This is a genomic window from Alterirhizorhabdus solaris, from assembly GCF_007785815.1.
In the GTDB taxonomy this organism is placed as follows: Bacteria; Pseudomonadota; Alphaproteobacteria; order Sphingomonadales; family Sphingomonadaceae; genus Alterirhizorhabdus; species Alterirhizorhabdus solaris.
Window position 1 is genome coordinate 1 of record NZ_VNIM01000028.1, and the last position, 43,751, is coordinate 43,751.

The window sequence follows — 43,751 nt, forward strand, 5'->3', positions numbered from 1 at the left end:
AGATCGCGCAGGCGGTTACTTTGATGATCGCATCGCGCGGGTGCTTGATCTCGGGATCCGCGACGGTGTCGACGCGGACATCGCCTTTACCGTGCCAGCATAGTGCGCGCATGTCGTTTCCTCATCTAATCGGACGTCCCCGTGGTAAGGACCTCGTCTAAGGCGCCCAACGCCTTGGGCTGCGGCATGGTTCCCGTCTGTCGGATCCGTGAACGAGCAGCCATTTCGGGCAGCGATCGGCGAGCTCACCCGCGACATCAGGCTCAAACTGTTCGTAAAACGGCCGGTTTTCTGGCGGCAGCGATTTTTGCCTCAACGACGCCTCCTAGAGATCGGAAAACCCGTTGCGGAAACCACCGGCATATTGCAGGGGTGGTGGATATCTTTTCTGGCGAGGTAATGATGCTCATCGGATATGTGAGGGTGTCCAAAGCTGATGGATCGCAGACGCTGGCGCCGCAGCGCGACGCACTGCTCGCGGCCGGCGTCGATGCCTCGCGTATTTATGAAGACCTCGCTTCGGGCCGCCACGATGCGCGTCCCGGTTTGGCTGCCTGCCTAAAGGCGTTGCAGCCTGGCAATACACTGGTCCTTTGGAAACTGGATCGTCTCGGGCGCGACCTCCGGCATCTGGTCATCACTGCCGAGGCGCTGCGTGAGCGTGGCATCGGGTTGAAGGTGCTGACGGGTGCCGGCGCGCAGATCGACACCACCACCGCCAACGGTCGCCTCGCTTTCGGCATCTTCGCCGCCTTTGCCGAGTTCGAACGTGAGTTGATCGCCGAGCGCACACAGGCCGGCCTTGCTGCGGCACGCGCCCGGGGGCGGATGGGCGGACGACCTCGCAAGATGGATAAGGCGACGCTGGCGATGGCGATGGCCGCAATGTCCGACCGCAACGCGATTGCAGCCGATGTCGCGCGGCGCCTTGGGATGACGACCACGACGCTCTATATGTACGTGAACGGTGACGGCACGCCTAAAGCGCCGGGCCAGGCGCTGCTTGACGGTGTGCCGTACCGCAAAGAACGACTGTGCGCCGCGTGATGAACCACGCCGCGCCTCAACGATCAGGCATATCGCCGAGCGGGCGCGACGATCACGTCATGTTCGATGGACCGGGCGGAGATTGCAGCCGGGGTCATGGCCGCGGGAATACACCTTCCCCGGCGCGGCTTGCCTGTGAGCCGCTGTGGTCGCGCCAGGATCATCAGGTTCATCACCGCCGTGCCGATCAGAAACTCTTCTTCCGCTCCGCGGATGCCGCGCAGGTGAAGGCGTCTCATGCCATGCTTGCCTTTGGCGTCGGCGAAGAACCGTTCGACCCCGCGCCGCAACCGCATCGACCGTTTGTAAAGCCCGGTTTCCATCTCGGCTCGAGCAAGATCGCGAACGTCCTCATCGTCCAGTCGGACCAGGGTACGACGCCGCGCCGTCGTGCATTTCTTTCGAAGCACGCACGCCTCGCAGTCACGCGCATCGGCAGCATAACGGTGTACGCCGGTGGGCAGGTGAAATGCGTGGTGCCGGAGGAGCCTACCGTTCGGACAGGTAAAGCTGTCGGTGTCACGATCATAGCTGAAGGCCGTTCGCGGCAGCTTGCCCTTGGCCTGCTGCGTCCGGTCGATCACGGGGATGTGTGGGATCGCGCCGTGGTTACGGACGAAGCCGAGGAAACCGGCGCTGCCGTAGGCCTTATCGGCCGCAACCCGCTTGGGGTGGAAGTCGAACCGATCTGCCGACCTCTCGAGCATGACGCGGCCGGCATCGACCTCCTCCGCGAAACGAGCCGGCGTCGCCTCGACATCAAGCGCAACGCCACTTGGGGTGTCGACCAGCGCGTTGAGGGCGTAGCCGAACCGGCCCCGCACCGTTCGCGCCGACCAGGCCGCGGCAGGATCTGTTCGAGAGACGCCTTGGCAGCTTTTCGAGCGCGCCATTTCCCAAACGGCATCTCCGGTGTCTTGCACCCATTCCCGAACCGCGCGCGATGCGTTGGCGACATACGGCAGGTAGCCAGGAACGGTCTTACGCTGCCAGCTTGCATCAGCCGCTATAAACGACGCGTCGATCGCGGCGTCTTTTCCTCCGACCAGCCCTTCGTCGATGCAGCGTCGAACTGTGCTGTCGAACAGGGTTCGAAAGACGCCTGCCTCGCGGAAGCGACCATGCCGGTTTTTGCTGAACGTCGAATGGTGCGGAACCCTGTCTCCCGGCGTGAGGCGGCAGAACCAGCGGTAAGCCAGATTGTAGCGCCGCTCCTCGCACAGGCGCCGCTCGGACGCGATCGCGTAGATGCGGCCAATCAGAGTCATGCGGATCAGCAGTTCGGGATCGATCGATGGTCGCCCTCGTGTGCTGTAATGCCCAGCCAGTGCTTGCCTCAGCTCGCTCGTGTCGAGACATCTATCAATGCGACGCAGCAGGTGGTCTGCGGGCAACATGGCTTCTATGGTGCGGCGGGACGCCCCTTCCCGCCCACCGCGACAGGTTGGTCCCATCATGGCGGCGCTCCTCTCGGCAGGGGTGAAACGAAGGAGTAACCCGGCATGTCCGGCATTTTTCAACAGGCCCGGTCGGTTGTGACACCGGCACTCGTATTCAGATTTCTGAGGGTTTGCAGGTGTCAAAAGGCCGGTTAAAAATGTCCGGTTCTGAGATGGGAAACTTGCCCCGGCTATGACTGCCTTCGGGTCGGAAGGAGCCTGGCAGCTCAGCGGCGGCACGACCAACCTCGGCAAGAGCGCTAGGCTCGCGCCGTGTTTGTGCGCCATACATTAAGCTGATCTAATCGGTATCAGCGCCTGCGCTCTTCTTCCGACGGGAGACTCGGGCTGCCCCCTTCGTCGGATGTTCCGTCACGAGCTTTGTAACTTCAGCGCCCCAGACTTCGAGAGCTGCCCTTTTCTCGGCCGCGAAGCCATAGCGCTGGTACACTCCGACGATACCGCTTCGAGTTCCCGAGACATGGTTCAAAACCGCCTCGGTGACTTCCAGTCGAACGCCGAGTCGCTGGAGCCCCGTTGCCGCCGTCCGTCGAATGTCGTGGAGCGTCCAGTCGCGTACCACACCGAGTTTCTCAAGCATTGTAGCCCGTAGTCGCGCCTGAACCTTGCTGAAGCCGCTCGGTCCATTCTGCGGCTGACCTTTCGCCGGAAACAACTTGGGGCTGTCCGGCACCTCGTCGATCTTCTTGAGAACGGCCAGTGCCTCCCGGGAAAGCGGAACGAAGTGGCGCTCACCGTTCTTCGCCCGCTCAGCGGGTATCCACCACTCACCACGCTTAAGGTCGAACTCGCTACGGTCCGCGCTGAAAACCTCAGCGCGCCGCTGCCCGGTCAGGATCAACAATTTTAATGCAGGCCCCCAAGGAAGCGGTTCGGCGTCTAACAGCTTCCACAGGGTCGCAAGCTCCCGGTCGTCGAGCACGCGGTCGCGAGCCTTCGGCGCCTTCGGACGGCCGGCATCTCGGCACGGGTTTGTGGGAAGTCGATCTAGCCTCGGTAGTGCCCACGAGTAGAATGCGGACAATTGCGCGTGGACGTTGCGCGCCATCACGGGCGCTGTAGCGGCGACGCTGTCGACCAGTGCCGTGATGTCCCCCCGGGTGACCGCCTCCGCCATTCGGTCGCCCAGCACCGGGATGACGTAGTTCTCAAGGACCCGCTTCATCTCCCCTACGGACCGGCGATCTGCCTTTGCCGCCAGATAGTCCGGGACCATGCTGCGGATCGTGAGCGCGCTGGTTCGCTTACTTGGCATCCTTAGTTTGGAGCTAGGGTCCCCGCCTGTCTCGATGTCGCTGATGATTGAGCGAGCCTTCTTCCGGGCGTCGGCAAGACCGAAACGGGCACCGTATTGGCCGATGGTCATGTTCTTGACCCTGCCGCCTACCCGCTTCCGGACGATGAACGTTTTCAAGCCGGTGGCGCCAATCCGGACGCGAAGCCCTGGAACGGCAGGATCGCTGACCTCGATCTGGCCGCGCTCCGGCGCCTTCAGACCCTTCAGCTTCGCGTCGGTGAGAGCCGTCTTGTTACCTAGGATGTTACCTATGTTCTCCATTCGTCCCACCTCAATTCCGGACCCGCTGATGTGTTACCTTAGGTATCACTTGGGGTCAGATACCCCGGTAAACTGCGGGAAACCTTGGGATAATGCAATGGCGGATTTCTGCGGTTTTTGGACGTTCTGGGGCCTTGCGGGACACCCCAAAAAATGACTCTTAATCAGCGGGTCCTTGGTTCGAGCCCAAGTGCGTCCACCATAAATTCAAGCACTTACGTAAAACCGCGCAGTGTCATTCCGACACCGCGCGGTTTTCCGTTCCGACAATTGGCTGACGCGGCTCAGTCGAGAGCCTCCGAAGCAGACCTCTCGCCTTCCCGACGCCACCCTGTGTCTCTCACGGCAAGCATCGTGGGCCACCACTGCGCTCCTTCCGCGTGCAGGCGATTGATCGCCTGTTGCATGTCAGGAAAACACTCAGGCAGCCAGTCAGAACGCCCGTTGAGAAGCGCTCCGGCAATCTGCTCCGCTGTTGTCCCAACAGCGTGACCGCATACGGCTGCCTCCCTGGCGCGGGAAATAAGCCTGGCCGCGAGCCTGGCATCGATCAATTTCGCGTCGGTCATGTCCGTCCTTTCCAGTAATTAGTCTGCGTCTGCGTCTGCGTCTGCGGTGGGGGGGCTCTTGCGCGTGGGAAGCTGAGGCCGTCAGTCATGGTCGAGGCTCTCATGCGAGCCGGCGATCTCGATGAGATGTTCGCGACGTCGGGCGGCGATCCGGCGTGCCTTTTCCTCATTGACCTTGTTGTAGATTGCCGTCGTGGAGAGCTGCACATGCCCGGAAATCGGGCGAATATCCGCTTCACCGGAGTCGCCGATCTCGGTGGCGCCGCCATGGCGGAACCCCGTGAATGTCATCTTTGCAGGCAAACCGGCAGCGTCGCAGATCTTGCGGTGAACGGTACTCATCCGCCGGTGTTCGTAGGGTTTCCCGTTCCTCTCCTCGACCACGATGAGGCCGGCAGCACCGGGTCGCCACGACGCGGCCAGTTGCGCCTCAAGTTCCGGGTAGAGGGGGACGCGCTCGCCATCGGGCATGACATCGACGAGCGGAAGCTTTATCCGCTTCCCCGTTTTGGATTGGACGACGACGATGTCTCGGCCTGCGCGATAGTCTTCCCACTTGATACCGCGATCGACCTCTTCCTGCGTGTCACCCGGCGATTTAGGATCTGGAATGCCGAAGGCGTCCCAGACTCGTTGCACGAGTTCGAACGCTAGCGCGGCGGCGGTAGCCATTGACTGGAAGCCGAGCTCAACCGCCTTGACGCAGTAAACCTCATATTCGGCGCGGCTAGTAGCACGGTTGCCATCCTTGGGCCGATAGGAGACGCCCATGCCGGCGAAGGGATTTTGGCCCGTTGGAATACCCGTGACGCCGCTGTAACGGCTCGCCCAGTTCCAGACCGCGCGGCATACCTGAACGACGTACATCGCCTGCCGCGGCCCACGTGGCAGGAAGATCTCGTAAAGCTGATCAGCTACCTCGGGCCCGACCTTCGCGGCAGCACGCTCCCCGAACGTGCCACGCTTCATTGGGAGCGAGACAACCGCCTCCATCAGCTTCCGGTAGTCGCTCTGCGTTTTCTGGCGGTTCTTCGTGAATTTGCGTTGCCCCTGATACCAGTTGAAGAGCCAGGCGACGCTCCCGGTCGAAGGGCCGCCACGACTTTCGCCCTTTCGCCAGTCATCTAGGGCCTCGTTCAGCGCCTCAGCCTTGGAAACCGCCACGGCAAGATCCTGACCCAACGCCGTTGCGACGACAGGACAGGTCAGACCATGGCGGCGTGCGCCGTGGCGACCTCCGGTGCCGCCTTGCCGCCGGCCGCCATACCCCGAACGATGCTGGCGAGGCGGACGAACAGATGCTCGCGCAGGTCTTCCGCCGACAGGATCAGGATCTGGCCACGCTTGCGGATCGGCTTGCCGAGCCAGGTGTCGGCCCCGGCGGACGCAGGGGCGGCGAGATGCGCCGCCATCCAGAGCAACAGCTGGGTCTTGCCGGCGCTGCCCTGACCGAACCAGACGCTGGTGCCGGTCACGGGCAGCAGACCATCGATCGCATAGTCCATGCCGGCAGGGGCGGTCGCGGCGTCGCGGGCGAGATAGCCCCCTCCCAGCGCCACCTCCGGCCATGTCGGTATCTTCGTTCCGGTCATCGCCTACCCCCCGTCCGCTGTACGTGGCGGGATAGCGGGGTGTGGCTGAGAAGCGGTTAAGGGGATTTATTTTCCAGACAAGGCCGGGCGTTCACCGTTTCTTCAGACGTGGCAGTAATTAGATGAAGGGCGGGAGACGGGCTGGGGAACCCCGGCTCACGCACTTCATATAATACGCCCCGCAACGGGGATGCCCCGGCCAATGGTTGGCGGGCGTGCGGATCACGTGTCGTGTCTGGGCATGTCGGGGCGGTTGCCATCGGCCCAGCGCTCCCAGGCCAGCATCCCCCGCTGCTGATCGCGGGGCGTCATCAGGTAGCGGCCGGCAGCCCGCTCCGGGCTGGGCGCCTTCATATAGTCGCGCACCTGGAAGCGCGACCGCTCGGTGATCGTCAGCGCCTTTCGCTAGGCGCCTCGTCCTTGTTGACCCTGTTGTCGGTGCTCGGGATGTCATCCTATTTTCTGCCTGCATGTTCCCCCGCACTGCAATGCGTTCTCCTGCCGCCAATCGGATCGAACCCCCGACCCCGACTGCAGTCACGCGCCACAAGACATGGACCCGGTCCAAATATACGACATCGACATTCAATCGAGCGGGCGGTTAGAACGGCGGGCCCCCTCCATCGACAATCTTTACACAACATATGATAAGATGGCTGTATGATGCAGCGATCCGAATCCCGAATAGCCGTCGTTCAGCACCAGCAACGGCCATTGCAGCCACATGCGGAATATCTTGGCGGCGACGATCGCCGGCAGCGCGCTATTGCTTGTAGCAGCGGCCTCCGGCTGTTTGCCGTCTGATGTTTCCCGAACAGGAACTATGGGCGAGCGCTCGCTATCTGCTCAAGATCCACGGCCCCCGGGCACCTGCGTTCGCCGCCAGCCGCATCGCTGCCCTTACCGAGGCTGGCGACGATGATGGCGTCATGGCCTGGCGCATGATCGCCGATCGGATAGACTTGCTGCAGGGCGCCGAAGACGGAAAGGTTCGCGACTGATGTGCAACCGCGCGCCTGGCTCATGAGCCAGAGACGATCCACACGCGCTTCGGCGCACAGTGGGCGGCGCCGCGACCAATGGACAACCGCTTCAATCCGGTCGAGCTATATCCCAGGGCGCGAGCATGGGTCATACGGGAGCAGGACGGCAGGCGTGGTATCGACGTCGGCACCTGGGATGTGCTGGGCGGCCAGGCCAAATGGCCGATGACCAACGTCCGCCAGCTCGGCCTCCCGCAACGGCGCCGGCTCGCCGCCGACCCCGGCAACCGCTGCCTGATCCCGCTGACCGAGTTCGCCGAATGGACGCCCAACACCCACGCGGTCGGCAGTGGCAAGTCGATCAAAGGGGAGATGTGGTTCGCCTGCACGGACCAGCCAGTATTTGCGGTGGCGGGCTTGGCGCAGCGGATCGGTGAGACACTATGCTGGGCGATGTTCACCTGCGATCCGAACCCCTTGGTGAGCCGATCCACCCGAAGGCCATGGTCACGATCCTTGACAAGAGCGACTGGGACCAATGGCTGCACGGCAGTTACGACGCGGCGATCGCACTCCAGCGGCCATATCTCGTCGAGCGAATGACGGTGCGCGGACCGGTGTTCCCGACGCGGACAAGGGCAGGCGGGGCATAGAGCCTCGCTTCTCAACAGCACGATGGTTGGCGTCGCGTGCGACGAGATGATGCGCTCAGGTAAGTTGAGTTTGGTGGCGAGGGCGTGCCCCCCCCCCCTGCACTGGTGGCGGCATTGGCGGCAACCAGACGCAGCGTCTTAAATGGCTAGGATTGATGGGAAGTGCTCAGTCCGTTTCCGGACGCCAAGGTGGCGTAGCCGCCGTTCAGTGGAGAGTGATGCGAGCGGCCGGAGTCGACCAACTTACGACGTTCAGCGGCCGGGGCGTGAATGACCGCTCATACTGAAACCTGCCGGTTGCCGCGGGGAAACCGAATCTGCAGCTAGGCGCCCAAAATCGGTCGTTCGCATTCAAACGATCATCCCCCAAAAGCCATCCTCGACCTCAGGGCGCCAGTCCGGTTCTGCAGCGCTTTTGCGGAGGCGAGAGGGCGCCGCGTCATGCTTGACGCCGGCCTTCCGTCTGACGCGTTCCCTGGCCCATGTCGGCAGGAACATCGAGACGATCCGCCGCATCGCAAGGCAGCCTTGCAGATTGACCCATTCACTGGATGTGATGGAGAAGGTCGGTTCAGATGAGAAAGGGGTAGGAAGTGGCGTCTATCGCAGAGAAATTCGAACTGAGACCCGACGAACTGGCCTTCCACTTCGCGGGCGATGAGGGTCTCGCGATCGAGGTGCTTTTCAACTTTCTGAAGCGCGCTTCCACCATCGCTGGCCGCAACGGCGCGGAACTGCGTGTCGTCGGGCTTCTTGAGGGAAGCCTGCTGGTGAAGCTTAGGGCGATCCCCGTCTCGAAAATGGCCCAGAATGCCGGCCGTAAGTTCGTCGACGATCCACTCGGCGAGGCCGGCAAGGTAACCGCGCTGGTCGGTGGAATCGCAGCCGCGCTGATCTGGGCCTTCGGTCAGGGGGCCACGCCGATTGCCAAGGCTGGCGCCGAGATCGTTGACAAGCATCAGGTGACGCAGATCAGCGTCGTCACTAACAACAATGTGACCGTCGTCATGAACGAGCCGATCGCTGGCAACGTGCGGGCGCATCAGGAGCTTGCACGAGGCAGGAGCGCGATCATCAGGCATCATCGCGCGGAGGCGCCTGCGACGACCCTCGCGAAAGTGCCGCAGTTGGCCGCTATCTCAGAGGATTTCCGGCGCGGGAGACTCACCGGCACTGTCGCGCCGTTCCGCGACGCGATGCACTTTCAGCCCGACGGTTTTCACTTCTCTGTGCCAGTATACATAATCCCCGGCTCGCATGTGCAACTGGTTCCCGGCGCGCGCTACCGCGTCGGTGGAAGCATCGAGATGCTGGATGGGCAGCCCGACCGGCTCGTCGTCGAAGCTGCGGAGTTGATCCCCGGCTGATCCCTCAGGCCGCCTGCTGATCATCGGGCCGGTCTGTCTGTTTACCGAAGGGGGCGGTGTGGACGATTCGCCTGTTCGCGTCGCAGCCCTCAACCAGCCAACGCTTAGGATCGCCCCTATCTTCCCCCTGATTTTGCACTCTCTGGACCTCTCCGCGGGTCAAACTCAACCGACCTGAATTGATGGTGGCGCCCGCAAATAAGACCGTCGATAGTTCGCCCTGCATGTTTGGGAGGGCTTCGAATGGCGGATGACGAGGACGGAGAGCGGATCTGTCATCAGTGTGTTGGCGATAGCCATCTCAAGGCGTTAATTGTGAAGGATGGCGTCGTCGGCGAGTGCTCCTATTGCGCCGCCGACGACGAAGCCTGCATCTCGGTTGAGGACCTCGCTGACCACGTCGAGGGGGCGTTCGATCGACACTACCAGCGCACCTCGGATCAGCCCGACATGTATGAATCGATGCTGCTGCGCGACAAGGAGATCGACTACGACTGGGACCGCCACGGCGAGCCGGTGATCGACGTGATTGGGCAGGCCGCCGTCGTGGAGGAGGAGGTTGCCCAGGACGTACTCGGCATCCTTTCGGATCGACATGGCGACTGGGAGTCGGCCCAGATGGGGGAAGAGACCGAGTTTGACCCGGACAGCCACTATGAATGGAAGCGGCCGAGTTCGGGCGAGATCGCCGCCGAATGGTATGGGCTGGAGCGGTCGTTGAAGCTGCGGTCGCGCTATTTCAATCCACAAGCCGAGAGCCTGTTTAAGCGGCTGTTCGACGATCTGGAGAAGCTGTTCACCCATGATGGTCGATCGGTCGTCGTAGAGGCGGGGCCGGACAAGGCGATCAGGTGTTTCAACCGCGCCCGGGCTTTCCATCATTCGCACGAACTCGACGAGGCGATGATCAGGCCGGATCTGCATCTAGGGCCGCCGCCCGTGAACCGGGCAAAGGCTGGGCGCATGAACGCGCATGGGATCGCGGTCTTCTATGGCGCGGACGACCGGGATGTTGCGCTTGCCGAGGTTCGGCCGCCGGTTGGCAGCAGGGCGTTGGTCGGCGAGTTTGCGCTGCTCCAGACGGTCAGACTGCTCGACGTGTCGGCGTTGGAGGCGGTGTATTTCGATGGGAGCGTATTCGATCCGGCATATGCCGAGCAGCGCTCGCTGGCGCGGTTCCTAGGCAGGCTGAGCGACCGCATTACGATCCCGGTTATGCCGGACGATGAGCCGACGGAGTATCTGATAACGCAGATGATCGCCGACTATCTCGCGCGACGGCCGGCGCCAGGTCTCGATGATATTTTGTTCAAGTCAGTGCAGAGGCCAGGAGAAAAACGGAACGTGGTGCTGTTTCACCACGCCTCGCGGGTCGAGGCGATCGAGATATCAGAGGATGTGAAGGTTTCGGTGCACCAGTTTCAGTCAAGCGACGATGGACCGGAGCCGGACTACACCGTGATGGAAGAGGTGCCCCCGGCGGCTGAGCCTCCAGCTCAACCCGAGCCCGCCACGGACTTCGCCTTAGGAAGCATGACGGATTTTCGGCCAGAGATGTTCCGGTTCGACCCCGACGTGGATGAACGCGAGCCGTATCTGAGGATGAACAGGGACACGCTGGTCGTGCGTCATGTGACCGGTGTAACATTCGACACGACGGATCACGCTGTGCATCGGCATCGCTCGAAGCAGCACGACCTGTTTTGATCTACGCCGTCGTTTGCACATGGTGGATCGCGCAACCGCTGCCGCGTCTGGCCTTTGATTCGAGCACTGAGGATTTTAAGCGCGTTGCTTGGTGTAGAGGATTTAACTAGCTTGCCGAAAGGGGGGGGGCTTATGAAAATTGAGGGCGGCGTCCTTGCGTGATCAAATTCCCACCAAGAGCCAGCCGCTACCGGTTGCTGGACTGTCGGGGACGAGAAGTTTAGATCCTGGAGATGAGACCGAGCGGAACTATCGATATCAGCATCAATATGGTGTGGCACTCCTGGTCGGAGTTAGGCGCGGCACCTTCTCTTATGTCTCACTTTACTGTGAGCACCACGAAGACTTCCTAGGTGAGCGGCCGGATGGCCGCTTCGATGGCTGGCAGATAAAGACATCGAAGCCGGAGGGTGGTGCCTGGAAGTTGACCAGCCCAGCGTTGGTCAAGTCGATCGGACGTTTCGTCGAATTGCTCCAGGCCCATCCCGCCGAAGTCGGCGATTTCAACTTCGTTTCCAACTCGGCAATCGATGATGTCACGCCGGCAAGCAAGGACGATGCCCGGCGCGCACGTTGCCCGGGCCTGATGCTGCAGCACATTTCGCAAAGTTCGACGGCCGAGGACATCCAGCAGCCATTCAAGAAGGCGTTCGATAGTCTCGCCGCGGAACTAGGAGCGACGGCGGAACAATTGTTCGATGTGCTTGGCCGCCTCGCCTTTGTAAAGGGTCCGTCGCGCGAGGAGTTCGATGCCACGCTCGCGCACGAGCATCTGGGCAAATTAGGAGAATGCGCGCATCTCACCGCCGCCGAGCTCGACACGCTTCGCGACGAGCTGGTGGGAAAATTCCACCGGGCGGCTTCGCTTCATGTAACCGACCCGGATCGACATTTGCTCGACCGGCTGAATGGCGGGAACAGCGATCCGACTATCGTTGCGAAGCGCATCGTCTGTGCGGAGGTGAGTTTGGCGCCGCCGGCAACGCCATCCAGGGCCTTTGCCTATGTCGGCGAGCCGGCGATCAATCCGGGCGGCCAGCGCCCGGCGGGGGTGCTTGAGCAGAAGCTGGCGCGCGGCGGCCTTGTCGACATGGTAGAGTATATGAAGTCAAGAGAGCAGGCGGCCGAATATCAATTCCTCGAAGACCAGGCAAAGAGCCCGGCCACGGCCGGGCGTCAGCTGCGCCAGGTTGAAGAGGCGGTGCACGGCGAGTGCCTTGAGGCCTATATGGCGGCCAAGACGGCCGCCCAGCAGCCGTTCGGCCCGATCATGTTCACAGACGTGAGCGCGCGCCTGCGCAGGCTCGAAAGCGATCGAAAGCAATTGCTCGGCGGCAGTCCCTACGAAGTGCTGATGGGGACGGCAGCCTTGCTGACCAGCGAATGCCGCCTATGGTGGAGCGATCGGTTTCGCCTCGAGGACAAGGCATGAGTCTCAATGTGCTCAAGGCCGCTGCCGACGCCGAAAACGCTGATGGATTGCATCTGGCACGGCTCCTTGTGCTGCTACGTAGCGCGGACAAGGCGAACAAGACCAAGTTGAAACCGGTGGAAGGCATTACGAAGCTCGCGAAGCTGGATTTCTTATTGCGTTATCCGATCTATCTCGAACGCGCGCTCATCCAGCTCGGAAAGTCGCCCGATGCCGCAGCGGTGACGCCGCGCGAGCGCACAACCGTCGAGACGAAGATGATCCGGTTCCGATATGGTCCGTGGGATGGCCGTTACCGCCGCTGGCTAAGCCTTTTGTCCGCGCGCGGATTGATCACGCTGTCGATGACCGGCCGCAAGATCGAGATAGGCCTTACCGACACCGGACGCGCAGTGGCGGACGGTCTTGGTGCCCGGCCGACATTCCGCGACCTCGCCGAACGCGGCGCCGTGGTCGTCAAGGCGGTCGGATCGATGCCGGCGACCAAGCTAAAGGATTTCGTTTACGAGATCGTGCCCGAGATCACCGGCATGAAATGGGGTGAGGAGATCGGGCCGCTCGCGCGCAGCAGCGTCGCTCTGGATGTTGGGGGCGACGGAATATGAAGTTCACGATGGTGTCGCTGGTGCTGTCCCTGCGAAAGGCCGAGGAGGCGATTGCGTTTTCAGGGATTAATTATTTCTGGGGCCAGATGGGTGCGGGCAAATCGAGCATCGCGCGGCTGATCGATTATTGCCTTGGGGGCGATTTCCAGCTGTCGCCCGCGCTGCAGGCGGAGTTCCTGTCCGCGACGCTCACCCTCGAACTTGAGCAATCGGTCCTGACAATCGAGCGGCAGCGCGATTCGAGAAATGTGCTCGCGTCTTGGACGCGCAATGACGGACCCTATTCGGTCGTGTTGCCGGCACGCGTCGCCTCGGGCGAGGTCGTGCCAGAGACCGGGATCGAAACGCTCTCCGATCTGATTTTCTTTCTGTCGGGCGTCAATCCGCCGCGCGTGCGCAAGAGCAAGATCAAGGAAGACAGCAAGGCGGTGCGCCTGACCGTCCGCGACCTGCTGTGGTTCTGCTATCTCGACCAGGATCACATCGACAGCTCGTTCTTCCATCTTGAGGAAAGCGCCGAATTCTACCTGCGCCTCAAGAGCCGCGACGTGATCCGCTACGTCATCGGCTATCATGACGAGCGCGTCGCCGATCTGGAAGCAGAACTTGACCAATTGCGGGCCAACCGCACGGCACGAGTCTCCTCAATCGACAGCCTTACCAAGGCGCTCGTTGAAGTCGGCATCGGATCCGAGGAGGAGATCGGGCAACGAGAGGCGGCATTGGCGGCAGCGATCGCCACTGCCGACCAGAATATACGCGCCTCTCGTAACGCGCCGCGCGATGCGGAAACGCTCCACGCGATTGATCGGTTGAAAGCGCAATCCCGAAATCTTGGCAATGCGGTTGCGAAGATCGACGCTGATGCCGACGAATTGCGAACCACGCGCGAGCGCCATCTACGCCATCGCAACGAGATCGAGATGCTCGGCCTCAAATTCCGACGATCTGCCGAAGCTCGCGAGATCCTCGGTGATCTAAAATTTCTCGACTGCCCGCGATGTGCGCAGCAATTGCCACCTCACGCGCCGAGCTGTTGCGAAGTTTGCGGTCAGGAAGATCTGTTGGATCTCGCGGACCCGGCCGAAGTCGCGGCGCTTGAGGTCGATATTGCCAGCCGGCGCGCCGAGCTCGCCGGTGCGATGGCAGCCATCGACGCCAACCTCGCTCGCATGAGCGCCGAGAAGCGCCGCATCGTTCAGAGCAAGGACCGGATGGAAGCCGAGCTAAACCGAGCTCTCGCCGAACAGGACTCCGCGTTCCTATCCATGGCGCTGCTCAAGGAACGCGAGCGCGCGTCGCTCGAGGCGGAACTGCACAGTATCAAATGGCTGCTCCGGCTGCCGCAGCTGCTGCAGCAGCAGCGCGAGGCATTGGCGGAAATCGTCGCGCGCGAAGAAGCGACGCGTCAGGCGTTGAAGGAGGTTCGCGCTAAAGCCGAGGCGGACCGGACTAGCCTCAACCGCTTAGCCAGCTATTTCCTCGACTGTCTCGTTCGTGCCGATGTCCCGGGCATCACATGCGACGACCGGCTAGAGCTGGAGCCCCCGTCTTTCTATCCGGAAATTTATGGCGCCGACCCGGCCGACCTCACTGCTTCCACGTTCACGTCGCTTAGCAGTGGCGGCAAGAAGACACTGTTCAAATGCTGCTTCGCGATCGCGATTCACCGTATCGCCACCGAGCTGAATGCCCCGCTTCCCGAGCTGCTGATCATCGACTCTCCGATGAAGAATATCAGCGAGCGGGAGAACCGCGATCAGTTCGAGGGCTTTTACAAAATGGTCTACGAGCTCAAGGCGAGCGAGCTTTCGTCGACGCAGATCATGCTGATCGACAAGGAATTTTTCGCTCCCCCGCCCGGCCTTTCTGTGAGCGCGACGAGCCGACACATGCAGCCCGACAGCAGCGAGCATCAACCGCTGATACGATACTATCGGGGCAAATAGCCGCTGAGCTGGTGCGCCCCAGACTTGCGTCGTGTCGCTACGTCCCCGTTGCCGGCCCTGCCGACCGAGCCCAATTTTTTAGGCCGGCTCTATTTGCTCTGCTTGGTACCGCGAGGCCGCCGAGCCGGAGGCGCTTGTTGGACTTGTTTGCGACTAGGCGCGGGATCCCTTTGCCGCCGCATAGTCCGCGACCGCCTTCCTCCGATTCCCCTCCCCGATCTGATACAGCTGCGAGGCCCGGGCCATCGTCTCCGAATCCGGTTCGTCCGCCTCCATTCGCTCAACCTCAGCAGCAACGTCGGCGTGAATCGCTTCGGCCGTGAAGACGTTCTGCCTGCCTCGACGGCGCGCATAGTCGAGGATCGACTGGCAGCCGGCAGGCAGGTCTTGCCCTCGCAGACTGCGGGAGAGCAGCCATAGAATCACGTCGATGACTTGGATGCCGGCGCTGTCGCGGGCGCTCGTGATCTCGAGACGACTACCGAACACGCGGCGCAGCATCGCCCTCTCGCCGAGCGGCATGTTGATGAAAGCCGCGCCGGCGTTCGCGTAGAAGTCGTGCCAGAACGCGAGCGAGGCGGCGAACTCCGATTGACGATCGTGACGGATAACCTCGACTGGTCGGCCCCACTCGTTGGACTGCGTCTCCACCCCGGCAAGGAGGTTGCCGAAGCCAACAGTATTGGGAAGGTGGCCCTGACGGGCGACCTTGTCCTCCGAGAATATATCTATCGCCTCCGGGTTCGCCATCGCCCAGGCTAGACCCTCGCCGATGACCTCCCTCGATCTCGCATCGGGCAGTCGTTCGACGCGCTCGAGGACGCGGCCGCAGAACTGGATGAGTTTCTCGCGTGCCCGGTTAGCGTTCACCTCCATGAGGGCGTCCCAGAACAACTGCGCTATCTCCTCGTCGAGGAGCCAGGCGAACTTGAAGGCCATCGTCATTCGCACGGGCCGCATAAGGAAGACCTGGGTCGGGACGGTCCGGTTCTCCGCTGGATCGAGAAGGGTGTGGAAAGCCTTCGTGCCGAGCACATAGCGTTTCTCCACGATGCTGGTGAAGAAGGACGGCCCGGCGCGTCGCAAGATCGCAAGCAGGTCCGGCGCAATCTCTTCCAGCCTGCCGACGCCCAGCTTGCTTGCGTGCAATTCGTCGTCGTCGAAACGCCGGGCGAGCTCGCGCACATGCGCGCCAAACCGAGTGTCGAAGTCGCTACGCGTCATCAGAGCGGCGGTGATGAAGAGCGGCTGGTCGTTGTCGAGCAGGCGCGCGCCAGTGTTTCCAGTCTCGTCTACATAGGCGAACAAGTGGCCCTCCGTGGTGTCGGCTGCCTCGCATTTAGCAGCTAGCCTTCTGCGCTTCTACTTGAGCTATGCTGAAATCGCCGTTCTGGAGATCGCAATTCGATGTCAACTTTGATCACTTCAAGCCTGCGAAGCCCTCAGTCCGCAACCGGCCCACTTTCTGTAATTCTGAGATGCCGGCCAGACAATCGCGGAATTTCGGCTCTTGGTAAGAGCTGCTGTCCCATCTATCACTCCGGAACGGCGGCTTTGTCCCAACGGCGGCCGCAGGTCGAGCCGGAGTGACGCCCTTAATAAGCGCGGCGTTTGGGTAACCCCTTATACGGCCGACTGTGACCAACGACGGTTGATTTCGACCTTAAGCGGGGGCCGTTGCCGCCGCGGACGGGTGGAAAATGGTCGTGAGAACCAGCCAATTTTGCGGCTGTCATAACTGCACCCAGGCAAGACGGGGTTAACGGTGAGGGCATGGCCCCGACCGATGGCGGCGGCGCGCTTGGCGATCAGCGCGCAGGTGCGGGCCTCGCGAAAGGGATCATGCATGGGTGTCTTCTCCATAAAATGAGGCTTGGCAACAGGCCAACGCGATAAGGGGGCTGCGGATCGTTCCCGTTCTGTTCTACATTCCGCCCGAAGGAGGAATCAGGACATGGCAATCAGGTTGAAGGGTGAGGCACACGAGCGGATCGGCGTTACCGGGGACATCGTGACGAGTCTGCGGGTGCCGGTCGGCTGGGCCGACCGCCGCTTCCGCGTCGCTACCAGCGACGGCACGCTCATCATCGGCACCTATGCGGAGGGCGCTTACGCCTTTGCGATCGAGGTCGAGGGTGCCGGTATCGTCCGCCCGCTCGACGACGGGCTGGAACTGCTATGGTCGGTCGACTGGATCACGATCAGCGATGTAGACGACAGCGCGGTGACGATCCGCGAGCCGGCAGCCATGCCGCTGTTCGGCATGTGAGTTCGGCGCGGTTCGACACGACGTTCAGCTTCGCCAAATATCACGCCAACTGCCGCATCGAATGTGCCTGTGGGCGTATCGTCACGCTGCCCCCCGCGCATCTGCAGCGGATGTTTCCGATGCCGCTGACGCTGGTCGAAGCCCGGCGGCGGCTGGTTTGCGGCGGCTGTGGCGAGCGTGGCCGGGCGAAGATGATCCCGGTCCCGATGGCACGGCGCTGACGGCCGCGTCACGTCGCGTCGATCAGCATCTGCTGAAAGATCAGCCGCGGCGACATCCGCGCGACCGGCGCCCGCCGCTTCGTGGCGATCAGCATCGGGAGGACAGCATGGCCCTCGTCGGTCAGCGCCAGTCCGTCGAACGGCCCGCTACCGTGGGAGACCAGGCCGATGCTCGGCAGCCACAGAGGATACTGCCGCCAGAAGGTCGCGCCGTAGCTGGCGAGGCCCTCGACAGGCGCGATCCGCTCAAGCGGCTTGATCGCGCCGAGCACCTCGGACATCAGGTCGAGCTGCTCGTCGGCGGCGAAGTCGCTGCGCATGCCGAGCCGGCCGCGCCAGAAGGCATCGCGGACCGAGGCATAGCAGGTGCCGTCCTCTTCGACCCAGCCGACCGTGCCGTCGCGGTCGGCAACCGGCTGCAGCCAGTAGCCCCATGGGGCGGCAGGGTCATACTGGTCGGCGTAGGCGATGACGTTCGTCATCATAAAGATCTCCCTGGTGTCCGCCCGAGAAGTCGGACGGTAATGGCGAATGAGTTTTTCAGGCAATACTTATTGCTCATCTTGTGCAGACGGTGCCGGGAGCCGCTTCTGATGGCGGCGACGCTCGAAGCGCGGGACGAGGTGGCGGTCCGGATCAGGGATCCACTGCTGTCGTTTGCCCGTCTCGGGATCGGGCATGGTCTCCTTGAGCATGGTGAGCACGGCGGTGCCCTCGTCGGTCAGCGTGATCAGCTCGAACGGGGTCGCGCCGTGGTCGATGAGGTGCAGCGACGACAGCCAGTAGAGGCTGTGCGCGAACCACAGGCCGTTGCCGTCGAAGATGGTGGCAAGCGGTGCGCGCTCGGTCTGCGGCACGGTGATCTGGCGGAGCACGACCGCCATCCGGTCGAGGCTTTCGTGGATCAGCCGCTCCTCGCAAGCGCAGACGTTGAGCCGGGCGACGAAGAAGGCGTGGCGCACGCTCGTCCACACGCGGCCCTGACGATCCTCGAGATGGTGGAAGCGGTTGTCCCGAGTTACCGGGTGCAGCCAGTGCCCCCATGGCTTGGCGGGGTCGTGGCGTTCGGCGTAGTTCATGATGCTGTCCTGTCTGCCGCATGCGGGCGGCGATGATCCTGGTGGTGAGGTTCGGGGTGCCCGGCGGGCCTGACGGTGCCGCAGCGGCCGCGGACGATCGCCCACGCCCAGCGGTCGATCGCATGGGCGCCATCGGCGACGATCGGATGCGGGACGGCGACATGCGCGGCGGGGCACGCCCTGCGCACGAACGCGATGATGTCGCGGGTGCCGCTGCCGGCGGGCTGATGTTGCCACCACATGCCCGCGATGGCGGCGACGACGAGCAGCATGATCGCTGCCCTGAACACGAACGGCAGGCGCCGACCCCTCGTCACCCACCGCTCGATCTGCTTCATCTCTAATTTCCTCCGACACATTGCTGTCGGGAATCCTGTCCCTCCGCTCCCTCCACGCCTGTCCTCGCGGCCGCTGGCTGCCAGCCAGCGGCCTGACGATGTCAGCCCTGCTCGAGGGCGAGCTCCATGCAGGCATCGCCTTCGACGACCATCATCAGCTCGGCGAGACCACGGCCGAGCCCTTCCATACGGCCGACGCTGTCGGTCCACGGCGGGTCGCACAGCACGAGACCATCGGGATCGAGGCAGACCGCCGGGCCGTCCCCTTCCACGGCCACGAAGAATGGCCGCCGGTCATGCGTCCGGCAGAACACATAATCCTCGAGCGTCTCGGCGCTGCCGCCCTCGTCCATCACGATGTCGAAGGTGAACTCCCGGCCGCTGCCCTCGACGACCGACGTGCGCAGGATGATGGCATCCTGCCCGGTCAGCTCGACCATGAAGCAGACCTCCTCGAGCGAGAGGCTGGGCGCATCGCCGATGGCCAGCACGGATATCCCCATGGCCGGAAGCCAGATCCGGCAGAGCGATGCCGCCGGGCCATCCGGTTCGAAGATCACCGGGCCATGCAGGTGCCGCATGATGGCGATACAGGCGCGCACTTCCGGCTGGGTCAGGTCGGGCCAGGCCATCAGCCCCGCCCGTCATGCGCGTCGAGATACGCCGCCCACTCGGTGGCCAGCACCGCCTTGGCGCCGGGCTTCGTCAGGTCGCTGAAGCGGCCGAAGGTCGCCTGCGTCGAGAGCGTCCGGCAGATCGCCAGCAGATGGGCATGGTTGGGCGCCGCCCGACCGGCAAGTGCGGGCACGTGGAAGATCGCGATGCACGCCAGCGAGCGCCGTTCGCACAGCGCCTCATAGGCGAAGTTCGTCGCCAGCATCCACGCCCGGTGTGTCGGCACCTCGTCGCCGAACCGCAGCGTGGTGTTGGTCAGCAGATCGACCTGCTCGGGGAGCAGCTGCGCTTCGTACAGACGCACGAGCGCGGCGATGTCGGTCAGCTGCTCGGACGCGCGCCTGGGCAGCAGCACCCCATGCGCGAAGCAGTTGGGCTCGATCGATCCATGAAGCGCCAGCCGCCGGGCGATCGCCTCGCCCGGGCGGTTGCGCTTGCCGGCATGCACCGACTGGATGACGCCGTGGGCGATGTCGACACCGAGCTCGGTCGCCAGCTTCAGCCGCTCTGCGTTATAGTCGCCCATCAGAGCGCTCCCACCAGCTGGCGGAGGCGGGCATTGGCCGCATCGCAGCCGCGGCGGCGCTGCCGTGCGTCGAGCGGTCCGTCCGCCCAGGCCTCGATACGGCCGTCACCGACCTCGAAGTGCAGCGGCGATACCGGATCGAGTGGGATCAGGCGGGCGGCGCCGTCACCGCGCGGCAGCCAAAGCTGGAAATCGGCATGATACAGCATCTTCCACGATAGCCGGACGCCGACGGTGAAGACGGGCGGCGCGACCCCGGCCGAATCGAAGCGGGCGCAGACCAGATCGGCCTCGCGCTCGTCGCACAGCCGCTCGAGCAGCCCGTGCGAGATCGTGCCGCTGGTCGGCACGGCGGCGACGAGGACGCGGTCGTGCCGGGCATAGCGACCGGGCAGGCTGGTATCCGGCAGGACCGTCTCGCCGGTCAGGATCGTGGCGACGGCATGCGCGACGCGCGCGGCGGCAACGCCGGCCGAAGCCGGCCGGCACATGATGGTGGTGTTCAAGGGGCATGTCCTTCAGGAGCGTGTTGACGCTTCTTCTCCCGGGCTTTTTCTCACCCGTCAGCGAAGCATCTGCTCCTTCCAGACCCCCAGTTCTGATACCTAACTTCGGGAGCCATGCCGCTACGGCTTGCGAACGAAGCGCTAGGTGCGCGGAGTTGCAGGCAGCGCATGCCACGGAATAGGAATCTGGGAATGCGTGCACCATACGATCCGAGGCTCGCCGGGCCGCCGTCCCGATACTCGCCCGCAACGGGGGCCGGTGCGCTGAATCGGTTCGAGGGGCTGGTGAAGTTGAGGCTGGGCCATGCGGCCTTCGGAAGCATGCTCCTACCGGAACTTATATTCGTGAAGCTGGGCGGCTGGCGGTTCTATCAGCCCAGCTTCTTCGGCCCACCCGTGTTGGCTTTCAATATCAGGCCGGGGCTCCATGTCTCGAGCTTCAACGTCGATGTGGGTGGCCCCCGCGAGACGGTTCCGACCCGGCTAATCATCGAGATCCAGTCCGACGGCCTCGTCCGCCGTTTTGATGATGGCGCCCAACTCTATCGATGTGTCATCCAAGGCCCCTCGCGACTACTGCGGTATTCGTCGGGTCGGTGTTCGCGTCGGGCGGATGACGATTTCGAGCTTATCCTCTCGCACATAACGAACCCGGCCGCGTTTGCCGGCATTCGAGGCAGCTTCGAACTACGGTCGTCCGGGTGGAACCTGCAAGGCACGAGGGAACTTGCCAACGTCGCCTACGCCTATCTGACGAGCCTGCCGTCGGTCGCGTCCGAGGAGGATCTGCGGCGCATTGCGATGTCATCCGATGCGGTGATCCGCTTCCAGACGACGTCCAGCCGGCCGCGCGAGGAGACCCTCGAACTAGCAGTTTATCGAGAAAGCACGACCGGCCGGACAGCGCGCCTTCCCGTGAGCGTCGCCACTGATCTGCTGGCCCCGCCACATTTGCTGATCCATCGGCCACTCGGCGACCAAGCCTATTACGAGGTTGTGGGTCCGGAGATCTATCGCGTCGGGGTGCAGCCCGGCGTGACACTTGCCTATGCGAATGCCACTGCGACGGTTGATCCGGGTTCCTTAAAGCGGTTCGACTACGTCGTGGTTGGAGACGCTTCCACGCTGAATGGGCTGGCCGCACCTTACGACGAGGAGGAGACAAGGGAGGTTGTCCACATCGAAAGGCTCGATGTCGGCCTCGACCTTTTTGATTTCTGGCAGGCGAACCAGAACAGCGATCAGGTTTCTAATCGCTCGCCCGAGCAGCGGATGTTCTCGGTCCCGGCATGAGAGGCTGCAGTGATGCTTTGCCAAGGTCACGCTGCTAGAATTCCATTCCGACACGACGGCTAAGCCATTGATATACCATAGCGTGAACAAAGCGCGTGTTGTCGGAACGGACGTTGATTTCATTTGATTCTCATACGACTCTTAATCAGCGGGTCCTTGGTTCGAGCCCAAGTGCGTCCACCATAGTTTACAAGGCCTTGCAGCGATGCAGGGCCTTTTTCTTTTGGGACGCCCCCTCGCCCTCCCCTCTCTTGGCTTCGACGATCTCGGCGGGCTTTCCCACCGTGCGACGTTCGTCCTATCGTGTCGCGGAGGCTGTCGGTGTCACCGCACCGTCCCGCGAGGCTACGTCACGTTTGCAGGCCGATCGACTAGACATCGACCACTCAGCGACAGCTTTGGCGACCCTGAAAGCGGTCGCTTGTGCATGCGCAGAGGGTTTGCGGGGGGAACCGGGGTGCAGCCTATCCTGGCGGCGGCATGCAGCAGAGGACACGGCCGCTGTCGAACGATATGAGCGCATGATGGCCCGGCTGCTCCTGTTCAACAAACCTTTCGGGGTCTTGTCACAATTCACCGACCGCGGATCGCCGACGGTTCGGTCGACATTGTCGGACTTCATCGAGGCGAAAGGCGTCTACCCTGCCGGGAGGCTCGATCGGGACAGCGAGGGCTTGCTGCTGTTATGCGATGACGGGCGACTGCAGGCGCGGATTGCCGATCCGCGCTTCAAGATGCCCAAGACATACCTGGTGCAGGTCGAAGGTGAGCCGCAGGAGCCGGAACTGGAGCGCTTGCGGCGCGGCGTCCGGCTGAACGATGGCATGACCCTGCCTGCCGTTGTTGATTGCATCCAGGCGCCGGACCTTTGGCCGCGTGATCCGCCGATACGCCAGCGCAGGCTCATCCCCGATAGCTGGCTCAGAGTCACCATCCGCGAAGGGCGCAACCGGCAGGTGCGCCGAATGACGGCGGCGGTCGGGTTACCTACCTTGAGGCTGATCCGCTGGTCGATCGGCGACTGGTCTGTCGCTGGAATCGCGCCGGGCCAGTTCGAGGAATTGCTCATTCGTCAGGGTTCCGAGTTTCAATGAATTATCGCCACTCCTTCCATGCCGGCAACAGCGCCGACGTCGTGAAGCACAGCCTGCTGATCGCGCTTGTCCGGGCCTTGCAGCAGAAGCAGGGCGCGTTGACCCTGATCGACACCCATGCCGGCTGCGGGCTTTACGACCTTGGCGGCGAGCAGGCTCAACGCACTGGTGAAGCCGCTCAGGGCGTGCTGCGGGCCTTTGCCGGTTCGACCCCGGTGTTGAACGACTATCGCGCGATCGTAGGGGCGGTGAATGTCGGGGCGGAGCCGCGTCTCTATCCCGGCTCGCCGCAGTTCCTGGCACACCTTCTGCGCCCGCAGGACGTGCTGATCCTCAACGAAAAGCATCCCGAGGACGCCGCCGCCCTGCGCGGCGTGATGCGCGGTACGCTGGCCGCCGTGCATGAGCGCGATGCCTACGAGCTCTGGCTGGCGATGCTTCCGACCCGCACCGGTCGCGGCGTGGTGGTGGTGGATCCGCCATATGAGCAAGCGGACGAACGCGCACGCATCACCGGCACCCTCGCCGCGGCGCACCGTAAATGGGCGCATGGCGTATCGATGATCTGGTATCCGCTCAAAGACCGCGCGACGCATCAGCGGTGGAAGGGCGACTTGCGCAGGCTCGGCATCCCGAAATTCATGTCGGTGGAGCATTGGCTGTACGATGCCGATCAGCCCGGCATCTATAATGGCGCGGGTCTCTTTATCGTCAATCCGCCCTATGCCTTCACGCAGGCGCTGCCGCCTCTGCTGGAGGCCCTCCGCGATGCACTGGCGCCCGAAGGGCACAGGGGCAGGATCACGGCGACCTGGCTGGACCAGCAAGGGTAAGCGTGGCCCCGGATCCGGTCATCCAGATCCATTCGCCACGCTGGTCCGCTTTCAGGTGATCGGCCGACTTGCTACAAGGGTGGACTTCGTACGCATTCGGCTTTGCGCCGACGGTGGGTCAGCGGCGCAGCGTGTTTCAGTCCTCATCCCGGCCGGTCACGTCAATTGCCTTCGGCATCGACCGTGAACGTCACCGGCTTGCCGCGTGTCGTCGGCTCCCAGCCGGCCGACAGAGCCGCGCGCACGCACCGGGAAATCGTCGCGCCGTCGAGTTGCAGACGACCGCGCGGCAGGCCCTTCAACAGGCGCTTGGACGGCGGAAATTCGACCCATGCTTCGCGCTTGGCGCCGTGCTGGAGGAGCGAAATCGTCATCCCCTTCCAGCCCTCGTCATCGGACTGGTGCGGTTCGCGTTGAAGGTGCCAATCATATGTGGCGCCATCGACATCGATGGTGCCGCCGTTGCTTTGCGGTTTTGACATGTCGCGACCTTAGCAGCTTCGCGCGTCGTGACACAAACCCCCGGCCGAATACGCTCGAAGCCGATGCAGGCGGGGGGGGGGCGGACGATCTGCTTTCATCGGAGGTGGGATTACCCCCCGCCACCGTAGGCGTGTCGCAGGGTTGGTCGGTTACGTTCTACTGCCCTGCCAGCAACGCCAGTTGCGATCGCTGGCTATCGGTGAGGCGAAAGATCGCTGACTGGCCTGCGGTCGCAGCGATATCGTCGCCCCGCATCGTGCTGTCGGCGGGGGTGATGGGTCCCCTGCGGACCGTCCGCCGGTAGCCGGCACCAGATTGGCGAGGCCTAGCGCTCGACATGGGTCTGATATGTCCCGTTTTTAGATTTCGCTAACCATAGGTCGGGCGAGCGTCTCTGGAGAGCCGGAGGTAACCACCGTGCCCATGGACATCGCTTTTGGCTCGCCTGCTTTCTTCCTGATGCTGACGGGTGGCTTGGGAGCTTCCGTGGGGAATGCACTCGCTCGCCGCGATGGACCTTCGGCGCTGGCGATGACGGTGGCCGCTGTCGGGACGTCACACCTCGCAGAACTGCCGGTTCCGCTCCTGGTTTTGGGCTGCACGGCCCTGATGGCTGCCCTCACGATGTCGTTGATCGCCCTGCTGCGGCGGTGCATCGACGATAGCGACGCCTTTCGAACCGGCACGATCGGCACCATGGCGATGGCCTTGTTGCTCATTGCACACCAGGAAGGCGCGCTTCCATCGGCCGCGGCCCGCCTCGGCGATCGATCTCTGGCCGTTGGTGGCCAGCTTCATCTACAGATCGAGACTCTCCTTCGCGACTGAAGCGGAACAAGGCATCCGACGCATCGTGCACGGCAGTCGCAGACGACTCGCCGTTCCGATGCCGTTTGGCGCTCCCGGACTCCGGCCGTTTGTTCAGGTTGCCGTTCAGCGGCTGTGCCGGGACAAGATGGTGTCTTGGCATTGGGCGATCCCGCTTGCAGAAATGCGGCATGACACAGGAAACCATCGCGCGACTGCGCAGGGTGGAATGACGGCGCTCCCGATCCGGACCGCCGCATCGGCGCCGGCACGCCCTATATGGACCGGTCCGAACCATAAAAGGCGATCGAATGAGCGACCCCATGCCCGAGCTGCCGGCCGGCGCCTTTGCGAAGCAGGACACCGGCGACGATCTCGCATTCTACGCCCCGCCGCGACTGGTCACGCATATCGACGAGGCTGCGGTCGTCGCGCTGACCCGGTGCTACCGCGATCTGGTGCCGGCCGACGCACGCGTACTCGACCTGATGTCGAGCTGGGTCAGCCACCTTCCCGACGACGGATCCTATTCCGTAATCGGCCACGGCATGAACGCCGACGAGCTTGCCGCCAATCCACGGCTGGATCGCTGGTTCGTTCGCGATCTCAACGCCGACCCCGCCCTGCCGCTGGACACGGACGCATTCGAGGCCGCGCTCTGCTGTGTCGGCGTGCAGTATCTTCAGCGGCCGTACGACGTGTTCGCCGAGGTCCGTCGCGTGCTGACACCCGGCGCACCGTTCATCGTGAGCTATTCGAACCGCTGCTTCCCGACCAAGGCCGTCGCCGTCTGGCGGTCGCTGGAGATGAACGAACAGGCGGCGCTGATCGGTCATTATCTTTCGCACGCCGGTTTCGGCCAGGTGGAGGCGCAGGTGCTCGCAGACGGCTCTCGCGGCGACCCGCTCATCGCGGTGGTGGGTCGCGCCTGATCTTCTCCGCCGGCCCGGCGCGAGACGACGCATCGCTAACCAGACGGCTGAGGCAGCCGCCCCGCAGCTCGCTTCGACTGTTCGTCTACACTCTTGCGTCAGGCGTCGATGCAGCTCGCTGCACCAGAGCGCGGCCGATGCACGACCCACGCCTTCGAGGCGCGATCGTTCCGCAGGCGTTGGGGCTTCGGTTATCGGCGATCGACCGGGTCATTTTGCGGTTGCGCGAATGCAGGGGCATGGTCCGGCATGGCCGGTGGCTGGTTTCGTCGGGCATATCAGCTAGGCCCGCATCCGGCACGCGAGGGCGGAACGGGGGCGCTGCATGAAGATCTTTTTCGACGGCGGTTGCCAGCCCAATCCGGGGCCGATGCAGGTCGCGGTCGTGATGGCTGGCAGCACATATGTTAAAACGGACATGGTCGTCGGGGACAACAACGAGGCGGAATGGTCCGCGCTGCTATACGCCGTCGGGCTGGCCGCCGCCGCCGGCCTGCGGGAGGCGGTATTCGTCGGCGACTCCAGGCTCGTGATCGAACAGGCGAGCGGTCGCTGGAAATGTCGCAGCCCTCACCTCAAGCCCTATCTGACGGCATTCGAGCAAGCGGTGGCGGCCATGCCGGTCGTAAAGCTGAGGCATGTCACTCGTTCGAGGAATCTGGCGGGAATAGCGTTGGCGGCTGTCAACGAGACCGGCGCGAGACGGTTATACTCCCGGGGATCAGCGACGGGTCGCGGGCGAGGCACCGATCCCCATGACGAGGATCAGCGCGGCGGGTGAGCACATGCACCCGGCGCCAGAGCCAGCACACTGTCGCCATAGGTTTTCGATGACGACCGCGCTACCCCGGCAAGAGGCCGTTGGTCGCCATCGGCGGCATGGGCATCGGCGAAGGGAGATTGCCATGAACGTTCGTATCGCCTGCCTGCTCCTGGCGACGGTCGCCCTGGCGGCACCCGCGACTGCGCAACGCCCCGCCACCGCGGCACGGTACGAAGGCCCGATCTCGCCCGCGCGACTATCCGCGGATGTAAAGACGCTGGCGTCCGATGCGTTCGCCGGCCGTGCGCCCGGCACGGCCGGCGAGGAGAAGACGATCAACTGGCTGATCGCGCAGTTCAGGGCGGCGGGTCTGGAGCCCGGCGGCCGGGCGGGCAGCTGGACGCAGGACGTGCCGCTGGTTCGCACGCAACTGGAACAGGGCACGATCTCTGCGAACGGCGCCGCACTGATCCAGAACCGCGATGTCTATGTCAGTACGGTCCGCCCCGTCGATCATGTCCGCATCGATGCCGCGCCGATGGTTTTCGTCGGTTACGGCGTCACCGCACCCGAGCGACAGTGGGACGATTTCAAGGGAGTCGATCTGCAGGGCAAGGTCGCGGTCTTCCTCGTCAACGATCCCGATTTCGAGGCGGCGGCGGGCGAACCCGTCGCCGGCGTGTTCGGCAACCGCCGCATGACCTATTACGGCCGCTGGACCTACAAGTTCGAGGAGGCGGCAAGGCGCGGCGCGATCGCCGCGCTGATCGTTCACGACACCGCCGGCGCCGGTTACGGCTGGGCCACGGTCATGGCGCCGGCCGGCGAGAACTACGATGTCGCCTCTCCCAGCGCCTCGCGTGTCCTGCTGCAGGGCTGGCTGGAGGGGGTCGCCGCGACCAGGCTGTTCGCCGCCGCGGGGCAAAACCTCGCTGGCCTGCGCATCGCGGCCCGCCGGCGCGATTTTCGTCCCGTTCCGCTGCGGGGCACCGGTCTTTCCGCCGATCTGCCCGCGCGTTTCACGCGAGCCACCAGCCGCAACGTCCTGGCGCGGCTGCCGGGCACGACCCGTCCGGACGAGGTCGTGATGTTCGGCGCGCACTGGGACGCCTACGGTGAAGGCAAGCCGGATGCGCAGGGACGCACGATCCGCCCCGGCGCCAATGACGACGCGCTCGGCGTCGCGGGCCTGCTCGAGATCGCCCGTATCGCCGCCCGGCGGCCGCGCAGCCCCCGCAGCCTGGTCTTCGGGCTGTGGACCGGGGAGGAGCGTGGCTTGCTCGGTTCGGAAACCTATGCCGCCGACCCGATCTATCCCGCCGCGAAGACGGTCGCGAACCTGACGCTCGACATCCTTCAGACCGCCGGCCCCGCAAGGGATGTCATGCTGGTCGGCGATGGTCAGAACCAGCTCGAAACGCTGCTGGGCGAAGCCGCACGGTCGCAGGGCCGCACCGTCACGCCCGAGGCGCTGCCGGAGCGTGGGCTATTCTATCGCGCCGACCATTTCTCGCTCGCGCGTCGGGGCGTGCCGACGCTGCTGCTGATGGCGATCAGCGGCGCGCCCGATCTTGTGGCCGGTGGACGGGCGGCGGGGCAGGCCTGGCTCGACGACTACATGCGCTGCTACCACCAGACATGCGACGTCTGGTCGTCCGCGTGGGATTTGCGCGGCGCTGCGGCCGATGTCGATCTGATCGCGCAGGTCGGCGCCACGCTCGCTGAAAGCGACCTCTGGCCCGAGTGGAACAGCACTTCCGAATTCCACGCGATCCGGGCGAAGAGCCGGCTACGCTGACAGGCGGTGCCGCTGGCCCAGCATGATCGACCGTCGCCTCGGCATCGGCTCACTAACATGGCAGGCCACCCGTCTGGGAAGGATGGAACAAGGGCCGAGCCCGATCAACGCCTCCGATCGCACCACATCGGCGTGCGAAGCCCCACGGCAGTCAGGCCAGGCGCGGGCCTGCCGGATTACTGATAGCCACCATCTTCCTCACGTTCAATGGCTGCCTCTTTCTGCGCGTCTTCCATCTTTCTGGCTTTCTCGGCCTCGGTCTTGCCGGCGGCGTCTGCCTTGGCGTCGCCTGAAGGATCCACGGCCTCGTCGGTATGCTCTTTGCTATCAGACATCTGTCGCTCCCATGATGCTGACGTCATAACGATCGGGAATGCGAACGGACCCGCGTTTGCTGCCGCACCGTCGCGACGTGCGTATCGACGCGTGCCCCCCTGTCGCGTCGGACCGCGGCGGTTGCGTTGGCGTAGGTGATCTCGCTGTTGGCATCGACGACGAGAACCGGGTTCTGCAGCGACTCGAGAATCCGGGAGGATGACGCCACCGCGATCTCGGAATTCCGACTTGTATCGGAAGCATTGTCATCCGACCCCCAATGGGCGTCAGCTCCTAAAGCGCACGGGAAAAGAAGGCGTTAACGGGTGGACGCCGGACTATGCGGCGACACGCGGGCCGCTCGGGCGTCTGGCGGAAGCCGCGCCGCTGATCTCGATCGAGACGTTCGGACGCACCGGAGAAACCTGTTGCTCGTCCGGATCAGCAAGGGCGGCGCAGCCAGGCCCATCGCGCTGGTGCAGGCGGGAGTCACGCGGGCGCAATCGACGGAAGAGATGCGTGAGATAGACGCCGACTTAATACTCGACACCGACGCGCAAGCGAAACGACGAGCGTCGATACAAGTACGGCCCCCTCCTCTGAGGGGGCCGTACCGTGCCGGAACGAGAGGCGGCTCTATCCCAAGCCGCACCCACGACGTGGTTTCCGGGAAAGATCGGTTTACTTGGAGCCGAACGCGTAACGCGCGGTCACGCCGATTTCGCGCGGTCGCGTGGTGCGCACGACATCATATCCGGTCGCTGCGGCAAAGTTCGGGTAGACGTTGACCGCCCGCAAGCGCGACTGCTCGACCACCTTGTCGAACACGTTCTTGGCATAGGCCCCGATCTCCCAGCCGCTCTTGTCCCCGGTCAGGCCTGCGAAAAGATCGACGATCGCATAGTCCCCGACCTTGCGGAACGTCCTCGTCGCGCCAACCGTGGTCGGAAAGTTGCCGAAATTGGGGTTCTTGCCCTGATAGCTGACGTTGAAACGAACATAGCCGCCGAGATAATCGGTGACCGCCACTTCGTAGCCGCCGTTGAACGTCGCCTGGAACGGTGCCTGGGTATTGAGCACCACGCCCTTCGCGATCGGGCAGAAGTCGACCGGGTTCGCCGTCGAGAGGTCGCCGTTGGGGTTCGCGGCCGTCACGGTGCCGTTGTCGCACGGACCGGCGCCGCCCTGCGACTTGATCTTCGAGTAGCTGAAGTTGGCGCCGAGCGAGAGACCGTCGATCGGCCGCGCCGCGATCTCCACCTCCGCGCCGCGCACCCGCGCATCGACATTGCGGAAGAAGGCGAGGTTGGTCCGCGCCACGCGCAGCGAGGTGCTGCTGAAGAAGGGGACGCCCTCGAACGTGGTCAGCTGGCCCTTGTAATCGAGCTGGAAGATCGCGGCGCTGATCCGCAGCCGCCGCCCGAACTCGGCCTTGGCGCCGATCTCGTACGATTTGGCGGTTTCGGGATCGGGCGAGACCAGACTGTTGGGCAGGCCGAAGTTGTTGACCGCCGGAAAACCGGTGCGGAAGGACGTGCCGTGCGTCGCGTAGGCGAGGAAATCGTCGGTGAATTTATGCGACAGCGAGATGTTGTAGATGCTGTCGGTATTCTTGTTGTTGTCGGCCTGCCGCGCGTTGCGGAAGCCGTCCGGAATGGGAACCTCGCAAACGACGCCGGACGTGTAGACCGGGCTGGCGATCGCACCGGGCGCCACAGCCGGGCAGGCCAGGCGCGACGGCAGGCGGGGATCGACGACGGCCTGGAACGCCGCGAAGGTGCGGATGTCCTGGCTCACGGCGGTCCGGTCCCGCAGGATCGCGACGCCGCCGGTCAGCTCGGTCCGCTCATCGATGTGGAACTTGAGGTTGCCGTAGAAGCTGTCGAACACCTGGGAGATGTTGATGTTCGTCGAGCTGTTCAGGACATAGCGCGGGTTCGGCGTGGTGACGGCACCGGGGCCATCGAGGATGGGATTGCCGAACGCGCCGGTCAGATACGTGGGCGAGTTGAAGTTCGTGAACGTGCCGGTGGTGCCGGAACGCCGCGAGAACCAGCCGATATCATATTCGAACGGGCGATTTTCGTCCTGAAGCGACGAAATGCGGATCTCGTGCGTCCGGAACAGCGGAACGCCGCCGGGCGTGGCGTCCGGGATCGTGCCCGTCTCGAACCCGGGGAGCGCGTTCAGCGTGTCGGTCGCGTTGAAATTGGGGCCGCTGCGGTTGAACTGGCGGCCATAGTTGTAGCTCAGCGTATGGCCGGCAACCTCCCAGCTGGCGTTGACGGTCAGCAGATCGAGGTGCTGCGGAAGGTTGCTCGGCAGATCCTGCACCGACCGGCGATCATTCGCGTCGAGCGCCGGCCCGTTGAAACCGGCCGGCTGCAACGGGGAGAACCCCCGTACCGCCGCCCGCCCCGGGCTGCCGGGTCCGGCGACCTGGCTGTAGAGCAGCGACAGGGTCTTGCGGCGCTGGTACATCGCCTGCAGCGAAAGCGTGTCGGTCGGCTTGAACAGCACCGTGGCGCGATAGGTGCGATCCCTCAGCTTCGGGTCCGGCGCACCGGGCTGGACGCTGTAGATCCGGGTGGCGTCGCTGTCCTCGATGTTGGCGGCGAAGCGGAATGCCAGCACGTCCTTGATGACCGGGACGTTGATCGCCCCCTGAAAATCGGTGTGGTCGCCCTGACCGTAAAGGCCTTGGATGTAGCCGCCGAACTCGTCGAGATCGGGCTTGCGGGTGCTGATGGTGACCGCGCCCGAGATCGACGGCGCGCCGCGGGTGGTGCCCTGCGGCCCGCGCAGCACCTCGATCTGGCCGACGTCGAACAGCGAGACGATCGTGTTGCCGGGATCGAACGGCACTTCGTTGAAGTAGATCGGCGTGGCGGGCGTGCCCGAACCGGGCTGCCAGGTCACGCCGCGCAGCGTGACCGAGGTGCTGGACCCGGCATTGACGAGCGTCAGGCCCGGCGCCAGCTTGGAGACTTCCTCGACGGAGGTGATCGCCAGCTTCTGCAGCCGGTCGCCGGTGACGACCTGGATCGATACCGGGACATCCTGAAGATTTTCCGCCTCACGACGCGCGGTGACCAGGATCTCCCCGGAATCGCTGGCGTTCGCGCTGTTTTGCTGCTCGGTGTTGGCGGCGGCGACATCCGCCGTATCACCGGGAGCGCCCGCGACCGGTGCCTCGGCGACCTGCGCGAACGCTGCGCCGGAGGCGCTCAGCGAGAGCATCGCGACCGACGCGAGACAGCCGGCCTTCAACGCCTGCGAACGACTCAACCGATGTGACAGCGCTTTCATATCCACCCCTGTTTTGTGCTCACGGCCTGCCTTGTGGAGGCGCGTTGCAATTCGGGTCGCTTAGTCGGACTGAAAACAGGTTGCAACGAAACGGGGCACGGATGGCCCGAGGGAGCCGCTTCGGAGAAATATCCAAGCTGCACCGTGACGAAATTGTCACAAAGCCTCGATCGCAGGGCTGCGGGAGGCGTGCGATACGCAGAGCCGAGAAGGTTCATGCCCGCTATCGCTCCGACCATCGAAGCACAGGACGACGACCGGGGGCATCCCGGCCGCATTTGGCCGGCGTGGGCATTATCGGTGATTTTCAGACCGCCCTCGACATCGAGGAGATCGACACCCGCCAGTCGCCGGATCGTGCAGAGAAGCTGATCCCGGCTTTCTCCCAACCCACTCTCGCCGCCATCACGGGGGTTTTGAGGATGTTCTGAAGGGCCTGCCCACGGTTTCCGCCACCGCCGGAGGTGCCCGAGAAATGATCGCGAGCGACACCATCGATCGCGGAAACGCGTCTACAACCGGATCAGGCAGGTGCCGCGCCCCGGCCGGGGAGATAGTTCTCGTCGAACCCGGCGAGCTGGGCCAGCGCCCCGAGCAGATCGACCGAAGCTGACGACCGATCGACGTCATCTCAGTTTCGACATCGTGTGTCGGTCCGTACAGCCGCCGGGTCGGCCACGATGCGCAGCGGCCCCTTGTCGGTCTGCCCGGTCATGGTCGTGCGGACGTTGAACGTCGTCGTGGCGTAACTGCCGACGCTCGAGACATGGAGCGGTGGCCCCTTCTTCTGCGGACAGGCCATCACATGGTCGATGTGCCCGCCGGCGATCACCGAGCGTTCGATCGTGCATTTCGCTTCCGGCTTCGGCGCCAGCAGCGTGGCGACGCCGTTTCTCGCCTCGGCCACGGGCAGGCATTTGTGTTCCGTCTTCGATTTTCCGCGCATCATGCGCAGCAGGAAGCCGGGCGCACCCGGCACGACGAGCTCGACGGATTTCGAGGTGACGTCCCAATTGCCCGGCAGCAGCGACTGCGCCGCTGCAGGGACAGGGAGCACCGGCAGCAACAGCAGGAACGGGGGAAAGGAGCGCATCATCATTCCGTTCTTCCCGTCCCCGGCGCTGCCGGCCCCGTCCTCGTGCGGCCCATGCCCCGGATATGCCGGCGCATGGGCCAAGGCGTTACATGGCCTTCTTCGGCTTGGACTTGTATTTTTCCAGCCCGTCCGGCGCACCGACCTTGAACGCACGCTGATAGGCCGGGCGGGCCTGCACCTTCTGCTGCCATGCCTTCAGTTTCGGATAGGTCGCCGGATCGAACGGCAAGGCGGCGATGTAGGTCGCGACGAAGTCCATCATGACATCGGCGCCGGAGAACGTGTTGCCGCCGAAATAGGGATGCGCCGCGATATAGGTTTCGAGATAGTCGACGATGTCCTGCGCGCCGACGATCTTGTAGACGCCGCCCATCAGGGTCGGCTTGATCGTCCGGTCGCCGCTCGCCATGATGCGGGTCGCCTCCGCCCCCAGCCTGCAGGCGGCCGAACCTTCGGCGAAGTGCATCCACATTAGGTAATCGGCATAGTCGGGCGACGTCTTTGCAGGTGCCAGCTTGTCGCCACCGGGGAACTGCGACATCAGATATTCGACGATCCCGCCGGACTCGATCATCGTCTTGCCGCGAAAGACCACCGTCGGCGCCAGCGGCATCGTCGGGTTGATCGCCTTGATCATGTTGATCGAACCCATGATGTCGCCGCGCTTGAACATCACCTCATAGGGGGCGCCGATTTCCTCGCAGAGCCAGATGATCCGCTGCGATCGCCGGCCCTCGACATGGTAGATGGTCACCTTGTCGAGCGGCCTGGCGGCCTGCGCGCCGCCGCCCGCAAGCACGGCCGCACCGAGACCGGCCGCGCCCAGCACGCCCCGACGGGACAATGCCATCCCCGACCGGCTCGTCGTCGGGTCGCCTGGCGTGGACTGGTCGGTCATTCTTCTCTCCTGATGCCTGATCGTGCGGTCGTGGCCGAACCGGCAGCGGCGGCCACGCCGGCCCCGATTGTCCGGGTTTGCTGACCCGATCAATCTATCGCCGACCGCCAATATAATTCAATCGATATATTACGGGGCGTCGTTTGGGCAGGAGCGCGTGCCGGCGTCGCCCGCCGACGCCAAGCCTCATTCCGTGAGATACACCAGTAGCGCGGCGGTCGTATGTTTCCGGATCGTCCGCCTCAGCCATTGCAATCGCTCGGGCGTGATGTCCCACCCGATGTCGGCAAGACGGCCGCGGCGGATATAGATGATGGTGAGCGGCCCGTTGAGCAGCCCCGCCACGAGCAGGGCGGCCTGCCCGTCCAGCCCGCTGCCGCTGATCCGCATGATGAGCCGGGTGAAGCAGGCCGTCAGGCGATAGGCGATCGTGCCGTCGCCGGTGAACTTGTGCGCGCCGCCCACCGACGGCAGATCGTGGCGGACCATGAAAAGCGCCGTGGCGCTTCCTTCCACCCCGCCGATCAGGTGGTCGATCATCGCCTCCTGGATCGAGCAGAACGCATCGATCATCTGGAAACCGCTTGCCGCATCGTCCGCCAGCAGCCGCTCCGCCTCGACGATCACGGGCTCGACCGCCTGAAGCGTGAGCGCCTGGACGTGGTTCAGGCAGGCCACGTAAAGGCCCTGCTTGCTCTCGAAATAATAGCGCAGCGACGGCTGCGGCACGGATGCCGCCGCGGCGATCTCACGCGTCGATACGCCGTCGAAGCCGTGCGATCCGAACATCCTGACCGCGACGTCGAGGATGCGCGCGCGCGTCTCCTCGCCGCGTGAATAACCCGTCTCCACTTTGCGGCGCATATCCGTCCTGCCCTCTGCCCTGCCTGCCATCGCCGCCTCCCGGCCCGATGGGCACCAATGCGAACCGCCCCCCGATGGGCGAAAGCCGCACCTATTCCCGCCGTTTCCACCTTTCCCCGGTTTACCGCCAGAGGGCGAATTACATACGGTTCATATTTCAGTTGACATACATTGCCCGACTGACCCATCTGCTCTGACTAGAGAAATACCGGGGGCACAGAAGCGGACCGATGTCCGGGCTGGCCCTACAGGTAACGACGATGATCAGCGATGATCGACAGGGGGAGAGGTTTCGATGACACGTTCATTCTGGTTGACCACGGCCGCGCGCGCCGCCGTCTTTTCGGCGACCATCTGCTCCGGCCACGCGGCATCCGCGCAGATCGCCCTCGGCGGTACTCTTTCGACCGACGCCACGACATCGCCGGACGATGATCGAAGCCTGGAAGAGATCGTCGTCACCGCCCGCAAGTTCGCCGAGCGGTTGCAGGACGCGCCGGTCGCCGTATCGACCCTGAGCGGCGAGGTGCTCGCCACCCGGGCCATCCGCGATCTGCGCGAGGTGACCAAGCTGGTCCCGTCGCTGAAGTTCGACAGCGACGCCGACGTCCGCACCGGCGTCTCGATCCGCGGCGTGGGCCAGTCGTCGGACGTGAACGCCGCGCCCGGCGTCGGCATGTTCGTCGATGGGGTCTATCAGCCCTCCTCCGCCTACTACATCATCCCCTTCTTCGACGTGGAGCGGATCGAGGTGCTGAAGGGGCCGCAGGGCACGTTGTACGGCAAGAACACGCTCGGCGGCGCGATCAGCATCATCACCCGCGATCCCGACGACAAGCTGGGCGCGACGTTCGTGGCCGAGGGATCGACCGGGCCGCAGATCGTGGCCAACGCCGCGCTCAACGTGCCGCTCGTCGCCGACGTTCTCGGCAACCGCACCTCGGTGTTCTACCGCTATTCCGAAGGCCTGCAGAAGAACCGCACGACCGGCGGCAATGCCGACGAGCGACGCGACTTCGCGATCCGCAGCCGCTTCGTCCTGACCCCGGGCGAGAACTTCAAGAGCGCGCTTTCCGTCTTCTACGCCGATCTCCAGTCGGCGCCGTTCGCCTACTCGCTCGCGACGGGCGGGATCAACGATCCGGTCGATAACGTGACCAAGAACATCAACGGTCTGGTCGTCTCCAAGTTCAAGAGCGTCAACCTGTCGAACAGCCTCGAGGTCGGGCCGGTGATGGTCACCGCGATCACCTCCTATGACAAGTCCGATGTCGATACGCTGGGCGATGCCGACTTCACCCGTGTCTCGGCGTTGCGCGTCTCGGGCATCAATCACCGCAAGACCTTCGCGCAGGAACTTCGGCTCGCCAACGCATCGGGCACCACATCGAACTTCCGCTGGCTGATCGGCGGCTATTACAATGACGACAGGCAGCGCAGCAACAGCCTGACCGAGGCGGCCTTTCCGGTCGTCGGCTTCCGCCCGCTCACGACGGGCGCCAAGCGCGAGACCGGCAAGACCTACGCCGGTTTCGGTCAGGCCACGCTCGTCCTCGGCAACCTCGAACTGCTCGGCGGCCTCCGCTACGATTACGAGAAGCGCGACAACATCAGCACCAGCCTGAACGGCCTCACCCGCGTGCTGACGAATTTCGATGCCAGCGTCACCTCGAAGGCATGGCAGCCCAAGGTTTCGGCCTCCTACCATTTCTCGCCGGACGTGATGGCCTATGTACTGGCGACCAAGGGGTTCCGCGCAGGCGGCTTCAACGCCATCACCGCCCCGCTGGCGCTCGCCTCCTACCAGCCCGAGCGGACGACCAACTACGAAGGCGGCCTCAAGACCGAGCTGTTCGCCCGCCGGGTCCGCCTGAACAGCGCGGTCTTCTATACCGATTACAGCGATGTCCTGCAGAACGACGCCATTCGCGGGACGGACGGCTCGCTGACGATCATCTCGCGCAACGGCGGCAAGGCGCGCAGCTACGGCTTCGAGCTTGACGGCGCGGTGAAGGTCGGTCGCGAACTCACCCTGTCCGGCGGCTACACCTACCTGAACGCGAAGAACGACCAGATCCCGGCGGGCGGCGTGCGGCGCCGGTTCAACTCCTTCTCGCCGCATGTCTTCAACGTGCAGGGGGACTATTTCCACAATGTGCGCGATGGCCTGTCGTTCGGCCTGCACGCCAGCGCCTCCTATCTCGGCAAGGCACCGATCGGCACCGAGATCGTCTATCGGGATGCCCATACGGTGGTGGACGCATCGGCCGACCTGACTTTTCAGAACGTCACGCTGTCTGTGTTCGGCAAGAACGTGTTCGACGAGAAATACTATACCAGCTTCATCCCGAACGCGTCCACGCCGCTGCGGATCGGCGCGATCGGCACGATCAACCGCCCGGCCGAATACGGCCTCCGCCTCACCGGCCGTTTCTAGGACGAGGCCCGGCGTCGGGATCGTTCACCGACGCCGGGTTGCCCGCGATCCCTTCCAGTCCGCCCGCCATCCGGAGATTTCCATGCACAAGCCAGGCAAGATGACGGTCGCCACGGCCGTCTTCATGGCGGGGATCGGCAACGGGCTGGTCTATACGCTCGGCTACCTGTTCCTGCTCCTGATCCAGTTCGTGACGAAGGGCGGCGGCGGCGCGAACCTGGGCAGCGCGGTGACGTCGCTGCTGGTGACGCTGATGTTCTCGACCCTGCTGTCCTGCATCATCACCGTCGTTCTGGCGCTGCCCATCGCGCTTGTGTGCCGGTGGCTCGGCTGGACCGGTACGCGCGCGTTCGTGATCGCCCCGGCGGTCGGCGCGGCCATCGCCTGCGCCATCGCCAGCCTGCTCGACGTGGCGCCGTCGACCTACGCCGCGATCGTTGCCGTCGCGTACATTTCCGCCGCCATCATCTGGCTCTCGCTCGGCCGGATTCGGCGCGGTCAAGGCGACCGCGCCGTCCTGTCGGCCGCCTGAGGCCGGTGCTGGGGGCAAGGGGCCGAATGCCGACGCACATGCACGGGAAGGCCATCTGATGCAGCGCAGTTCTCGATACGATACGCGCGCGCCCTTCGGGCTGGGGTTGCTGGGGCTCCTCGTTCTCGTGGCTCTCTATATCCTCCCCGCCCTCGCGCATGCGCCGACCGCCTGGCCCACATTCGCACCGCTGCAAACGGGGTGCGATGCCGATCGGCGAAGCGTCCGCCATGCCGGCGGCGTCGCGCTCGGCGCAGGCGCCTACCGGCCGTGCCTGATCGATACCGGCATGACCTCGGGCGAACCCGGCCTCGCCATCACCCGCGACGGGACGATCCTGCGGTCGGTCGCGACCAGTCCCGCCGGCATCGCCGTCTCGACCGATAACGGCGCGAGCTGGACCCGGCGATTGCTCCCCGCCGGCACCCGCACCGGCATTCCCGACGGCTATCTCGATCCGGTGACCGACCGCTTCTTCTACAGCGCCCTCGGCGCCTCTCCGGTCTTCGCCAGCGACGACAAGGGCGCCACCTGGCAGAAGGGCGTCTTCGACTCGGCCGACCGTTACGACTGGAACCGCGTCTTCTCCGGTCGCCCGGCCGCCCCGCGTGGCGGCGCCTATCCGACCAACGTCTATTATTGCAACATGACGACGCCCGGCGGCTTCCTCACCGGCGCCCGCTGCTTCCGCTCCGTCGATGGCGGCAGGACATTCAGGACCTCCGGCGCCGACCCCTACAGGCGCGGCGACTGCACGAACCTGACCCAACCGCAGGGTTCCGGCATGGGGCGCGGCATCGTCGATCCGGCGGACGGGACGATCTACATCCCGGTCCATTTCTGCGGCGCGATCGAACTCGTCACCTCGCATGACGAGGGCCGGACGTGGCACCGCCATATCGTCTCGCGGATGCGGGACAGCGCCGCCAAGGGCATCCTCAATGCGATCGCCTCGCCCGCATGGCGCCGGCAGCTGGTAAGCGGGCGATCGAACGCGGTGCCGGCCGAGATGGCCGCCAACCAGTTCAGCGACGCGCTTGCGATGGATGCGGCGGGCCGGCTCTATCTCCAGTGGATCGACGAAACCTATCTGCCCGTCCTCGCCTGGTCGGCCGACAAGGGGCGGACGTGGAGCCGGCCCGTCCGCGCCTCGCCGCCGGAAGTGGTGCAGGCGGTACTCCCGTCGCTGACGGTCACGCCGGAGGGTCGCGTGGGCCTCTCTTATTATGGCACCACGGACAGGCAGGGCTGGACGGGCTATCTCGCCGTCAGCGCCGATCCGACGGCGGCGGCGCCCGTCTTCGATACCGCCTCCGTCACCCGCCCCGGGCGGCCGCTGATGCCGGAGGCGTGCTGCTGGGCGAGCGGCCCGCAGGAATATACCGTGGCGCGCTGGTCGCCTGACGGCACGCTGTGGGGCGCGTTCGTCGCGACGGTTCCGAAGGGCGACGCCCGCGGGGTTCTCGGTCGGCTGGTGCGGCGATGACGGCGGCGACCGTCCGGCCGCGCCGCGCCCTTGTTCGGGCGACGGCGGTGCTGGTGATCGGTGCGGCGGTCGTCACGGCGCTGGGCTTCGTCTCGCCACCTCCTGCCGCCAACCGCGCCGCGCCCGCGCCGCAGGGCCAGCCCTATTGCGCGCCGGTCGTCGCGCACGCATCCGGGGTGCCGGCCCGCCGCACGACCGGTCGAGGCTGCCGCTACGACACCGGCTTCGTCGATCAGTCACCCTCGATCCAGATCAGCCGGCGGGGCGTGATGTTCATCGCGCGCAGCGCCGGCGGCGTGCTGCGCTCCACCGATGGCGGCCGCCACTGGCAATCGCTGCCGGTGCCGGCGCTCGCCAACGGCGACGATCCGGCCAAGGGCGCGCACGGGTATGTCCACCTCGATCCCGTGACCGACCGGCTCTATTATCTGACCAGCATGGCGGCGAAATCCTGCGGCACGTTTCGCGGTGGCGCCGTCGTGTCATGGACCGACAATCTCGGCGCGACGTGGCACGGCCGCCCGGTAGGCTGCGGCACGTTCGACTGGGGGCGGCTCATCACCGGCCATCACCCGGCCGGACTGAACCAGCGCGCGGTCTACTTCTTCGGCGTGGCACCCCGCCTCGTCGGCGGATTGCGCCCGGTCTATCGCTCGCTCGACGGCGGCGCGACATGGACGAAGATGCCCCGTCCCGCCTCGGTGACGACCGAGGCCGGCGCGGGCGCTGCCGCACCGGACGGGACGATCTATTTCGATTATCCCGAATATATCGGCTTCTACCCCGATCGCCTGCTGGACCGTACCTATCCGTTCAAGCCCGCGAACGTCTGTCGCCAGATGATTGCCGTCAGCGAGGATCATGGCGAGACGTGGCGGCAGGAGGCGATCCCGAACTCGCGTGCCTGCAGGTCGCTCAACGGCCAGCAGCGCGTCGCGGTCGATCGCGCGGGCACCGTCTATGCGCTGTGGACCGACGACCGCGACAGCCAGCTCTATCTCGTCGTGTCCCGCGACAAGGCGCGCAGCTGGTCGCGACCGATCCGGATCATACCGCCGGGCGCCACCTTCAACAACGGCCAGGCCAACATCATCGCGGGGCGCGCGGGGCATGTCGTGTTCACCTCGCTGAATACGCAGGCGCCGGAGAACCCGCGCAGGTGGATCACCAACGGCCACGGCGACTGGCATGCCTATATGACCGAATCCCGCGATGCGGCGAGTGCCGTGCCGCATTTCCGTTCGGTCGATCTCGATCCGCCGGGGGACCCTGCTCTCACGGCGGGAGAATCCCCGTCCGAGGCAGAAGCATATCTCGGTCTATCGGGGGCGGATGAGGTCTGGGCCGTCTTCTCCCGCCATGGCGGAAAGCTCGGCCAGGGCTCGCGCATCTTCGCGGCCCGCATCGAGCATTGACGCTGCCGATGCCCGATCTTCCGGGCGAGGCGGCGGGGTTCGTCCGAAGCCATGCCCCTCGGCCGCCGTCTGGATCATCGCGGTTTCTCCATTCGATCCCTGATGCCGTCGAGGGGGCATGGGCGGACCTGACCACGTGCTCGGATGCCGCTACCGCCGGATCGTCGGCAGCGATCCATGGTCGCTCGACGGCAGGTTCTGCTCAAGAGCCCGAACGGTGGCGACGCCATGAAGTCCGCGATCTGGCGACACGACGGCTGGCCGCCTTACCAGTATCCGCCACCAGAGTCTGGAAAACGCCGACTCGAAATCGGTCGGTTGGCGGTCCTGTCACCCGGATCTTGTCAGTCGGGAGCGCCGGCTCGCAACTTGGACAGTCGCCTTGGAAGATCGGCGGCGATCCTGCGCTGCTGATGTGGCTGCGCCTTCTTCCAGCTTCGGCACTCGGGCTTGGTTCGCCCGCAGGCCCGGCACCAGCCGGTTCGCCCATCGAACGAACATAGTTGGACACACGGGGATTTCACCGGATCTCGACCGTCAGGTGGGCAAGTTCGTGCACCGGCCGCAGGCGTTCGCGCACCATTCGCTGATCGATGCCCGGCCCGGCCGTCACGCTCACGATACCGGCATGAGCTTCCGGTCCGACACGCCAGACGTGGAGATCGCTGATATGGGCGCCGTCCATGCCGGCCAGCAGTTCGCGCACCTCGTCGGCCACGTGGTCGTCGGTCGCGTCGAGCAGTACCGATGCGGTGTCGCGCATCAGCGTCCACGACCATCGCGCGATGACGATGGCGCCGACAATGCCCATCACCGGATCGAGCCATATCCAGCCGAGGGTGCGACCGGCGATGAGGGCGGCGATGGCCAGCACGGATGTCAGGGCATCCGCCAGCACGTGGACATAGGCCGACCGGAGATTGTTGTCCTGGCTCTTCACGCCGGATCCATGATCGTGCCCATGATGGCCGCCATGCTCATGGCCGTGACCATGGCCGTGCGCGTGACCATGACCGTGCCAGTGGCTTCCGGAAAGCAGGAAGGCGCTGACGATGTTCACGCCGAGACCGACGACCGCGATCCAGGTCGCTTCGACGAAGGCGACGCGAATCGGCTGGTAGAGCCGCAGGACCGACTCGATCCCGATGCCGAGAGCGACGAGGCCGAGCACGAGCGCGGACGCGAAGCCGGCGAGATCCCCGACCTTGCCGGTGCCGAAGCTGAAGCGCCGATCGGTCGCGTGGCGCTTCGCATAGGCATAAGCAGCGGCCGTCACGCTGAGGGCGCCGGCATGGGTGGCCATGTGGAACCCGTCGGCGAGCAACGCCATCGAACCCGTCAGATAGCCGGCGACGATCTCTCCCACCATCATGACGGCGGTCAGGGATACGACCCACAGGGTGCGTCGGGCGTTCTCGTCATGCGCGGTGCCGAGAAACACATGGTTGTGCGCGAGTGCGTCGCCCTCGATGGAGGTGGCCACGATGATGCCTATTTCACGTAGCGACGGATGACCGTCATCAGCTCTTCGGCCCCGGTCGAACGCTCGGCATCCGACAGACCGGGCCTGGCGACATGCTCGTGGAGATGATCGACGACGATCTCGTCGAGCAGGCCGTTCACCGCCCCGCGCACCGCCGCGACGAGGTGAAGGATGTCGGCACAGCCGGCATCTCGTTCGAGCCCGCGCTCGACGGCCGCGACCTGCCCGGCAATGCGCTTGACCCGCGCAAGGAGGTCATTCTTGTTTGCGGTCAGATGTCCCATGGGGTAGCCCCCTACCCTATCCTACCCGCTCCGGCCAGAGGCCAAGCGATCCTGCTCGACGGGCCGCACAGCGATCCACGCCAACGGCGGGGCTCCGCCGCCTGCTCGCCCGCCGCGGCGTTGCAGGGCTACGGTCGAATGCGGTGATAACAGGCATGGGGCCACGCCGCCCCGACGCGCCCCATATTGCGGGCGTGATTTTCCTTCAGGCCGGGGCGACGCCATCGCGAGCGTGTCGCCGGATCACGCCGATATCTTGGCCGGCGCCGGGGAAACACGCCCGTTGACCATGGTCGCGATCGCGAGGTCCCCCGTGACGTTGAGCATCGTGCGACACATGTCGAGGAAGCGATCGACCCCGAGCACGATCCCGATCACCGCCGGCGGCACGCCGACCATGCCGAGGATCAACGCGATCACCGGCAGCGATCCGGCGGGCACGCCGGCGGTGCCGATCCCGCCAAGGATGCACACCAGCATCACCGTGCCCTGCTGGCTGAGCGAGAGCTCCACCCCGAAGAACTGCGCGAGGAAGATCACCGTGACGCCCTCGAAGATCGCGGTGCCGTTCTGGTTGGCGGTGGCGCCGATCGTCAGCACGAAGCGCGCGATCTTGCGGGGCAGCTTCAGCTCGGTTTCGGCGATACGCAGCGACGTGGGCAGCGTCGCGTTCGAGCTGGCGGTGGAGAAGGCCATCACCATCGCCTCGCGCGCGCCGCCGAAAAAGGTCCGCGGATTCATGCCGGCTGCGAGCCAGACCCCGGCGCCGTAGACGATCACCAGCTGGAACAGGATAGCGGCCAGCACCGTCGCGACGTACCAGCTCAGCCGGATGAGGATGTCGAAACCGAACAGCGCGGCGAGATTGAACATGAAGCAGGCGACGGCGATCGGGGCGAGCCGGATGACGAGGCCGATCAGCGCCATCGCGACCTCCAGCAGGCCTTCGACTGCGTCCTGGAAGACCTGCGTCTTGTCGGTGCGGACCAGCACCAGCCCGATGCCGATCGCCAGCGCGAACACCATCAGCGCGAGAATGTCGTCGTCCGCCGCTGCCTTGATCGCGTTCGACGGGATGATGCCGAGCACCGCC

At 64.6% G+C, this 43,751-nt stretch carries 45 protein-coding genes and 1 tRNA gene; 23 read left to right on the forward strand and 23 right to left on the reverse strand.

Annotated elements, in window-relative coordinates; all coding sequences use genetic code 11:
* Positions 1–402: 402 nt before the first annotated feature.
* Positions 403–1,047, forward strand: a complete 645-nt coding sequence (locus FOY91_RS08750) for a recombinase family protein (RefSeq protein WP_145150242.1) — start codon at positions 403–405, stop codon at positions 1,045–1,047.
* A 23-nt stretch (positions 1,048–1,070) separates the two neighbouring features.
* On the opposite strand, the gene FOY91_RS08755 is transcribed toward FOY91_RS08750, so the two are convergent.
* Positions 1,071–2,504: a transposase gene (locus FOY91_RS08755; RefSeq protein ID WP_238995316.1), complete on the reverse strand. Its 1,434-nt coding sequence runs from the start codon at positions 2,502–2,504 to the stop codon at positions 1,071–1,073.
* A 283-nt stretch (positions 2,505–2,787) separates the two neighbouring features.
* Positions 2,788–4,065: a tyrosine-type recombinase/integrase gene (locus tag FOY91_RS08760; protein WP_145150167.1), complete on the reverse strand. Its 1,278-nt coding sequence runs from the start codon at positions 4,063–4,065 to the stop codon at positions 2,788–2,790.
* Positions 4,066–4,184: 119 nt separating this feature from the next.
* Here FOY91_RS08760 and FOY91_RS21635 point away from each other — a divergent pair.
* Positions 4,185–4,267: transfer RNA gene (locus FOY91_RS21635), tRNA-Lys, on the forward strand.
* 82 nt (positions 4,268–4,349) lie between these two features.
* Here the strand turns inward: FOY91_RS21635 and FOY91_RS08765 are convergent.
* The 3 genes from FOY91_RS08765 to FOY91_RS08775 form a co-directional block, all read right to left on the reverse strand.
* Positions 4,350–4,634, reverse strand: coding sequence for a hypothetical protein (locus FOY91_RS08765; RefSeq protein WP_145150169.1), 285 nt, complete (start codon positions 4,632–4,634; stop codon positions 4,350–4,352).
* Positions 4,635–4,715: 81 nt separating this feature from the next.
* Positions 4,716–5,798, reverse strand: a complete 1,083-nt coding sequence (locus tag FOY91_RS08770; RefSeq protein ID WP_145150171.1) for a tyrosine-type recombinase/integrase — start codon at positions 5,796–5,798, stop codon at positions 4,716–4,718.
* A gap of 41 nt (positions 5,799–5,839) precedes the next feature.
* Positions 5,840–6,226: an AAA family ATPase gene (locus FOY91_RS08775; protein ID WP_145150173.1), complete on the reverse strand. Its 387-nt coding sequence runs from the start codon at positions 6,224–6,226 to the stop codon at positions 5,840–5,842.
* Positions 6,227–7,029: 803 nt separating this feature from the next.
* Between FOY91_RS08775 and FOY91_RS08780 the strand changes: the two genes are divergently transcribed.
* The 7 genes from FOY91_RS08780 (at position 7,030) to FOY91_RS08810 (ending at position 14,922) form a co-directional block, all read left to right on the forward strand.
* Positions 7,030–7,227 (forward strand): DUF6961 family protein, encoded by a 198-nt coding sequence (locus FOY91_RS08780; protein WP_238995317.1) that lies wholly within the window; start codon positions 7,030–7,032, stop codon positions 7,225–7,227.
* Between the two features lie 36 nt (positions 7,228–7,263).
* Entirely contained in the window at positions 7,264–7,812 is a 549-nt protein-coding gene (locus tag FOY91_RS08785) for an SOS response-associated peptidase family protein (protein WP_338062071.1), read from the forward strand.
* A gap of 643 nt (positions 7,813–8,455) precedes the next feature.
* Positions 8,456–9,229 carry a hypothetical protein gene (locus FOY91_RS08790; protein WP_145150177.1) on the forward strand — a complete coding sequence of 258 codons (774 nt, stop codon included), beginning with the start codon at positions 8,456–8,458 and terminating at the stop codon, positions 9,227–9,229.
* 243 nt (positions 9,230–9,472) lie between these two features.
* Positions 9,473–10,936 carry an RES family NAD+ phosphorylase gene (locus FOY91_RS08795; RefSeq protein ID WP_145150179.1) on the forward strand — a complete coding sequence of 488 codons (1,464 nt, stop codon included), beginning with the start codon at positions 9,473–9,475 and terminating at the stop codon, positions 10,934–10,936.
* A gap of 154 nt (positions 10,937–11,090) precedes the next feature.
* On the forward strand, positions 11,091–12,368 hold the full coding sequence (locus FOY91_RS08800) for a dsDNA nuclease domain-containing protein (RefSeq protein WP_162527180.1): 1,278 nt from the start codon (positions 11,091–11,093) through the stop codon (positions 12,366–12,368).
* Positions 12,365–12,973: a cytochrome D1 domain-containing protein gene (locus FOY91_RS08805; protein WP_145150184.1), complete on the forward strand. Its 609-nt coding sequence runs from the start codon at positions 12,365–12,367 to the stop codon at positions 12,971–12,973. Before FOY91_RS08800 ends, FOY91_RS08805 begins: the two co-directional genes overlap by 4 nt.
* A complete protein-coding gene (locus FOY91_RS08810) occupies positions 12,970–14,922 on the forward strand; it encodes an ATP-binding protein (RefSeq protein ID WP_145150186.1) in 1,953 nt (650 codons plus the stop codon). Before FOY91_RS08805 ends, FOY91_RS08810 begins: the two co-directional genes overlap by 4 nt.
* A 153-nt stretch (positions 14,923–15,075) precedes the next feature.
* On the opposite strand, the gene FOY91_RS08815 is transcribed toward FOY91_RS08810, so the two are convergent.
* On the reverse strand, positions 15,076–16,230 hold the full coding sequence (locus tag FOY91_RS08815; protein WP_145150188.1) for a DUF3800 domain-containing protein: 1,155 nt from the start codon (positions 16,228–16,230) through the stop codon (positions 15,076–15,078).
* A 646-nt stretch (positions 16,231–16,876) separates the two neighbouring features.
* Between FOY91_RS08815 and FOY91_RS08820 the strand changes: the two genes are divergently transcribed.
* Both FOY91_RS08820 and FOY91_RS08825 read left to right on the forward strand, forming a co-directional pair.
* Positions 16,877–17,191 (forward strand): hypothetical protein, encoded by a 315-nt coding sequence (locus FOY91_RS08820; RefSeq protein WP_145150189.1) that lies wholly within the window; start codon positions 16,877–16,879, stop codon positions 17,189–17,191.
* Positions 17,188–17,412, forward strand: a complete 225-nt coding sequence (locus FOY91_RS08825) for a hypothetical protein (RefSeq protein ID WP_145150191.1) — start codon at positions 17,188–17,190, stop codon at positions 17,410–17,412. Before FOY91_RS08820 ends, FOY91_RS08825 begins: the two co-directional genes overlap by 4 nt.
* A gap of 8 nt (positions 17,413–17,420) precedes the next feature.
* Here FOY91_RS08825 and FOY91_RS08830 read toward each other — a convergent pair whose 3' ends face one another.
* The 6 genes from FOY91_RS08830 to FOY91_RS08855 all read right to left on the reverse strand — a co-directional run bounded on the left by FOY91_RS08830 (position 17,421) and on the right by FOY91_RS08855 (position 20,536).
* The gene (locus tag FOY91_RS08830) at positions 17,421–17,894 is read right to left on the reverse strand and encodes a hypothetical protein (RefSeq protein ID WP_162527181.1); all 474 of its coding nucleotides are present in this window, start codon (positions 17,892–17,894) and stop codon (positions 17,421–17,423) included.
* A gap of 69 nt (positions 17,895–17,963) precedes the next feature.
* Positions 17,964–18,491: a hypothetical protein gene (locus FOY91_RS08835; RefSeq protein ID WP_145150195.1), complete on the reverse strand. Its 528-nt coding sequence runs from the start codon at positions 18,489–18,491 to the stop codon at positions 17,964–17,966.
* Complete coding sequence (locus FOY91_RS08840; RefSeq protein ID WP_145150197.1) at positions 18,488–18,829, reverse strand: hypothetical protein; 342 nt, start codon at positions 18,827–18,829, stop codon at positions 18,488–18,490. Before FOY91_RS08840 ends, FOY91_RS08835 begins: the two co-directional genes overlap by 4 nt.
* A 101-nt stretch (positions 18,830–18,930) precedes the next feature.
* Positions 18,931–19,461: a hypothetical protein gene (locus tag FOY91_RS08845; protein WP_145150199.1), complete on the reverse strand. Its 531-nt coding sequence runs from the start codon at positions 19,459–19,461 to the stop codon at positions 18,931–18,933.
* Positions 19,461–20,030, reverse strand: a complete 570-nt coding sequence (locus FOY91_RS08850; protein ID WP_145150201.1) for a hypothetical protein — start codon at positions 20,028–20,030, stop codon at positions 19,461–19,463. Before FOY91_RS08850 ends, FOY91_RS08845 begins: the two co-directional genes overlap by 1 nt.
* Positions 20,030–20,536 (reverse strand): hypothetical protein, encoded by a 507-nt coding sequence (locus tag FOY91_RS08855; protein WP_145150203.1) that lies wholly within the window; start codon positions 20,534–20,536, stop codon positions 20,030–20,032. Before FOY91_RS08855 ends, FOY91_RS08850 begins: the two co-directional genes overlap by 1 nt.
* 345 nt (positions 20,537–20,881) lie before the next feature.
* On the opposite strand from FOY91_RS08855, the gene FOY91_RS08860 reads away from it, so the two are divergent.
* The 3 genes from FOY91_RS08860 to FOY91_RS08870 all read left to right on the forward strand — a co-directional run bounded on the left by FOY91_RS08860 (position 20,882) and on the right by FOY91_RS08870 (position 23,756).
* The gene (locus tag FOY91_RS08860) at positions 20,882–21,829 is read left to right on the forward strand and encodes a hypothetical protein (RefSeq protein ID WP_162527182.1); all 948 of its coding nucleotides are present in this window, start codon (positions 20,882–20,884) and stop codon (positions 21,827–21,829) included.
* 524 nt (positions 21,830–22,353) lie between these two features.
* On the forward strand, positions 22,354–22,923 hold the full coding sequence (locus FOY91_RS08865; RefSeq protein ID WP_145150251.1) for a pseudouridine synthase: 570 nt from the start codon (positions 22,354–22,356) through the stop codon (positions 22,921–22,923).
* Complete coding sequence (locus tag FOY91_RS08870; RefSeq protein ID WP_145150207.1) at positions 22,920–23,756, forward strand: 23S rRNA (adenine(2030)-N(6))-methyltransferase RlmJ; 837 nt, start codon at positions 22,920–22,922, stop codon at positions 23,754–23,756. The genes FOY91_RS08865 and FOY91_RS08870 overlap by 4 nt, the downstream gene beginning before the upstream one ends.
* Positions 23,757–23,917: 161 nt before the next feature.
* Here FOY91_RS08870 and FOY91_RS08875 read toward each other — a convergent pair whose 3' ends face one another.
* Positions 23,918–24,238: a hypothetical protein gene (locus FOY91_RS08875; protein ID WP_145150209.1), complete on the reverse strand. Its 321-nt coding sequence runs from the start codon at positions 24,236–24,238 to the stop codon at positions 23,918–23,920.
* Positions 24,239–24,656: 418 nt separating this feature from the next.
* On the opposite strand from FOY91_RS08875, the gene FOY91_RS08880 reads away from it, so the two are divergent.
* From FOY91_RS08880 to FOY91_RS08895, 4 genes are all read left to right on the forward strand, one after another.
* Complete coding sequence (locus tag FOY91_RS08880) at positions 24,657–25,067, forward strand: hypothetical protein (protein ID WP_145150211.1); 411 nt, start codon at positions 24,657–24,659, stop codon at positions 25,065–25,067.
* Positions 25,068–25,357: 290 nt separating this feature from the next.
* Positions 25,358–25,978 carry a class I SAM-dependent methyltransferase gene (locus FOY91_RS08885; RefSeq protein WP_145150213.1) on the forward strand — a complete coding sequence of 207 codons (621 nt, stop codon included), beginning with the start codon at positions 25,358–25,360 and terminating at the stop codon, positions 25,976–25,978.
* 325 nt (positions 25,979–26,303) lie between these two features.
* Positions 26,304–26,759 carry a reverse transcriptase-like protein gene (locus tag FOY91_RS08890; RefSeq protein WP_145150215.1) on the forward strand — a complete coding sequence of 152 codons (456 nt, stop codon included), beginning with the start codon at positions 26,304–26,306 and terminating at the stop codon, positions 26,757–26,759.
* Positions 26,760–26,883: 124 nt separating this feature from the next.
* Complete coding sequence (locus tag FOY91_RS08895; RefSeq protein WP_145150217.1) at positions 26,884–28,539, forward strand: M28 family peptidase; 1,656 nt, start codon at positions 26,884–26,886, stop codon at positions 28,537–28,539.
* Positions 28,540–28,715: 176 nt separating this feature from the next.
* On the opposite strand, the gene FOY91_RS21640 is transcribed toward FOY91_RS08895, so the two are convergent.
* From FOY91_RS21640 to FOY91_RS08900, 3 genes are all read right to left on the reverse strand, one after another.
* Complete coding sequence (locus tag FOY91_RS21640; RefSeq protein ID WP_162527183.1) at positions 28,716–28,874, reverse strand: hypothetical protein; 159 nt, start codon at positions 28,872–28,874, stop codon at positions 28,716–28,718.
* 23 nt (positions 28,875–28,897) lie between these two features.
* Positions 28,898–29,083, reverse strand: a complete 186-nt coding sequence (locus FOY91_RS22790) for a PAS domain-containing protein (protein ID WP_420822872.1) — start codon at positions 29,081–29,083, stop codon at positions 28,898–28,900.
* 452 nt (positions 29,084–29,535) lie between these two features.
* Positions 29,536–32,163, reverse strand: a complete 2,628-nt coding sequence (locus tag FOY91_RS08900) for a TonB-dependent receptor (RefSeq protein ID WP_145150219.1) — start codon at positions 32,161–32,163, stop codon at positions 29,536–29,538.
* Positions 32,164–32,450: 287 nt separating this feature from the next.
* On the opposite strand from FOY91_RS08900, the gene FOY91_RS21645 reads away from it, so the two are divergent.
* A complete protein-coding gene (locus FOY91_RS21645; RefSeq protein WP_162527184.1) occupies positions 32,451–32,594 on the forward strand; it encodes a hypothetical protein in 144 nt (47 codons plus the stop codon).
* Between the two features lie 200 nt (positions 32,595–32,794).
* Here the strand turns inward: FOY91_RS21645 and FOY91_RS08905 are convergent, their stop codons facing one another.
* From FOY91_RS08905 to FOY91_RS08915, 3 genes are all read right to left on the reverse strand, one after another.
* Positions 32,795–33,262, reverse strand: a complete 468-nt coding sequence (locus FOY91_RS08905) for a DUF3617 domain-containing protein (RefSeq protein ID WP_145150221.1) — start codon at positions 33,260–33,262, stop codon at positions 32,795–32,797.
* An 82-nt stretch (positions 33,263–33,344) separates the two neighbouring features.
* Positions 33,345–34,157: a glutathione S-transferase family protein gene (locus tag FOY91_RS08910; RefSeq protein ID WP_145150223.1), complete on the reverse strand. Its 813-nt coding sequence runs from the start codon at positions 34,155–34,157 to the stop codon at positions 33,345–33,347.
* A gap of 186 nt (positions 34,158–34,343) precedes the next feature.
* Positions 34,344–35,051, reverse strand: coding sequence for a TetR/AcrR family transcriptional regulator (locus FOY91_RS08915; RefSeq protein ID WP_145150225.1), 708 nt, complete (start codon positions 35,049–35,051; stop codon positions 34,344–34,346).
* Positions 35,052–35,316: 265 nt separating this feature from the next.
* Between FOY91_RS08915 and FOY91_RS08920 the strand changes: the two genes are divergently transcribed.
* From FOY91_RS08920 to FOY91_RS08935, 4 genes are all read left to right on the forward strand, one after another.
* Positions 35,317–37,458, forward strand: coding sequence for a TonB-dependent receptor (locus tag FOY91_RS08920; RefSeq protein ID WP_145150227.1), 2,142 nt, complete (start codon positions 35,317–35,319; stop codon positions 37,456–37,458).
* Positions 37,459–37,558: 100 nt separating this feature from the next.
* The gene (locus FOY91_RS08925; RefSeq protein WP_145150228.1) at positions 37,559–37,990 is read left to right on the forward strand and encodes a hypothetical protein; all 432 of its coding nucleotides are present in this window, start codon (positions 37,559–37,561) and stop codon (positions 37,988–37,990) included.
* A 58-nt stretch (positions 37,991–38,048) separates the two neighbouring features.
* Positions 38,049–39,476 carry a sialidase family protein gene (locus FOY91_RS08930; protein WP_145150230.1) on the forward strand — a complete coding sequence of 476 codons (1,428 nt, stop codon included), beginning with the start codon at positions 38,049–38,051 and terminating at the stop codon, positions 39,474–39,476.
* The gene (locus FOY91_RS08935) at positions 39,473–40,891 is read left to right on the forward strand and encodes a beta propeller repeat protein (protein WP_145150233.1); all 1,419 of its coding nucleotides are present in this window, start codon (positions 39,473–39,475) and stop codon (positions 40,889–40,891) included. The genes FOY91_RS08930 and FOY91_RS08935 overlap by 4 nt, the downstream gene beginning before the upstream one ends.
* Before the next feature lie 344 nt (positions 40,892–41,235).
* Here the strand turns inward: FOY91_RS08935 and FOY91_RS08940 are convergent, their stop codons facing one another.
* The 4 genes from FOY91_RS08940 to FOY91_RS08955 all read right to left on the reverse strand — a co-directional run.
* Entirely contained in the window at positions 41,236–41,415 is a 180-nt protein-coding gene (locus tag FOY91_RS08940) for a DUF1289 domain-containing protein (protein ID WP_145150235.1), read from the reverse strand.
* Complete coding sequence (gene dmeF, locus FOY91_RS08945; protein ID WP_145150237.1) at positions 41,412–42,374, reverse strand: CDF family Co(II)/Ni(II) efflux transporter DmeF; 963 nt, start codon at positions 42,372–42,374, stop codon at positions 41,412–41,414. The genes FOY91_RS08940 and dmeF overlap by 4 nt, the downstream gene beginning before the upstream one ends.
* 8 nt (positions 42,375–42,382) lie before the next feature.
* Complete coding sequence (locus FOY91_RS08950; protein ID WP_145150238.1) at positions 42,383–42,658, reverse strand: metal/formaldehyde-sensitive transcriptional repressor; 276 nt, start codon at positions 42,656–42,658, stop codon at positions 42,383–42,385.
* 243 nt (positions 42,659–42,901) lie between these two features.
* Positions 42,902–43,751, reverse strand: an 850-nt coding sequence (locus FOY91_RS08955) for a dicarboxylate/amino acid:cation symporter (protein ID WP_145150240.1), incomplete at its 5' end; no start/stop codon positions are given.

Bases quoted from the DNA above. Each gene is read 5' to 3' on its own strand.
- FOY91_RS08750 (WP_145150242.1), top strand. From the start codon at position 403: ATGCTCATCGGATATGTGAGGGTGTCCAAAGCTGATGGATCGCAGACG.
- FOY91_RS08755 (WP_238995316.1), bottom strand. From the start codon at position 2,504: ATGATGGGACCAACCTGTCGCGGTGGGCGGGAAGGGGCGTCCCGCCGC.
- FOY91_RS08760 (WP_145150167.1), bottom strand. From the start codon at position 4,065: ATGGAGAACATAGGTAACATCCTAGGTAACAAGACGGCTCTCACCGAC.
- FOY91_RS08765 (WP_145150169.1), bottom strand. From the start codon at position 4,634: ATGACCGACGCGAAATTGATCGATGCCAGGCTCGCGGCCAGGCTTATT.
- FOY91_RS08775 (WP_145150173.1), bottom strand. From the start codon at position 6,226: ATGACCGGAACGAAGATACCGACATGGCCGGAGGTGGCGCTGGGAGGG.
- FOY91_RS08780 (WP_238995317.1), top strand. From the start codon at position 7,030: ATGTTTCCCGAACAGGAACTATGGGCGAGCGCTCGCTATCTGCTCAAG.
- FOY91_RS08795 (WP_145150179.1), top strand. From the start codon at position 9,473: ATGGCGGATGACGAGGACGGAGAGCGGATCTGTCATCAGTGTGTTGGC.
- FOY91_RS08805 (WP_145150184.1), top strand. From the start codon at position 12,365: ATGAGTCTCAATGTGCTCAAGGCCGCTGCCGACGCCGAAAACGCTGAT.
- FOY91_RS08810 (WP_145150186.1), top strand. From the start codon at position 12,970: ATGAAGTTCACGATGGTGTCGCTGGTGCTGTCCCTGCGAAAGGCCGAG.
- FOY91_RS08820 (WP_145150189.1), top strand. From the start codon at position 16,877: ATGGCAATCAGGTTGAAGGGTGAGGCACACGAGCGGATCGGCGTTACC.
- FOY91_RS08830 (WP_162527181.1), bottom strand. From the start codon at position 17,894: ATGACGAACGTCATCGCCTACGCCGACCAGTATGACCCTGCCGCCCCA.
- FOY91_RS08835 (WP_145150195.1), bottom strand. From the start codon at position 18,491: ATGAACTACGCCGAACGCCACGACCCCGCCAAGCCATGGGGGCACTGG.
- FOY91_RS08840 (WP_145150197.1), bottom strand. From the start codon at position 18,829: ATGAAGCAGATCGAGCGGTGGGTGACGAGGGGTCGGCGCCTGCCGTTC.
- FOY91_RS08845 (WP_145150199.1), bottom strand. From the start codon at position 19,461: ATGGCCTGGCCCGACCTGACCCAGCCGGAAGTGCGCGCCTGTATCGCC.
- FOY91_RS08850 (WP_145150201.1), bottom strand. From the start codon at position 20,030: ATGGGCGACTATAACGCAGAGCGGCTGAAGCTGGCGACCGAGCTCGGT.
- FOY91_RS08865 (WP_145150251.1), top strand. From the start codon at position 22,354: ATGGCCCGGCTGCTCCTGTTCAACAAACCTTTCGGGGTCTTGTCACAA.
- FOY91_RS08870 (WP_145150207.1), top strand. From the start codon at position 22,920: ATGAATTATCGCCACTCCTTCCATGCCGGCAACAGCGCCGACGTCGTG.
- FOY91_RS08875 (WP_145150209.1), bottom strand. From the start codon at position 24,238: ATGTCAAAACCGCAAAGCAACGGCGGCACCATCGATGTCGATGGCGCC.
- FOY91_RS08885 (WP_145150213.1), top strand. From the start codon at position 25,358: ATGAGCGACCCCATGCCCGAGCTGCCGGCCGGCGCCTTTGCGAAGCAG.
- FOY91_RS08890 (WP_145150215.1), top strand. From the start codon at position 26,304: ATGAAGATCTTTTTCGACGGCGGTTGCCAGCCCAATCCGGGGCCGATG.
- FOY91_RS08895 (WP_145150217.1), top strand. From the start codon at position 26,884: ATGAACGTTCGTATCGCCTGCCTGCTCCTGGCGACGGTCGCCCTGGCG.
- FOY91_RS21640 (WP_162527183.1), bottom strand. From the start codon at position 28,874: ATGTCTGATAGCAAAGAGCATACCGACGAGGCCGTGGATCCTTCAGGC.
- FOY91_RS08900 (WP_145150219.1), bottom strand. From the start codon at position 32,163: ATGAAAGCGCTGTCACATCGGTTGAGTCGTTCGCAGGCGTTGAAGGCC.
- FOY91_RS08905 (WP_145150221.1), bottom strand. From the start codon at position 33,262: ATGATGATGCGCTCCTTTCCCCCGTTCCTGCTGTTGCTGCCGGTGCTC.
- FOY91_RS08910 (WP_145150223.1), bottom strand. From the start codon at position 34,157: ATGACCGACCAGTCCACGCCAGGCGACCCGACGACGAGCCGGTCGGGG.
- FOY91_RS08915 (WP_145150225.1), bottom strand. From the start codon at position 35,051: ATGGCAGGCAGGGCAGAGGGCAGGACGGATATGCGCCGCAAAGTGGAG.
- FOY91_RS08920 (WP_145150227.1), top strand. From the start codon at position 35,317: ATGACACGTTCATTCTGGTTGACCACGGCCGCGCGCGCCGCCGTCTTT.
- FOY91_RS08925 (WP_145150228.1), top strand. From the start codon at position 37,559: ATGACGGTCGCCACGGCCGTCTTCATGGCGGGGATCGGCAACGGGCTG.
- FOY91_RS08930 (WP_145150230.1), top strand. From the start codon at position 38,049: ATGCAGCGCAGTTCTCGATACGATACGCGCGCGCCCTTCGGGCTGGGG.
- FOY91_RS08935 (WP_145150233.1), top strand. From the start codon at position 39,473: ATGACGGCGGCGACCGTCCGGCCGCGCCGCGCCCTTGTTCGGGCGACG.
- FOY91_RS08950 (WP_145150238.1), bottom strand. From the start codon at position 42,658: ATGGGACATCTGACCGCAAACAAGAATGACCTCCTTGCGCGGGTCAAG.